At 26.8% G+C, this 57,671-nt stretch carries 60 protein-coding genes and 1 tRNA gene (2 of these 61 cut by a window edge); 40 read left to right on the forward strand and 21 right to left on the reverse strand.

Annotated features, from left to right (window positions below):
- Positions 1 to 697 carry the 5' portion of a 16S rRNA (adenine(1518)-N(6)/adenine(1519)-N(6))-dimethyltransferase RsmA gene (gene rsmA, locus AAQM_RS00275; protein ID WP_129095279.1) on the reverse strand. It extends 98 nt beyond the left edge of the window, so 697 of the gene's 795 nt are visible here — the first part of the coding sequence; the start codon lies at positions 695 to 697; the stop codon falls past the left edge of the window.
- A 73-nt stretch (positions 698 to 770) separates the two neighbouring features.
- Between rsmA and hisF the strand changes: the two genes are divergently transcribed.
- From hisF to AAQM_RS00345, 14 genes are all read left to right on the forward strand, one after another.
- Positions 771 to 1,532, forward strand: a complete 762-nt coding sequence (gene hisF / locus AAQM_RS00280) for an imidazole glycerol phosphate synthase subunit HisF (RefSeq protein WP_129095278.1) — start codon at positions 771 to 773, stop codon at positions 1,530 to 1,532.
- Position 1,533: 1 nt separating this feature from the next.
- Entirely contained in the window at positions 1,534 to 2,220 is a 687-nt protein-coding gene (locus AAQM_RS00285) for an SIMPL domain-containing protein (protein WP_129095277.1), read from the forward strand.
- Positions 2,217 to 2,753: a phosphorylase family protein gene (locus AAQM_RS00290; protein WP_129095276.1), complete on the forward strand. Its 537-nt coding sequence runs from the start codon at positions 2,217 to 2,219 to the stop codon at positions 2,751 to 2,753. The genes AAQM_RS00285 and AAQM_RS00290 overlap by 4 nt, the downstream gene beginning before the upstream one ends.
- A gap of 10 nt (positions 2,754 to 2,763) precedes the next feature.
- Positions 2,764 to 3,846, forward strand: coding sequence for a dual-specificity RNA methyltransferase RlmN (gene rlmN, locus AAQM_RS00295; protein ID WP_129095275.1), 1,083 nt, complete (start codon positions 2,764 to 2,766; stop codon positions 3,844 to 3,846).
- Between the two features lie 92 nt (positions 3,847 to 3,938).
- Positions 3,939 to 5,348, forward strand: coding sequence for a glutamate--tRNA ligase (gene gltX / locus AAQM_RS00300; protein WP_129095274.1), 1,410 nt, complete (start codon positions 3,939 to 3,941; stop codon positions 5,346 to 5,348).
- A 53-nt stretch (positions 5,349 to 5,401) separates the two neighbouring features.
- Positions 5,402 to 5,668: an RNA-binding regulator gene (rbp, locus tag AAQM_RS00305; protein ID WP_129095273.1), complete on the forward strand. Its 267-nt coding sequence runs from the start codon at positions 5,402 to 5,404 to the stop codon at positions 5,666 to 5,668.
- 118 nt (positions 5,669 to 5,786) lie between these two features.
- Entirely contained in the window at positions 5,787 to 6,449 is a 663-nt protein-coding gene (locus tag AAQM_RS00310) for a response regulator transcription factor (RefSeq protein ID WP_129095272.1), read from the forward strand.
- On the forward strand, positions 6,424 to 7,581 hold the full coding sequence (locus AAQM_RS00315) for a sensor histidine kinase (protein WP_129095271.1): 1,158 nt from the start codon (positions 6,424 to 6,426) through the stop codon (positions 7,579 to 7,581). Before AAQM_RS00310 ends, AAQM_RS00315 begins: the two co-directional genes overlap by 26 nt.
- A 128-nt stretch (positions 7,582 to 7,709) precedes the next feature.
- Positions 7,710 to 8,093 carry a FixH family protein gene (locus tag AAQM_RS00320; RefSeq protein ID WP_129095270.1) on the forward strand — a complete coding sequence of 128 codons (384 nt, stop codon included), beginning with the start codon at positions 7,710 to 7,712 and terminating at the stop codon, positions 8,091 to 8,093.
- Complete coding sequence (locus AAQM_RS00325) at positions 8,093 to 9,280, forward strand: TolC family protein (RefSeq protein ID WP_129095269.1); 1,188 nt, start codon at positions 8,093 to 8,095, stop codon at positions 9,278 to 9,280. Before AAQM_RS00320 ends, AAQM_RS00325 begins: the two co-directional genes overlap by 1 nt.
- The gene (locus AAQM_RS00330) at positions 9,277 to 10,281 is read left to right on the forward strand and encodes an efflux RND transporter periplasmic adaptor subunit (RefSeq protein WP_129095268.1); all 1,005 of its coding nucleotides are present in this window, start codon (positions 9,277 to 9,279) and stop codon (positions 10,279 to 10,281) included. The genes AAQM_RS00325 and AAQM_RS00330 overlap by 4 nt, the downstream gene beginning before the upstream one ends.
- 5 nt (positions 10,282 to 10,286) lie before the next feature.
- Positions 10,287 to 13,412: an efflux RND transporter permease subunit gene (locus AAQM_RS00335; protein WP_129095267.1), complete on the forward strand. Its 3,126-nt coding sequence runs from the start codon at positions 10,287 to 10,289 to the stop codon at positions 13,410 to 13,412.
- Positions 13,413 to 13,436: 24 nt separating this feature from the next.
- Complete coding sequence (locus AAQM_RS00340) at positions 13,437 to 14,015, forward strand: YceI family protein (RefSeq protein WP_129095266.1); 579 nt, start codon at positions 13,437 to 13,439, stop codon at positions 14,013 to 14,015.
- A 53-nt stretch (positions 14,016 to 14,068) separates the two neighbouring features.
- Entirely contained in the window at positions 14,069 to 14,383 is a 315-nt protein-coding gene (locus tag AAQM_RS00345) for an HvfA family oxazolone/thioamide-modified RiPP metallophore (RefSeq protein WP_129095265.1), read from the forward strand.
- Positions 14,384 to 14,405: 22 nt separating this feature from the next.
- Here the strand turns inward: AAQM_RS00345 and AAQM_RS00350 are convergent, their stop codons facing one another.
- The 9 genes from AAQM_RS00350 to AAQM_RS00390 form a co-directional block, all read right to left on the reverse strand.
- Positions 14,406 to 15,764, reverse strand: a complete 1,359-nt coding sequence (locus AAQM_RS00350) for an MATE family efflux transporter (protein ID WP_228254521.1) — start codon at positions 15,762 to 15,764, stop codon at positions 14,406 to 14,408.
- A gap of 16 nt (positions 15,765 to 15,780) precedes the next feature.
- Positions 15,781 to 17,043: a homoserine dehydrogenase gene (locus AAQM_RS00355; protein WP_129095264.1), complete on the reverse strand. Its 1,263-nt coding sequence runs from the start codon at positions 17,041 to 17,043 to the stop codon at positions 15,781 to 15,783.
- 9 nt (positions 17,044 to 17,052) lie between these two features.
- Positions 17,053 to 18,267, reverse strand: coding sequence for an LL-diaminopimelate aminotransferase (locus AAQM_RS00360; protein ID WP_129095263.1), 1,215 nt, complete (start codon positions 18,265 to 18,267; stop codon positions 17,053 to 17,055).
- Between the two features lie 3 nt (positions 18,268 to 18,270).
- Positions 18,271 to 19,080 carry a hypothetical protein gene (locus AAQM_RS00365; protein ID WP_129095262.1) on the reverse strand — a complete coding sequence of 270 codons (810 nt, stop codon included), beginning with the start codon at positions 19,078 to 19,080 and terminating at the stop codon, positions 18,271 to 18,273.
- 14 nt (positions 19,081 to 19,094) lie between these two features.
- Positions 19,095 to 19,784: a 23S rRNA (guanosine(2251)-2'-O)-methyltransferase RlmB gene (gene rlmB, locus AAQM_RS00370; RefSeq protein ID WP_128985939.1), complete on the reverse strand. Its 690-nt coding sequence runs from the start codon at positions 19,782 to 19,784 to the stop codon at positions 19,095 to 19,097.
- Positions 19,781 to 20,602, reverse strand: coding sequence for a 16S rRNA (cytidine(1402)-2'-O)-methyltransferase (rsmI, locus tag AAQM_RS00375; RefSeq protein WP_129095261.1), 822 nt, complete (start codon positions 20,600 to 20,602; stop codon positions 19,781 to 19,783). The genes rlmB and rsmI overlap by 4 nt, the downstream gene beginning before the upstream one ends.
- A gap of 9 nt (positions 20,603 to 20,611) precedes the next feature.
- Positions 20,612 to 20,815, reverse strand: coding sequence for a 50S ribosomal protein L31 (gene rpmE, locus AAQM_RS00380; RefSeq protein ID WP_129095260.1), 204 nt, complete (start codon positions 20,813 to 20,815; stop codon positions 20,612 to 20,614).
- Between the two features lie 82 nt (positions 20,816 to 20,897).
- A complete protein-coding gene (gene miaA, locus AAQM_RS00385) occupies positions 20,898 to 21,773 on the reverse strand; it encodes a tRNA (adenosine(37)-N6)-dimethylallyltransferase MiaA (RefSeq protein ID WP_129095259.1) in 876 nt (291 codons plus the stop codon).
- A complete protein-coding gene (locus AAQM_RS00390; protein ID WP_129095258.1) occupies positions 21,770 to 21,970 on the reverse strand; it encodes a hypothetical protein in 201 nt (66 codons plus the stop codon). Before AAQM_RS00390 ends, miaA begins: the two co-directional genes overlap by 4 nt.
- A gap of 89 nt (positions 21,971 to 22,059) precedes the next feature.
- On the opposite strand from AAQM_RS00390, the gene mqnP reads away from it, so the two are divergent.
- The 5 genes from mqnP (at position 22,060) to AAQM_RS00415 (ending at position 26,607) form a co-directional block, all read left to right on the forward strand.
- A complete protein-coding gene (gene mqnP, locus AAQM_RS00395) occupies positions 22,060 to 22,923 on the forward strand; it encodes a menaquinone biosynthesis prenyltransferase MqnP (protein WP_129095257.1) in 864 nt (287 codons plus the stop codon).
- Positions 22,924 to 23,403: 480 nt separating this feature from the next.
- Complete coding sequence (locus AAQM_RS00400; RefSeq protein WP_129095256.1) at positions 23,404 to 23,670, forward strand: hypothetical protein; 267 nt, start codon at positions 23,404 to 23,406, stop codon at positions 23,668 to 23,670.
- A 71-nt stretch (positions 23,671 to 23,741) separates the two neighbouring features.
- Complete coding sequence (locus AAQM_RS00405; RefSeq protein WP_129095255.1) at positions 23,742 to 25,058, forward strand: hypothetical protein; 1,317 nt, start codon at positions 23,742 to 23,744, stop codon at positions 25,056 to 25,058.
- 72 nt (positions 25,059 to 25,130) lie between these two features.
- Complete coding sequence (locus AAQM_RS00410) at positions 25,131 to 25,436, forward strand: helix-turn-helix domain-containing protein (RefSeq protein ID WP_129095254.1); 306 nt, start codon at positions 25,131 to 25,133, stop codon at positions 25,434 to 25,436.
- A 67-nt stretch (positions 25,437 to 25,503) separates the two neighbouring features.
- Positions 25,504 to 26,607, forward strand: coding sequence for a tyrosine-type recombinase/integrase (locus AAQM_RS00415; protein ID WP_129095253.1), 1,104 nt, complete (start codon positions 25,504 to 25,506; stop codon positions 26,605 to 26,607).
- A gap of 82 nt (positions 26,608 to 26,689) precedes the next feature.
- On the opposite strand, the gene AAQM_RS00420 is transcribed toward AAQM_RS00415, so the two are convergent.
- Positions 26,690 to 26,766 (reverse strand) — tRNA-Arg (locus tag AAQM_RS00420).
- Positions 26,767 to 26,838: 72 nt separating this feature from the next.
- Here AAQM_RS00420 and AAQM_RS00425 point away from each other — a divergent pair.
- The 14 genes from AAQM_RS00425 (at position 26,839) to AAQM_RS00490 (ending at position 43,639) form a co-directional block, all read left to right on the forward strand.
- Positions 26,839 to 27,471, forward strand: a complete 633-nt coding sequence (locus tag AAQM_RS00425; RefSeq protein ID WP_129095252.1) for a hypothetical protein — start codon at positions 26,839 to 26,841, stop codon at positions 27,469 to 27,471.
- Between the two features lie 166 nt (positions 27,472 to 27,637).
- Complete coding sequence (locus AAQM_RS00430; protein ID WP_129095251.1) at positions 27,638 to 28,315, forward strand: hypothetical protein; 678 nt, start codon at positions 27,638 to 27,640, stop codon at positions 28,313 to 28,315.
- 109 nt (positions 28,316 to 28,424) lie between these two features.
- Positions 28,425 to 29,129, forward strand: coding sequence for a hypothetical protein (locus AAQM_RS00435; protein WP_129095250.1), 705 nt, complete (start codon positions 28,425 to 28,427; stop codon positions 29,127 to 29,129).
- Positions 29,126 to 29,857 (forward strand): hypothetical protein, encoded by a 732-nt coding sequence (locus AAQM_RS00440; protein WP_129095249.1) that lies wholly within the window; start codon positions 29,126 to 29,128, stop codon positions 29,855 to 29,857. Before AAQM_RS00435 ends, AAQM_RS00440 begins: the two co-directional genes overlap by 4 nt.
- Positions 29,854 to 30,609: a hypothetical protein gene (locus AAQM_RS00445; RefSeq protein WP_129095248.1), complete on the forward strand. Its 756-nt coding sequence runs from the start codon at positions 29,854 to 29,856 to the stop codon at positions 30,607 to 30,609. Before AAQM_RS00440 ends, AAQM_RS00445 begins: the two co-directional genes overlap by 4 nt.
- Before the next feature lies 1 nt (position 30,610).
- Entirely contained in the window at positions 30,611 to 33,586 is a 2,976-nt protein-coding gene (locus tag AAQM_RS00450) for an RCC1-like domain-containing protein (protein WP_129095247.1), read from the forward strand.
- Positions 33,587 to 33,594: 8 nt separating this feature from the next.
- The gene (locus tag AAQM_RS00455; protein WP_129095246.1) at positions 33,595 to 35,256 is read left to right on the forward strand and encodes a hypothetical protein; all 1,662 of its coding nucleotides are present in this window, start codon (positions 33,595 to 33,597) and stop codon (positions 35,254 to 35,256) included.
- A 2-nt stretch (positions 35,257 to 35,258) separates the two neighbouring features.
- A complete protein-coding gene (locus AAQM_RS00460; RefSeq protein ID WP_129095245.1) occupies positions 35,259 to 36,275 on the forward strand; it encodes a hypothetical protein in 1,017 nt (338 codons plus the stop codon).
- 8 nt (positions 36,276 to 36,283) lie between these two features.
- Positions 36,284 to 37,969, forward strand: a complete 1,686-nt coding sequence (locus AAQM_RS00465; protein ID WP_129095244.1) for a GspE/PulE family protein — start codon at positions 36,284 to 36,286, stop codon at positions 37,967 to 37,969.
- Complete coding sequence (locus tag AAQM_RS00470) at positions 37,957 to 38,706, forward strand: hypothetical protein (protein WP_129095243.1); 750 nt, start codon at positions 37,957 to 37,959, stop codon at positions 38,704 to 38,706. The genes AAQM_RS00465 and AAQM_RS00470 overlap by 13 nt, the downstream gene beginning before the upstream one ends.
- Entirely contained in the window at positions 38,703 to 39,194 is a 492-nt protein-coding gene (locus AAQM_RS00475; RefSeq protein ID WP_129095242.1) for a hypothetical protein, read from the forward strand. Before AAQM_RS00470 ends, AAQM_RS00475 begins: the two co-directional genes overlap by 4 nt.
- Entirely contained in the window at positions 39,191 to 41,524 is a 2,334-nt protein-coding gene (locus AAQM_RS00480; RefSeq protein ID WP_129095241.1) for a hypothetical protein, read from the forward strand. The genes AAQM_RS00475 and AAQM_RS00480 overlap by 4 nt, the downstream gene beginning before the upstream one ends.
- A gap of 19 nt (positions 41,525 to 41,543) precedes the next feature.
- Positions 41,544 to 42,557 carry an SH3 domain-containing protein gene (locus AAQM_RS00485; protein WP_129095240.1) on the forward strand — a complete coding sequence of 338 codons (1,014 nt, stop codon included), beginning with the start codon at positions 41,544 to 41,546 and terminating at the stop codon, positions 42,555 to 42,557.
- Between the two features lie 8 nt (positions 42,558 to 42,565).
- The gene (locus AAQM_RS00490; protein WP_129095239.1) at positions 42,566 to 43,639 is read left to right on the forward strand and encodes a hypothetical protein; all 1,074 of its coding nucleotides are present in this window, start codon (positions 42,566 to 42,568) and stop codon (positions 43,637 to 43,639) included.
- 19 nt (positions 43,640 to 43,658) lie between these two features.
- On the opposite strand, the gene purT is transcribed toward AAQM_RS00490, so the two are convergent.
- The 5 genes from purT to AAQM_RS00515 are packed head-to-tail and all read right to left on the reverse strand — an operon-like array spanning position 43,659 to position 47,533.
- A complete protein-coding gene (gene purT / locus AAQM_RS00495; RefSeq protein ID WP_129095238.1) occupies positions 43,659 to 44,828 on the reverse strand; it encodes a formate-dependent phosphoribosylglycinamide formyltransferase in 1,170 nt (389 codons plus the stop codon).
- 10 nt (positions 44,829 to 44,838) lie between these two features.
- A complete protein-coding gene (locus AAQM_RS00500; RefSeq protein WP_129095237.1) occupies positions 44,839 to 45,603 on the reverse strand; it encodes a glucosaminidase domain-containing protein in 765 nt (254 codons plus the stop codon).
- Positions 45,604 to 45,606: 3 nt separating this feature from the next.
- Positions 45,607 to 46,347: a diaminopimelate epimerase gene (dapF, locus tag AAQM_RS00505; protein WP_129095236.1), complete on the reverse strand. Its 741-nt coding sequence runs from the start codon at positions 46,345 to 46,347 to the stop codon at positions 45,607 to 45,609.
- Positions 46,344 to 46,934, reverse strand: coding sequence for a dephospho-CoA kinase (gene coaE, locus AAQM_RS00510; protein WP_129095235.1), 591 nt, complete (start codon positions 46,932 to 46,934; stop codon positions 46,344 to 46,346). The genes dapF and coaE overlap by 4 nt, the downstream gene beginning before the upstream one ends.
- A gap of 50 nt (positions 46,935 to 46,984) precedes the next feature.
- Positions 46,985 to 47,533, reverse strand: a complete 549-nt coding sequence (locus AAQM_RS00515; protein WP_128985969.1) for a spermine/spermidine synthase domain-containing protein — start codon at positions 47,531 to 47,533, stop codon at positions 46,985 to 46,987.
- Positions 47,534 to 47,631: 98 nt separating this feature from the next.
- Between AAQM_RS00515 and purM the strand changes: the two genes are divergently transcribed.
- Positions 47,632 to 48,627 (forward strand): phosphoribosylformylglycinamidine cyclo-ligase, encoded by a 996-nt coding sequence (gene purM, locus AAQM_RS00520; protein WP_129095234.1) that lies wholly within the window; start codon positions 47,632 to 47,634, stop codon positions 48,625 to 48,627.
- Positions 48,628 to 48,669: 42 nt separating this feature from the next.
- Here purM and AAQM_RS00525 read toward each other — a convergent pair whose 3' ends face one another.
- The 5 genes from AAQM_RS00525 to AAQM_RS00545 are packed head-to-tail and all read right to left on the reverse strand — an operon-like array spanning position 48,670 to position 52,251.
- Positions 48,670 to 49,701 carry a glyceraldehyde 3-phosphate dehydrogenase NAD-binding domain-containing protein gene (locus AAQM_RS00525; protein ID WP_129095233.1) on the reverse strand — a complete coding sequence of 344 codons (1,032 nt, stop codon included), beginning with the start codon at positions 49,699 to 49,701 and terminating at the stop codon, positions 48,670 to 48,672.
- Between the two features lie 56 nt (positions 49,702 to 49,757).
- On the reverse strand, positions 49,758 to 50,456 hold the full coding sequence (locus AAQM_RS00530; protein ID WP_129095232.1) for a pirin family protein: 699 nt from the start codon (positions 50,454 to 50,456) through the stop codon (positions 49,758 to 49,760).
- Positions 50,457 to 50,459: 3 nt separating this feature from the next.
- Entirely contained in the window at positions 50,460 to 51,224 is a 765-nt protein-coding gene (locus tag AAQM_RS00535) for a DODA-type extradiol aromatic ring-opening family dioxygenase (RefSeq protein ID WP_129095231.1), read from the reverse strand.
- 5 nt (positions 51,225 to 51,229) lie between these two features.
- Positions 51,230 to 51,781: a YceI family protein gene (locus tag AAQM_RS00540; RefSeq protein WP_129095230.1), complete on the reverse strand. Its 552-nt coding sequence runs from the start codon at positions 51,779 to 51,781 to the stop codon at positions 51,230 to 51,232.
- Positions 51,782 to 51,798: 17 nt separating this feature from the next.
- Positions 51,799 to 52,251: a MarR family winged helix-turn-helix transcriptional regulator gene (locus AAQM_RS00545; RefSeq protein WP_129095229.1), complete on the reverse strand. Its 453-nt coding sequence runs from the start codon at positions 52,249 to 52,251 to the stop codon at positions 51,799 to 51,801.
- A 149-nt stretch (positions 52,252 to 52,400) separates the two neighbouring features.
- Between AAQM_RS00545 and AAQM_RS00550 the strand changes: the two genes are divergently transcribed.
- The 6 genes from AAQM_RS00550 to AAQM_RS00575 all read left to right on the forward strand — a co-directional run.
- Positions 52,401 to 53,507, forward strand: a complete 1,107-nt coding sequence (locus tag AAQM_RS00550; RefSeq protein ID WP_129095228.1) for a pyridoxal-phosphate-dependent aminotransferase family protein — start codon at positions 52,401 to 52,403, stop codon at positions 53,505 to 53,507.
- Positions 53,508 to 53,512: 5 nt separating this feature from the next.
- Entirely contained in the window at positions 53,513 to 54,358 is an 846-nt protein-coding gene (locus tag AAQM_RS00555; protein WP_129095227.1) for an ATP phosphoribosyltransferase regulatory subunit, read from the forward strand.
- Positions 54,359 to 54,360: 2 nt separating this feature from the next.
- Positions 54,361 to 55,611, forward strand: coding sequence for an adenylosuccinate synthase (locus tag AAQM_RS00560; RefSeq protein WP_129095226.1), 1,251 nt, complete (start codon positions 54,361 to 54,363; stop codon positions 55,609 to 55,611).
- A 4-nt stretch (positions 55,612 to 55,615) separates the two neighbouring features.
- Positions 55,616 to 56,167, forward strand: a complete 552-nt coding sequence (locus AAQM_RS00565; RefSeq protein ID WP_129095225.1) for a DUF507 family protein — start codon at positions 55,616 to 55,618, stop codon at positions 56,165 to 56,167.
- Complete coding sequence (carA, locus tag AAQM_RS00570; RefSeq protein WP_129095224.1) at positions 56,168 to 57,286, forward strand: glutamine-hydrolyzing carbamoyl-phosphate synthase small subunit; 1,119 nt, start codon at positions 56,168 to 56,170, stop codon at positions 57,284 to 57,286.
- Between the two features lie 82 nt (positions 57,287 to 57,368).
- A protein-coding gene (locus AAQM_RS00575) for a hypothetical protein (protein WP_129095223.1) crosses the window boundary here: on the forward strand, positions 57,369 to 57,671 show its 5' portion. The gene runs 6 nt beyond the window's last position; only the first 303 of its 309 coding nucleotides appear in the window; the start codon lies at positions 57,369 to 57,371; the stop codon falls past the right edge of the window.

Below are 57,671 nucleotides of genomic sequence, written 5' to 3' on the forward strand. Positions count from 1 at the left end.
AAATTTTAGATATTAGATTTTTATCTATTACTGATGTTAAATTTTTTGAAAGTTTTTTTCTCGGTTGCACAAAGCAAGCCTTTAAAAACTTATTAAAATCTTTATCAAGATATTTATCTATATCTTTTTTTATATAAAGAATTGAAGAGATTATTTTTGGAGGTGGATCAAAAGACTCAGGTGGAACATCAAAAAGTATCTTTGAATCAATACTTATTAATTCAGTGATTATCCCTAAAGATGAATATTCCTTATCATTGACTTTCGCAGTAAATTTTTCTGCTACCTCTTTTTGAACCATTACAATAATGTGTTCACAATTTTTATCTTCAAATGCTCTTAATATAATATTTGTTGCAATATAGTATGGCAGATTTGCAATTAAGTCATATCTTCCATCATGAAGGCTTTTTTGCTTATCCCAAGCCTCTAAAACATCTGTGTGGATCAGTTTTAGTTTACCCTCTTCTATTTGTATTGCAAATTTAGACTCTAAAATACCGATTAAATCAGTATCTACTTCATAAGCAGTTAAATCTTTGTACTTGACTAAATTTTTGGTCAAATCACCTAATCCAGGCCCAATTTCAACAATATAATTATTGTTGTTGGGCATCGATTGGATGATTTTGTCCAAAATAGTCGTATCTTTTAAAAAGTTTTGTCCGTATTGTTTTTTTGCTTTTACTTTTTCCATAATTGGGAAGAGTATATCTGCTTTTAACTTACAATTAGATAAGATAATATTTAGTTATTATGAAGGATTTTATTTGAGTAGTTTTGCAAAAAGAATAATACCGTGTTTAGACGTTGATAATGGAAGAGTGGTAAAAGGTGTAAATTTTGTAGGTTTAAGAGATGCAGGAGATCCTGTTGAAGTTGCTAAAAGATATAACGCAGAAGGTGCAGATGAACTTACATTTTTAGATATTACTGCAAGTCATGAAAATAGAGGAACGATTGTTGATATAGTAAAACAAGTTGCAAAAGAAGTTTTTATTCCTCTAACAGTTGGTGGAGGAATTAGAAAACTAGAGGATATATATTCGCTTTTAAATGTAGGTTGTGACAAAGTTTCAATTAACTCTTCAGCTGTTTCAAATCCAGATTTAATAAATGAAAGTGCAAAAAGATTTGGAAGTCAATGTATAGTTGTAGCAATTGATGTAAAAAGAGTTGCAGATGGTTCATACCATGTTTTTGTAAAAGGTGGACGTGAAGATACAGGGCTTGACGCACTTGCTTGGGCAAAAGAGGTTTATGATAGAGGTGCTGGTGAAATACTTCTTACTTCTATGGATACAGATGGTGCAAAAACAGGATTTGAACTAAATATTACTGAACAAGTTTCAAAATTAGTGGATATTCCTGTTATTGCAAGTGGTGGAGCTGGAATTATGGAACATATAAAAGAAGCATTTGAACATGGTGCTAGTGCTGCACTTGCTGCTTCAATCTTTCATTTTAAAGAAATAGATATTATGGATTTAAAAAGATATTTAAGAGCAAATAATATACCAGTGAGGATATAAAATGAAGAGAAAAATATTTTTAGCATTGATTTTACCAGTTTTAGGTTTTTCTTATGAATTAAATTTTAATAAAAGTTTTGCAAAAGTAGTTAACCCAGATTTGTTGAGCACAAATGTAAATATAAATGTTGAAAAAAAAGATGAAACTAAAGTAAACGTTGAAATAGATAAGTTTAATGATTTTATAAAAAATAATAAAGATGTTAATATCAAAAATGGAAGTTATACTTTAAGTCCAAAATACAAATATTATGATAATAAACAAGAATTTATTGGCTATGTAGGAAGTTTAAGATATACAGCAGAATCAAAAGATGCAAAAGAACTAAACAAATTTATGAATGAATTGATTTTGATTAAAGATAAAATAAAAACAGATGATGTAAAACTTAATATATCAAATGTTTCTTGGCAAATAAGCGATGATTTACAAAATAAAAGTTTTGATGACTTAAGATTTGAAGCAATTAGTTGGATTGAAAATTATGCAAAAACATTATCTTCGAAATTAACTAAGGAATGTGAAGTAAAACAGATAAATATAAATGAGTTTAATAATGGGAATATTGTATATGCAAGAAGTGAAATGGCATTATCAAGTATGTCAAAATCTGTTTCAGATGTTGCACCTATTAGCAGTGAACAAAATATTACGATAAATCCTAATTTTGTATTGGATTGTAAATGATAGTGTGTGCGGGAAGAAATGAAACTTTTCCTTTTGCACATCCCGTAGGTGTTGGTTTAATAGAAACATCAATAAATCTAACAAGAATGTGTCTATTTGATAAACCAGAATATCTACTTTTTATTGGAAGTGCAGGAAGTTATGGTGAACATAAAATTTTTGATATAGTTGAATCAAAAAGAGCTTCAAATATTGAACTTGCATTTTTAACGCAAAGTGCATATACACCTTTAGATAATGTTTTAGAATCTGAAAATAAATTTGCAAGAAATGACACGATTGTAAACTCATCTAATTATATATCAACAAATGAAAAATTATGTAAAGAATTTTTGGAATATGGTGTTGGAATTGAAAATATGGAGTTTTTTTCAGTTTTAAGTGTTGCAAAAGAGTTTGAAATTCCAGTTGCTGGAATTTTTGTAGTAACAAATTATACAAATGAAAATGCCCATGATGATTTTATAAAAAATCATAAAGAGGCAATGGAAAAATTAACAAATTATTTAATAGAAAAAAATATAATAAAATAGAAAGAATAAAATGGCAAAAGAAGGATTACCATCTATATATGATTACACATTAGATGAATTAAAAGAAAAATTAAAACCATCATTTAGAGCGAAGCAGGTTTATAATTGGCTTTATAAAAAATATGCTAGTTCTTATGATGATATGAAAAATATACCAAATGAGTTAAAAGAAGATTTAAAAGCAAACTATCCAATAGATATTATGCAAATTGTAAAAAAAGAGCAAAGTATTGATGGAAGTATAAAATATCTTTTTAAATTAAGAGATAACCATACAGTTGAAGCTGTATTACTTTTAATGAAAAATAAAAAGATAGATGAAGATGGACAAATTGTAAGAAGTGAAAAATATACTGTTTGTATCTCTTCTCAAGTTGGTTGTAAAGTTGGATGTAGTTTTTGTTTAACTGCAAAAGGTGGATTTGTCAGAAACCTTACCGTTGGTGAATATATCGCTCAAATTGTAAATATAAAAAGAGATAATCAAATAGCTGAAAATAAAGCTTTAAATATCGTTTATATGGGAATGGGTGAACCTCTTGATAACTTTGACAATTTCACTAAAGCAGTAGAAATCTTTTCGGAACTTGATGGTTTAGCAATTTCACGAAGAAGACAAACAGTTTCAACTTCAGGAATTGCAAGTAAAATCAAAAAACTTGGAGAGAAAGATTTACAAATTCAATTGGCAATTTCACTTCATGCAGTTGATGATGAATTAAGAAGCGAATTAATACCTATGAATAAAGCTTATAATATTGCTTCAATTATCGAAGCTGTTAAAGCATTTCCAGTAGATACAAGAAAAAAAGTTATGTTTGAATATTTGGTTATTAAAGATAAAAATGATTCTCTTGATGCTGCAAAAAAACTTGTAAAACTTCTAAATGGTATTCAAGCAAAAGTAAATTTAATCTATTTTAATCCATATCCAGGAACAACATATCAAAGACCAAGTGTTGAAGATATGATGAAATTTAAAGATTATCTAAATGAAAAGAGCGTAATTTGTACTATTAGAGAATCAAAAGGTTTAGATATAAGTGCTGCTTGTGGACAATTAAAAGAAAAGGAAGCAAATGGGAATTCTTGAGATATCTTTATTAATATTTATAGTTGTTGTAGTTATCGTTTCAGGTGTAGGATTTTATATTTATAATAAAAAAGAAGAGGAGAAATAATTTAATGGCAGTAACAAGATTTGCACCAAGTCCAACAGGGTATTTACATATTGGAGGGCTTAGAACTTCACTTTATAGTTATTTGTGGGCAAGAAAAACAGGTGGAGAATTTAGACTTAGAATTGAAGATACAGATTTAGCTAGAAATAGTGAAGAAGCAATGAAAGCAATTATAAATGCTTTTGATTGGGTTGGATTAAACTATGATGGTGAAGTATTTTATCAATCACAAAGAACAGATATTTATAAACAATATATAGATAAATTGTTAGAAAATGGGAATGCTTACAAATGTTATATGAGTAAAGAAGAACTTGATGCTTTAAGAGCTGCTCAAGAAGCAGCAAAACAAAATCCAAGATATGATGGAACATGGAGACCTGAAGAGGGAAAAATTTTACCACAAATCCCAGAAGGTGTTGAACCAGTAATTAGAATTAAAGCACCAACTACAGGAACTATTGAATTTGAAGATGGTGTAAAAGGGTTTATGAAATTTGATGCAAATCAAGTAGATGATTTTGTAATTGCAAGAAGTAATGGAATGCCAACATACAACTTCGTTGTTGCAATTGATGATGCATTGATGGAAATGACAGATGTAATTAGAGGTGATGACCACTTATCAAATACTCCAAAACAAATAGTAGTTTATAATGCTTTAGGCTTTAAAGTTCCAAAATTCTATCACGTTCCAATGATTAATAATCCAGAAGGAAAAAAACTATCTAAAAGAGATGGTGCTATGGATGTTATGGATTATAAAAATCAAGGATATTTACCAGAAGCTTTACTTAATTTTTTAGTAAGACTTGGTTGGTCAAATGGTGACCAAGAGATTTTCTCAATGGAAGAGATGTTAGAATTATTTGATCCTTCAAATATAAATAAATCAGCATCAGCATATAATGCAGAAAAACTTTTATGGTTAAATAGTGAGTATATAAAAGCTGTTTCAAATGATAGATTAATCAAAGAGTTAAAGTTTTTTGATTTAGATTTATCGCATCATCCAAAAAGAACAGAACTTTTAGATTTGGCAAAACAAAGAGCACAAACTTTAGTTGAATTAAAAAAATCAATTACAGATATTATAGATGTTCCGACTTCTTATGAAGAAGCAGGAGTTAAGAAATTTGTTAAAGAAGACACAAAAGAGTTTTTAGAGAAATATTTAGTTTTATTAGAAGAAAATAAAGATAACTTATATGATGCATTAAAGGTGGAAGAGATAACAAAACCTTTTATAAATGAAAATGGATTAAAATTCCCTCAATTATTTCAACCAATTAGACTTGCATTAACAGGTGGAACACAAGCTCCTTCTGTTTATGATATCATTGCAATTCTCGGTTTTAATGAGGTTTCTTCAAGATTAAATGAGGCTTTAAAAAGAAATTTTAAAAATACTTGATTATTTGAAAATAATCAGGCATAATGTCTATACTTTTATAAAGGATAGAATAGATGAACATTTACGTAGGTAATTTATCATACAGAATGAATGATAATGAGTTAGAAGGAATCTTCGCAAAATTTGGTGCAGTAAAAAGTGCAAAAGTAATCATGGATAGAGAAACAGGAAAATCAAAAGGATTTGGTTTCGTTGAAATGGCAGAAGCATCAGCTGGAGCTTCAGCAATCGAAGCTTTAAATGGTAATGATTGTGAAGGTAGAACGTTAAGAGTTAACGAAGCTAAACCTAGAGAAGAAAGACCAAGAAGACAATTCTAATTTAAGTTTAAGTAGTGTTGAAAACACTACTTTCTTAAAATGCATATTTTAACTTTTTTAAGTTAATAAAATCCCCGAAAATAAAAACAACTGCTCCTTAGAAAATTAAGGAATTTGAATGAAAATTTTGCTATTAGAAGATGATTTAATTTTAAATGAGATTATTGAAGAGCATTTAGTTTTACAAGATAATGATGTAATTTCCACATTTAGTGGATATGAAGCTCAAAATTATCTGTATTCTGAAACCTTTGATTTATTGCTTTTAGATGTAAATGTTCCTGATATAAATGGATTTGATTTATTAAAAGAGTTAAGAACTCAAAATATAAAAACACCAGCCATATTTATAACTTCTTTAAATATGGCTGATGATATGCAAAAAGGTTTTGAAAGTGGTTGTGATGACTATATAAAAAAACCTTTTGATTTAAAAGAATTAGACCTAAGAATAAACAATATTAAAAGATTTTTTAATATTTCTCCCAAAAATATAACAATTATTGATGAAAAAATATCTTTAGACAATGAAAATCTAATGATCATTAATGAAAATAAAAAAATTCAAATCACAAAAAAAGAGAGTGAAGTTTTATTATATTTAATAAAAAATTCTTCAAAAATAGTAAGTATAGATGAATTAACTCTTAATCTTTGGGCATATGAAGATAGTCCTACGGCTTCAACTATAAGAACATATATAAAAAATTTAAGAAAATTTGTTGGTGAAGATAAAATAAGCAATATAAGAGGAGTTGGTTATAGATTTAACAAGAAGTGAAAAAACTACATTTTTTAGGTTTTTATTTTTATATTTAGCTTCTTCATTAATTTTAATGCTTTTTGTTGCATTTTTTTATTATCAAAATGAAAAAACACTCTATATTGATTTAGTAAAATCAAATATGCAAAATATAATATCTAAAGCTTCAAATGAAGTTATTGTTTCACATATGATGCAACAAAAATTTGATAAAGAAAAATATTTAAATTCAAATGAATATAAAATATCTTTTTATGATAAAAATCAAAATTTTCTTTTTGGAAATCTAAAAGAAAATATTGATTTTTCATCAAAATTTATTTTTAATGATAATTATCTGATTTTAATTGACACTTCAACTGTCGGGCATTTAGGAATTGAGTATATTGTTTTAAAAGATTCAAGTTTGATGAAAAAGATTGAAGAACTAAAATTCTCAATTATTACAATATTTGTATTCTCTTATTTGTTTATTTCTATTGTAGGAATTTATTTGGCAAAACTTTTTTTAAAGCCTATAAAAGAAGAAAGAATTAAATTAAATAATTTTATAAAAGATACTACTCATGAATTAAATACCCCTATAAGCGCTATTATTATGTCTACTCAAAATGAAAATTTAAATGCTAAACAAATAGAAAGAATAAGATTGAGTGCAAATAGAATATCAGAAATTTATAAAGATTTAACATTTATTTTTTTAGAAAACAAACAAAAAATAATACATTTAGAAGAGTTAGATTTATCCATAATAATAAAAGAACAAATTGATAGTTTTGAACCTTTATATTTGAAAAAAAAATTAGAAGTTATTTATAAACTTGAACCTACAGTTTTTGAAATAAATAAAGATGATTTTATACGATTATTTAATAATCTTTTTTCAAATGCAATAAAATATAATAAAATGAATGGAAAGATAGAAATAGTGTTGGAAAATAGAGTTTTAAGTGTAAAAGACACAGGAATTGGTATAAATAAAGAGAAATTAAAAGATATATACAAACGCTATTATCGTGCCACAAACCAAAGTGGTGGCTTTGGTTTGGGTTTGAATATTGTAAATATGATTTGCAAAACTTATAATATAAAAGTTGAAGTTAATTCTTTAGAAAATAAAGGAACAATTTTCAATTTAGAATTTAAATAGCTTCAAATCATTTTTTGAATAGCTATCTATTTTATATTATTAATTATATAAATATTAAATTTATCATTACATACATACTCCACACAAAAGAAATAAAATACAAATAATTTTATTACATAGGAGCAAAGATGAAAAATTTATTAAAAATGATGATGGTTTTATTAATATCTGTATCTTTTTTAAAAGCAGAATTGGTAGAACAATCAGGTGAGAAAGATGGTTATGATGTTATTTTAACAACAAAAAAATCTTTAGTTGTAGGAGATAATGAATTTTTTGTAGAGTTACAAAAAGATGAAAAAGTAGTTACAACAGCAAAAGTAAAAGCGAAGTTTTTTATGCCAGAAATGCCAGGAATGCCTTATATGGAATATGAAGATAATGCAGTTTTAGAAAATGGAATTTATAAAATGGAAATAAACTTTTCTATGGGTGGAACTTGGCAATATCATATAAAGTTTAAAACAGATGATGGAATTGTTCATACTATTAGAGGAAGTGTGAATTTATAATGATAAAGATATTACTAAGTTCATTTCTTGCAAGTTCACTATTAAGTGCTATAACAATAGATGAACTTGTAAGTAAAAGTATTGAAAAAAATATTGATTTAAGAGGGCTTGAAAAGTCTATTCAAGTAGCAAATGAACAGATTAAAGTTTCAAAAAATTGGAAGAATCCAATGCTTGCACTTAAAACAAATGAAATAATGCTTGATAAACCTTTATCAAATCAAAAAATGTATGGAGTTGAACTCTCTCAGGTTATTCCTGTTGGGAGTAAACTTGATATTGAAGAGAGTATTGCAAAAAAAGATAAAAATATTCAGATATTTTCTCTTGAAGACAAAAAATTAGAGTTAGAAGCAAAAATATATGAATATAGTTATACTATTTTAATCCTGGAAAAAAGGTATGAAATATTAGAATATTATCAAAAAAACTTAGATAAATTGGAAAGCTTATATAATTCTTTGTATAAGTATCAAAAAGCTTCATTAAATGAGATTTTAAATACACAAATTTCAAAATTAGATTTACAAATAGAACTTGAAAATCTTAAAACTTCAATAGATAATGCATATTTAAATTTAGAACAAATAAGTTATGAAAAAATTGAGAATATAAATGAGAAATTAAGTTTAAAACCTATTTCAAAGGAATTTATAGAAAGTGATTTGTTAACTCATCCAAAAGTAAAAGTATTAGAAGAGAATAGTTTAAAATATAAACAAATTGCAAAACTTGAAGAAGCTAATAAATTTTCTGAAGTAACTTTAAGTGTTGAATATATGCAAAATAAAGAGCAAGATTTTGCAAATATAAGTGTTGCAATTCCACTACCTATTTATAAAACAGAAAATTTAAATAAAGTAAAAGCAAACCTAAATTCAAATGAAACAAATGATAGATTACAAAGTCTTTTGCATAATCTTAGATTACAAAATAAAATATATTTAAACAGTTTAAATCAAAGTGCAAAAAATTATGAATTGATTCAAAAAGAGATTATCCCTTTAAAAGTAAAAATTCAAAAGAATTTAGAAAATTATAATAGTTTTGATTTGATAAAACCACAAGATAACATAACAAATTTGAATGAATTACTTAATTATGAAATAAAAGCTTTAGAAGAGGCTTTGAAATATTATGAAGCATATTCACAAATAATTTATTTTTCAAATAAGGGAATAAAATGATAAAAATAATAACAATATGTACCCTACTTTTTACTACATTTTTGAATGCAGATACGTTAGATGCTAAACAGTTATTTAATAAAAAAATAGTAAAAGTTAAAAAAGAGAATCTATCTGTAAACAAAAGTTTTTATGGAATTACAAAAATAGATGAATCCTCATTAGTTGATATCGTGAGTAGATTTGATGGATATATTACAAAATTATATGCAAATAAAAGCTATATGAGTATCAAAAAAAATGAGCCTTTGTATTCTATTTATTCAGAAGATATTATGTCTATTCAAAATGAGTTGCAAGTTGCAAAAGATTTTAATAAAAATATATATAACTCAACTTTGTTAAGATTAGGAAATCTTGATATTTCAAAACAGAATCAGCAAAAAATAAAAGAAGGAAAATTAGATTCAAAAGGTTTAGTGGTTACCTCAAATGTTGATGGTATCTTGGTTGCAAAAAATATAAATAATAAAAGTTTTGTTCAAAAAGGAGCAAATTTATTACAACTTGCAGATTTACAGACTATTTGGTTTGTTGCATCTATTTATCAAGATGATTTAGCCTTTGTTAAAAATAATAGTAATGCAAATATAACTATAGATGGAATAGATAAAGAGATAAAAACAAAAGTTGATTTTATTTACCCTATTTTTGATGAAAATAGTAAAACGGTTGATGTAAGATTTATACTAGATAATAAAGAGCTAAATTTACTTCCTAGTATGTTTGGAAAAGTTGATATTGAAGTAAATAAAAGTTCAAAATTAACTCTTCCAAAAACAGCCGTTTTAAAAAAAGCTTCGGATTATTTTGTATTTAAACAAATAAATGCACAAGAGTTTGAACCAATTAAGATAAAAGCAAATAGAATCTCTTCAAATAAATATGAAATATTAGAAGGTTTACAAGAAAACGATGAAGTTATAAATAATGCCCTATTCTTACTTGATTCTGATGCTGTAACGAATGCTTTATATGAAACTGATAATGAAGATTGGTAAATAAAATGGTTGAAAATATAATCTCATATAGTATAAAAAATAGATTTTTAATACTGTTTTTTACATTTATTTTAACTATTGGTTCTTTCTGGGCTGTAAAGAATACAAATCTTGATGCTTTGCCTGATTTATCACCTGTTCAAGTAATTGTACAAGTTGAATGGAATGGGCAAAGTCCAAAAACAATTGAAGAACAAATATCTTATCCTTTGATTTCAAATTTGATGAGTTTACCAAATATTGATACAGTAAGAGCAATGAGCTCTTTTTCAAATGCAATGATATATATCATTTTTAAAGATGGCACAGATATTTATGATTCAAGAAGTAGAATATTAGAGCAATTATCAACCTTACAAGGAACTTTTCCTCAAGGTTCAACTGTAAAGTTGGGACCTGATGCTACAGGTGTTGGTTGGGCTTATCAATATGCTTTGAAATCAAATAATAAAAGTTTAGAAGAGTTACGAACTTTACAAGATTATTATTATAAATTTGCATTATTAGGTGTTGATGGTGTAAGTGAAATAGCAACAGTTGGTGGATATATAAAAAATTATGAAATAACTTTAAATCAAGATAAGTTAGTTCAATATAATTTAGATATACAGAATATTAAAAATAGTATTCAATCAAATAATAAAGATGTTGGTGGAGGAATTATTTTAGAAAATGGCTTTGAGCATATAATTACAGCTCGTGGTTACCTAAAATCCGTTTATGATATAGAAAATATAACAATTCAAACTTCTAATAATATTCCTTTAAAACTAAAAGATATTGCAACTGTAAATGTAACTTCAACTCCAAGAAGAGGAATGGCTGATTTAAATGCAGAAGGAGAAACAGTCGGTGGAATAGTGATTGTAAGATATGGAGAAAACCCATACTCTGTAATACAAGCTGTAAAAGAAAAACTAAAAACACTAAATGTTCCTGATGTTGAAGTTGTAGAGGTTTATGATAGAACTTCACTAATTGATAAGGCAATAGATACTCTAAAAAATACACTTATGGAAGAGTCAATTATAGTTATGATTGTTGCAGGATTGTTTTTATTTCATTTTAGAAGTGCTTTAATTATAATAATTACTCTTCCACTTACTGTACTTATAAGTTTTTTATTGATGAAGTTTTTAGATATAGGCTCAAATATAATGAGTTTAGGAGGAATAGCAATTGCAATTGGTGCAATGGTTGATGCAACAATAGTAATGGTTGAAAATGCTCATAAAAATCTTCAAGGAAAAGATAATCTTACAAATCAAGAAAGAGTTGATATTATTATAAAATCTTCAAAACAAGTTGGAAGACCTATATTCTTTGCTTTGATTTTAGTTGTAGTCTCTTTTTTACCAATATTTGCTTTAAGTGGACAAGAAGGAAGGTTATTTACTCCTTTAGCATTTACTAAAACTTTTGCCATGTTAGTTGGTGCAATATTATCTATAACTATTGTTCCAATTTTAATGATATTTTTAATAAAAGGTAAAATTTTAAGAGAAGAAAAAAACTTTATAAATAGATTTTTTATAAATATTTATTCACCTTTTTTAAGATTGGCTTTAAAGTTAAAGTATTTAGTAATAACAATCTTTTTAGGAACTCTTATTTTTGCTTATTTTGTATATGAAAAACAAAAGTGGGAATTTATGCCTATGATGAATGAGCAAACTTTTATGTATATGCCTGTAACTCCTTATGGAATAGGAATAGATTTAGCAAAAGAGTTAGCACAAAAAACAAATGAAGTTATAAAATCTTTTCCTGAAGTTGAAAATTCTTTTGCAAAAGTTGGACGAGCAGATAGTGCAACTGATCCAGCTCCACTTGCTATGATTGAAACAATAATCACTTTTAAACCACAAGAGCAGTGGAGAGAAGGAATGACTTATAAAAAATTGATGGAAGAGATGGACAAAAAACTTCAAGTCCAAGGACTTATAAATTCATGGACTTATCCAATTAGAGGAAGAATTGATATGCTTTTAACTGGTATTAGAACTCCTCTTGGAATAAAACTATATGGAAATGATAATAAAACCCTTGAAGATGTTTCTATTAAAATAGAGCAAATCCTAAAGAAATATGAGGGAACTTTGTCTGTATCAGCAGATAAAGCAAACTCTGGTTATTACTTGAATATAAAAATAGATGAAGAGATGATTTCAAGATATAACATCACAAAAGATGATGTTCTTCAAACAATCTCTTTAGGAGTAGAAGGAACACAAGTCTCTACATTTTTGGATAAATTAGAGAGATATCCAATAACATTAAGATATGAGTCAAACCAAAGAGAAGATATAACAACATTAGAAAATCTTCTTATAAAAACAAATTTAGGTTTTCAACCTATTAGACTTTTTGCAAATTTAGAGTATGAAGAACAAGCTTCTGTTATAAAATCAGAAAAAGGGCTAAATGTAAATTTTGTTTACATAACACCAAAAGAAGGTTTTTCAACTAAACAGTATAAAGATGAAACAAATGAATTATTAAAAGAATTAGAGTTACCATCTGGTTACTATTTTGAATGGGCAGGACAGAGTGTGTATTTAGAATCTGCAATGCAAAAATTGTTTTATATTATTCCTATTACATTTATGATTATATTTGTATTGATTTATTTAGCTCTTAAAGACATAACATATACTTTAATCATATTTTTTACTCTTCCTTTTGCAATAACAGGAGGTATATTTTATATGGAATATTTGGATTTTAATTTTTCTATAGCTGTTATAGTTGGATTTTTAGCCCTTTTAGGAGTTGCTGCTGAAACTTCTATTGTTATGTTAATTTATTTAAATGAAGCTATACAAGAGTTAAGACAAAAAAATGAAGAGTATTCTAAAGAGATGTTTATTGAGTCGATTTATAAAGGTGCTGTTTTGAGATTAAGACCAAAATTAATGACGCTTTTTACTTTGCTTGGAGGATTAATGCCTATTATGTATATAGATGGTGTTGGAAGTGAAGTGATGCAAAGAATTGCAGCTCCGATGATTGGAGGAATGGTTAGTTCAACATTTTTGACTCTGATTGTAATACCCGTTATTTTCTATATTGTAATGTTTAAAAGAAATAATGTTTCTAAACATTTACTAAACAATAAAGATATAAAATAAATGAATTCAATAAAAGGAGTGAAAATGAAATTAGTTACAAGATTAGCAAGTGCAGTTGTATTAACTTTAGGATTAGCAAATGCAAGTGAGTTTGCTTTAGATAAGGCACACACAAATGTAGGCTTTACTGTTAAGCACTTAATGATTACAAATGTAAACGGTAGTTTTAAAGCATACGATGCAAATATTGATTTTGATGGAGTAAAAAAAAGTTTTAACTCTTTTAGTGCAACAGTTGAAACACAATCAATTGATACAGGAATTGAAAAAAGAGATGAACACTTAAGAAGTGAAGATTTTTTCTTTTCTGAAAAATTTCCTAAAATGACTTTTGAAATGAAATCTTATGTGGCAGATGGTGATGAGGGTAAAATGAAAGGTGATTTAACAATAAGAGGTATTACAAAACCTGTAACTCTTGAAGTTGAAGATATTGCTATGATTAAAGATTTTGATGGAAATAATAGAGTTGGTTTTACATTAAAAGGTAAAATCAATAGAATGGATTATGATTTAAAATGGAATAAAGCTCTAGAGTTTGGAGGAGTTGCTGTTTCTGATGAGGTTAAAATAGTTGTTGATGTACAAGCAAAAGAGAAATAGCATTTTAAATTATATTAGAATATACTCATAAAAATTAAAATAAGGAATAAAAAATGAATATGAAAAAAGTTTTAGCAGGGTTATTTTTAGGTGCATTACTTGCAACTACATCGGCATTTGCAAACAATGGTTCTTGTGGTGCTGGAAAATGTGGTGGAGAAATGAAAAAAGAGATGAAAGGTTCTTGCGGAGCTGGAAAGTGCGGAACTGAAATGAAAAAAGAGATGAAGGGATCTTGTAACACTGGAAAATGTGGTGGAGAAATGAAAAAAGAGATGAAAGGTTCTTGCGGAGCTGGAAAATGTGGTGGAGAAATGAAAAAAGAGATGAAAGGTTCTTGCGGAGCTGGAAAGTGCGGTTCTAAATAATTCTTTTACTATAGGTTTTTGCCTATAGTAAAATATTACAACTCTTCTTTAATAAATTTTTTGTATAAAAATATGCAAAAATTGCGGCACTATAAATCATAATTAAAATTCCAATCCATAGGTAAACAAAATCTAGTTCAAATATTTTCACTATTAAATAAGCAATTATAAGTTTTGCTACGATTTGTCTATACAAAGCTATATATAAAATCATTTTAGGTTTTTTTATAGCTTGTAGAGTTGATACACAAATAAATAAAACTACATAAGCATAAAAAATCCAAATTTCAACTAGTAAATAAGTTATTCCAAAATCAACAACTATTTCATTTGAATCAAATAAAGCAATAAGAGTTTTACCTAAAATAGTAAGTGTGATAATTCCAATTGTTGATAAAATAAACCCATATTTCATGGCAACTTTTAATGTTTCTAAAACCCTATCATATTTTTTTGCACCATAGTTATTTGATATGATAGTTAAAACAGCTGTACTTAATCCAAGAGTTGGTAAAAGCATTAGTTGTTCTACTCTATAGGCTATTCCATATCCAGCAACGGCCATAAGACCATATTGAGCAACAAAATATGTAAGTATAACCGAACCAATAGACATAATAAGCATATTTAAACTAGAAGGAATTCCTTGAGATAAAAAGAGTTTATAAACTCTAAAATCAGGTAAAAAATATGAAAGTTTTTCAAAGTGAATAACTTTTGTTTTATAAACTTTATAAAAAAGATAAATCATATTTATTATTTGAATTAAAACAGTTGCTACTGCAATTCCACTGAGTCCCATAGCAGGAATAAATAAAAATCCAAACATAAATAAAGGATTTAATGCTAAGTTTGCAAAAAAACCAAAAATAAGAGTATTTCTATAAGTTTTTGTATCTCCTAAAGCAACTAAAACAGCATTTAAAGAGAAATTAAACATAAAAAATATTGTTCCAAATAAGATAGGATTTATATATGTTATTGCATCTTGTAGATATTCTTTTTTTGCACCAAGTAAAATAAACATAGAAGGAGCAAATATATACCCTATTATTGAAAGTATAAATCCAATGAATGGTATAAAAACTACACCTTTATGTGCATAGATTGATGCCAGTTTATCTCTTTTTTTTCCAAAAGAGTTTCCTAAAATAGCAGTTATAGCAGAACTAAAGCCATAACCTAAACCAATTATTAAAAAAAACACCATAAATGAAAGAGTTAAAGCAGAAACTGCTTGTGTAGAAATAAGTCCTGCGTAAAATGTATCAACAACATTATACATAGTATTAAAAAACATTCCTATACTTGCTGGAATTGCAAGTTGTCTTAATAAAGTAGGAATATCTTGTGTAGTTAGTTTTATTTGATTATTTTTCAAGTTAGTAAATAGAGGATTATTCCTCTATTCTTATCATTGCAGGTTTTACTAAAACTACTCCTGAGTTTTCTAATTCTTTCATAGCTTTTAAAATATCTTTTTCAATACATGTATGAGTTGTTAAAAGAAGATTAGCACTACCGTTTTTTAATGGTTTTTGCAACATTGCTTCAATAGAAATAGAATTATCTCCTAAAATAGTAGCTATTTTTGCTAAAGTTCCAGATTTATCTGCAACTTCAAGTCTTAAGTAATATTTTGTTTGAATATTCTCTTTTGACATTAAAGTAATTTTTTCACCTGGTTGTTTCTCAAAACCAAGCATAGGTGAACCTTTTCCACGTCTAGCTATATCAATAATATTTGCAACAACAGCAGATGCAGTAGCATCACCACCCGCACCTGCTCCATAAAACATAGTTTCTCCAACTTTATCTCCAACAACAGAGATACCATTCATTACACCATCTACTTTTGCAATCATTTTATCTTCAGGAATTAAAACAGGATGAACTCTTAGTTCTATTTCTTGCCCTACTTTTTTAGCAATTCCTAGTAATTTTATAGAGTATTCGAACTCTTTTGCAAATTCAATATCAGCTTTAGTTATATTATCAATACCTTCAATCAAAATATCTTCAGGTTTTGCATCAATTCCATAGGCAATAGAAGCTAAAATTAAAAGTTTATGCGAAGCGTCAAATCCACCAACATCAAAAGTAGGATCAGCTTCTGCATATCCTAAATCTTGAGCTTCTTTTAGAATTTCATTATAACTAATACCATCATTTATCATACGAGTTAGCATATAGTTACAAGTTCCATTCATAATACCTTGAATAGATTGGATATGATTTGCACTTAATCCATCTCTTAAAGCATTAATTATTGGAATCCCACCAGCAACTGCTGCTTCAAACTCAAATGGAATATCACCAGCTAACTCTTGAAGTTCATATCTGTGATATGCTAATAAAGCTTTGTTTGCAGTAACTACTGCTTTACCTTTTTGTAAAGCTTTTCTTACTATTTCATTTGGTTTATCAATTCCACCCATTAACTCAACTACAACATCTATTGAATCATCATTTAAAACATCATCAATATTATCTGTAAGTTTAATATCAATGTCTCTTTTTTTATGTAAATTTGAAACTACTCCAATAGTTGGAATTATCTCTTTTCCAGCACGTGCGGTGATAATATTTTTGTTATCTCTTAAAATATTTGCAACACTAGCTCCTACTGTTCCAACTCCAATAATTCCAACTCTTAACATCTCTTTTTCCTATTTTTCTAATGATTTTAAATATTTTTTTATATTTTTTGCTGCTTGTCTAATTCTTTTTTCATTTTCAATTAGTGCAATTCTTACATATTGGTCACCATAGTGTCCAAATCCAATACCAGGACTAACAGCCACATGAGCTTGTGTTAATAACTGTTTTGAAAATTCCATACTTCCTAAATGAGCTGCTACTTCTGGAATTTTTGCCCAAATAAACATAGAAGCATTTGGTTTATTCATAACCCAACCAGCATCTGCAAATGTTTCAAGCATTAAATCTCTTCTTTTTCTATATTTTTCAATATGTTCATCAACACAATCTTGTGGACCATCAAGTGCAACGGTAGCAGCAACTTGAATTGGAGTAAACATTCCATAATCAAGCCAAGATTTAATTCTTTTTAATGCTCCAATTAATTTCTCATTTCCAACAATACACCCTACTCTCCATCCAGCCATATTGTATGATTTACTTAAAGTAAAACATTCAACAGCAACATCTAAAGCACCTTGAGCTTGGAAAATTGAAGGAGTTTTATATCCATCAAATGTAATATCAGCATAAGCAATATCAGAGATTATATAGAATCTCTCTTTTTTAGCCATAGCTACTAATTTTGTATAAAATTCTGGTGTAACTGTTGCACAAGAAGGATTGTGAGGGAAGTTTACAACAACAAATTTTACTTTTGGAATTGATTCATCAATAGTTTTTTGTAATCTTTCAAAAAATAGATCTTCATCAACTTTAAATGTATCATCAAATACAAGTTCAAACTTATGAACAGCTGCTCCATTTAACATAAAAGCATAAGAGTGAATCGGATATGTAGGATCTGGAACAACAGCAACATCACCAACATTTACTATTGCTTGAACTAAATGAACATAACCCTCTTTTGAACCCATTGTTGCACATATATGTTTATTTGGGTCTAAAAAATCAACATTATATTTTCTTTTATACCAATTTGAAATAGCAAGTCTTAATTTATAAATTCCTGCACTTGCACTATATCCATGGTTTTTTGGTTTAGCAGATGCTTCTATTAATTTATCTGTTATATGTTGTGGTGCCGGACCATCAGGATTTCCCATTGAAAAATCAATTACATCTTCTCCTGCTCTTCTAGCTTCCATTTTGATATTGTTAACTTCAGCAAACACATAATTTGGAAGTCTTTTCATTCTTTCAAATTCAATTTCAGCAAACATAATTTACTCCTTAGTAATGTTAAGACCTTGCTTAATATTTGCAAGGCTATAAAAATCATCAATTTTGATATATTTTGTATTATTAGGCACGCTAAGTCTTAGACTTCTATGCAAACTATCTTTTTCAACTATCTCAAGTATGTTGTAATTACTATCATAAAAAACTATATTCGGATGCCAACTATTTCCTGCAGTTGAACTAATTGTAATATTAGAAATATTATCAACTTCAATAATATAAGCTCTTTGAGGTTTTTTCAAAGATAATTGACTATTATTAACTAAATCTTCCGTTCTATAAATTTTTGAATTACTAGCATCTATTGAGTAACTCCATTTATTAGATCCCTCTCGTTTTATATCTAAAATTCTACTGTTTACTTTTTGTAGTTCTTGAGATAAACGAAGAGGGCTTATGGCGGCTGCGGCTTTAATTTTAACCGTCCATTTAAGTTGATTATTAACAACTACTTCTTCTTGAGTTATATAGTTTTGATTACCTAAAATTCTTATTATATCAGATATGTTTTTTAAAGAGATTTTTGGATTACTATTGAAGTTAAAAGTAACAAATAAATCTTGAGTTGAACCAAGACTTAATTTTAGAAGGTTGTTTTTTGATAAAACTTCAGTGATTTTTACATAATCAATTTGTCCATTTGAATAAAAACTATTTTGATTTTTAAATAAGTGATTTATTAAATTACGATGGGTATTGTAATCTGATGTCCCCAAAATATCTCTAATATTATTATTTATATTTGCAAATAATGCTACATTTAAAGCAGTAAATAAAAATAGTTTTTTTATCATGGTATTCTTCTTTTTTATCTTTTTAGATTATAAATCAAAATTCCAGCAGCAACAGATACATTTAATGAATCGAACTCATGTTCCATAGCAATTGATACTTTTAAATCAAGTTTTTTAGCAACTTTAGGAGATATTCCTGTTCCTTCACTTCCTAAAAATAAAGCAACTTTATCAGTTTTCTCAATTTTTCCATATTTTTTTAAATCTACACCATCTGTTGTTGCACCAATCAATGTAAATCCTGCATCGATTAATTCACTAGCTAAATCAACTGATCTTGGATGAACTAAAAATGGTAAATCAAGTAAAGCACCAGAACTTGTTCTTAAAATTCCAGAATCATTCACTGTTTTAATATCAGCAGCAATTAAACCTTCTATTCCTAAAGAGTAAGCAGTTCTAGCAATTGCACCAATGTTTCCAACATCTGTAACACCATCTAAAACCAAAATAAAATTCATTTTTTTGAACTCTTTTATGTTTGTATATTCAACATGTTTTAGTTTTAAAAAGAAACCTTGATGGTTACCACCTTTTGCTAATGCTTGAGCTTTTTGATTATCCAATTTATGGATTTTTTTATCAAGTTTAGCAAATCTTGTAAAAAGTTTTTTATCTATCTCTTTTGAAAGAAAAACTTCTTCTATTAAATCAGGGTGTTTGTCAAGTACATAAAGTACGATTTGTTTTCCATATATTATCATGAGGGGATTTTATCCAAAATTTGTTGATAAACCTCTTTTACTGATTGTCCAGTCATTTTTGCAATTAATTTAGCTTTAATTTTTGGAGCAATATCTAAAGAAATAATATCATTTAAATCAAGATTAAAACCAATTTTTTCTTTTGGTTCAACTATTACAACCCATTCACCTTTTATATTAACATCTTTAAGCTCTTCAAAGAGATTTATAGCAGAATCTTTATAAGTTTTTTGATGAAGTTTTGTTATCTCTTTTGCTAAAAATATTGTTCTATTTGGTTCTTTTTCTTTCAATTCTTCTAAAAGTTTTAGAAGTCTGTGGGGTGATTCATATAAAATTGCTAATTTGTCATCATTTAATAAATCATCAAGTTTTGATGCTCTACTTGCACCTTTATGGTCTAGAAATCCATAAAAAGAAAAAGTTCTATGTGAAAATCCACTCATTGCATAAGCGGTCAAAATAGCATTTGCACCAGGAAGAACATCATAAGGAATTTGATTTTTTATGCAAAAATCAACAAGTGAGGCACCAGGGTCACTAACACAAGGCATTCCTGCGTCACTTACATAAACAACATTTTTAGAAAAAGTCTCTTTATCTAAAGTTTTTAAAATTTGATTTTCATTGTGTGAGTGAAAAGATTTATATTCTTTATTTGAAAAGTCTAAGTTATATTTTTCAGCTAAAAGATTTAGAAGTTTTTTTGTTACTCTTGTATCTTCACAAAAAATAAGCTCCGCCTCCATAAGAACTCTTAAAGACCTATTTGAAATATCTTCAAGATTTCCTATAGGAGTTGGAACTAAGCACAACATAGTATTGTACTATTTGTCCATGTTATATTTAGCTTTGAATTTCTCAACTCTTCCAGCAGCATCAACGATTTTTTGCTCACCAGTGAAGAATGGGTGACAAGAAGAACAAATGTCAATTTTTAATGACTCAACATTTGATTTTGTTTCAAATGTATTACCACAAGAACAAGTAACTGTACAAACTTTATAATCTGGATGAATATCTTTTTTCATACCAATTTCCTTAAAAATAATTATTGTTTAACAAAAGGTCAAGTCTATTGCAAGCCCTTTATTAAACTCTTTAGGGACGGGATTATAACGAAAAATACTTAATAATATCTGAATTTAAGTTTTCTATTATATTTGAAGTTTTATTTAAAAATTGACCTTTATTAAAGGTATTTTGTCTTTTTGCAAGTTTTGTTGTATTTAAACAGATTTTTTCTTCAAGCTCTTTTTTTGATATTTTTCCATCTAAATATTCCAAGGTTTCAATAATTCCAATTGATGACATACAATTTGGTGCTCTTGTATATTTTTTTTCTAAGTAAATTATTTCATCAATCAAACCAGAATTTAGCATAATGTTTGTTCTAAGTGCAATTCGTTTTTTTAACTCCTCTTTTTCCCATAAAATTTCAAATATTTTTAAATCTTTAGCAATACCAATTTTAGGATTTTTTTCAAAATACTCACTTGGAGTTAGATTCGTTTCTTTGTAAATAGCATAAGCTTTTTCGATTCTATATTTATCATTTTTTTCAATTCTTTGCATATATTCTTTATCTAAACTATAAAGTAAATCATAAGCTTCAAGTGAAGATATATCAAGTTTTATTTTAGATTCTATACCTTGTGATAGTCCATCAATTAATGCTTTTAGATAAAAACCTGTTCCACCAACAATAATAAGATTTTTATTATTTTGAATAGCATACTCTTTTGATTTTTTATAAAGTTCAATAAATTTTATAACATCAAACTCTTCATTTGGATAGACTTCATCTATTCCAAAATGTACAATATTCCCTCTTTCTTCCAATGTAGGTTTTGCAGAAACTATATCTATTTCTTTATAAACACATAAAGAATCTAAAGACAATATTATGGAATTTGTTTTATTTGCTAATTCTATTGATAAAGCAGTTTTTCCCGAGGCTGTTGAGCCAATAATTGCTATTTCTTTCATAGCTCAGCTTTAGAATTTTTACAACTTTCTAATTTCTGATTTAAATCATTTATCTCTTTTTCTTTTTGAATAAGTGTTTTTAATAATTCAGAGATATCTTTTGATGCTGAATTTATAACTTCAGTTTGTGATTTTGAACTACAAGCTGTAAAAAAAAGAAAGATTATTGGTAAAGTAAGTTGAATAACTATTTTCATTGGTTTCTTTCAAAATTAAAATATAAATGATTATAACTAGAAAAAGTTTAATTTTTATTTTTAATCATATCTTAGATACTATTTCATCTATGAATAAACTAATTAAAAAACTCAATGATTTCAATGAACTAGTGATGTTCAAACACTCTATTTTTTCATTACCTTTTATCTTCATAGCTATGATAGTAAGTGCTCAAGGTTGGTTTGGTTTTAAGCTTTTGGTTCTAGGAATTATGGCAGCAATAACTGCTAGAAATTTTGCAATGGGATTTAACAGATTTATGGATAGAGATATAGATGCTTTAAATCCAAGAACAATAAATAGACCAAATGTAGATGGAAGATTAAATGCTAAACAAATATTTATATTTACATTTTTAAATGCTTTAGGATTTATAGCAGTTGCTTATTTTGTAAATGATTTGGCATTATATTTAGCTATTCCTATTTTGATAATTATAGGTTCATACTCATACTTCAAAAGATTTTCATATTTTGCACACATTATTTTAGGTATTTCTTTAGGACTTGCTCCAATAGCTGGGGTTGTAGCAGTTAGTGAATCTATTCCTTTTTGGTCGATATTATTAAGTATTGGTGTTATGTTTTGGGTTGCGGGATTTGATTTACTTTATTCTTTGCAAGATATTGAAGTTGATAAAAAACTAGGACTTCACTCTATTCCTTCAAAATTTGGTGTGCAAAAAACAATGCTTTTTTCAAAAATATTTCATATTTTAACTATTGCTTTTTGGCTTTTATTTGTTGTTTTTTCAGATAGTTCTTATTTTGCTTATTTAGCAGTAATTCTAAGTGCTTTGATGCTTTCTTATGAGCATTATTTGGTAAATAAAGATTTTAGAAAAATTGATAAAGCATTTTTTACAGTAAATGGATATTTAGGGATTTTATTTTTTATACTTATTGTGTTAGATAATATATTTTTTGTATAATTTAGAAAATTAGTTAAAATCTATGAAAAATGGCACGCCTGGTAGGAAAAATTTAAATACTATATAAAAAGCTACATATACCGTTAAATAGCATTTCTAAACACTTGATATTTATTATATTGTGCTAAAATATTGATGTTTTTAGCACAATTTTAGCACAGTAAAACTTGTTCAATATTTCCATAAAATAAATTTTAAATATCTTTACAATTAAGTAATGTAAAAATATTTAAAATATCTTAAAAAACTAAAAAAATGAAATTTTTCTACTTATACAAATTGTAACTATTGGAATTTTCTTTCAATAAATAACTATAAAATGAACGTTTTTTAACTTTTTTTTCCACTATTGATTTTAATTTTAAAAAAGCTTAATCTTTCACCGTTATAACAATAAAAACTAATCGATTAGTTAAATCAAAAAAAAAGTTGCTGAAACATTTCAGTCAATCAAATTAATAATTTAACTAAGGAAAAAATATGAATGTAATAGTTCAAGGTCAATTAATCAACATTTTTAAAACTGCTGATTTTACAAATAGAGAAACTGGTGAAGTTAAAGAGGGAAAAGTAAAACTTCAATTAATGTGTCAAACTCTTTTAAACAACAACGAAAGAAAAAATGAGTTATTTGATATTACTATCCCAAATAACAAGTTAGCTGATTATGAGAATAAAATTGGTGAGCAAGTTGATGTTAAATGCTCTTTTTTTGCTAATGGAAATATTACCTTTTTTGGTATCTAAATCCATTAAGGGCTTTGCCCGATGAAGGGGTTATTAGTAACACCCCTTTCTAAACGTAAAAAAGGAAAAAAATGATTGATACTAAAATATTAAGTGGTATTGATTCACTCTATTATTTTTGTGAATCAAATACAAATTATGATGATTTATATTTAGAAATATTAGACCAATTAGAAGAAGTAAAAGGAAAGTTTTTAAAAAAAGATATTGCATTTGAGAATAAAGACTTATATATTTTAATAAATGAAACTTCATTAAATTTTATTGGAATTGCTGAAGGATTTCATTGGTTTAAAGATATGAATGATACTTTTAAAATTGGTTTTAAAGATAAATATAAAAACAAAGGACTAAATGATATTAGAGTTCAACTTCTAGCATTTGGAATATATACAATTGGAATAAAAAGTATAATTGAATTTATAAATACAAGTTTACTAAAAGATTATGTAACTGATTTTTTTCCAATTACAAGAGTAGATTTAAACTCTTTTGTTCAAAGTGATTTATCTTTTATAACTAAAGATATGTTTGTTACAAGAAAAAGAAAATATTCAACAATTAGTGAAATTGGTAATGCAAATACAACTCAAACTATTTATATTGGAAAAGAGCCTTTTAAACTAAGAATCTATAATAAAAAAGAAGAACTAAAAAAATCAAATAAAAAAGATTTGATGTATGAATATTTTTTAAATAATGATTTTGATATTGAACAACCTATTTTTAATGTTGAATTTGAATTACATAGAACACATTTAAAACAATTTAATATAAATACAATAGATGATTTATTTTTAAATGCAAAAAATCTTTTTCAACAAAGTATGGAAGATATTAGATTAATAGATATTTCAAATATTACTTTTAAAGATATTGAAAATAATACAAAAAATAGAGCAGATACTTTGCCTATTTGGGATTTTATAAAAGAGAATTATAAATTAGATTCTTTCTTGCAAAATCAATTGCCACTTGAAAGAATAAAAAGAAAAATATCTGTTTATAGTGAAAATAAATTTGAATATGAATATGTTGCACTAATAAGAAAAGCATATATAAATAATTTAACTTTAGATACAGAATATTTAAATGAATTATATTTTAAAGCAAAAGATTCTTTGAAAAAAACAACTACAAATAAAGAAATTAAAAAAGATTATATTGAAGTTGATGTAATAGATAAATCAGGAATAAAAGAGAATTTTAGACTTTTAAAAGATGGTAATTTAATTAAATCTCTAAAAACTGAAACAGTAGCAAATTTAAGTGATTATGAATTGCTTGTTTACTTAGATAAAACAAAAGAAAGACAACATTTATCTCAAAGAGATAAAGATATTTATTATGTAGCACGTAAAGAGGCTAGTAAAAGAGGATTGTTCTAAAAGTTGAAGAATAAATTTCAAGGGAATAAACTCCCTTGATTTAATAATGAATTATAAAGGAGAATAATTAATATGAATTTAGCATTTGAAAATCTTGAAAAAATTAATAATATATTGGAAAAATTAGAACAACTAGAAAATAAAATTTTAGGAGAAAAAAGATGGCTTAATACAAAAGAAGCTTCATATTATTTGGGTTACTCAAAAGACCATATACATAAATTAAAAGATAGTCATTTAATAGAGGGGAAACACTATTTTAAAAAGGCTGGTAGGATTTTATTTGATAAATTAGAACTTGATAATTGGGTAACCACTTCGTTTTCAAAAAATGATATTAAATCTAGTATAGATAGTATTTTAAAAGCTATTATCTAGTTCTTTTTTTGTAGAATAAATATGTTAGAAATGTATTTAATGGATTTATGTGAAAGGATTAACATAAATGCATAAAATTACTCAACCAAAACTATTTTCACGAGGTTCAAAACTTTGGATTAGGTTTTCTTTTAACAATCAAAACATAAGAAAACCTCTTAATTTAGAAGATACTAAAGAGAATAGGAAATTGGCAAATTTACAAATAATTCCTCAATTACTTTTAAAAGTTTATGAGGGAACGTTCTTTGAAAATACAAATAATATACCCACTGTTGATGAATATATGATAAGGTCATTTGAATTACATAAAGGTAGCCGTTCAGATTCAACTAATTTAATGTATAAAAGAAATTACAATAAACACATCAAAAATATTTTTGGTCATATACCACTTGATAAAATTACGAGTGAAGATATAACCCATTGGCAAAATAATTTAAAAGAAACTGAACATCTAGCAAAAGGTTCAATTTTAAGAATTAGGTCTTGTCTTAATGTTATGTTTGAAGATGCAATTGAAAATGATTTGATTCAAAAAAATCCTATATCAAAAGCAAAAAAATTAAGAGAAACAGACAATCCAAAGGTTAGAAGAATAAAACTTAAACCTTTTAATCTAATGGAAATAAAAGCAATTCTTAATATTTTAGAAGGTTCAGATAAAAATCTAATAGCAACTTTATTTTATACAGGAATGAGGGCTGGTGAATGTATTGGTTTAAAATGGGAATATGTTGATTTTAATAAAAAAACTATTGCTATTAGAGAGCAAATGGTAAATGGTGAACAAAAACAAATATTAAAAACAACAAAAAGTCAAAGAACAATTCCTATTATTGAAACTTTGATTCCATATTTAGAAAATCAATACAAAATAACTGGTAAATATAACTCTTATGTGTTTTTGACAGAAAGAACAAACAAACATTATCATAGTGCAGGAAAAATAAGAGAACAAATTTGGATTAAAGCTTTAGAAAAAGCAAATGTGCCATATAGAAACTTACATCAAACAAGGGGAACATTTATTTCTACTCTTATCTCAACTGGTGAAGATATAAATTTTGTAAGTAAAATTGCTGGACATGAAAATGTGAAAGTAACACTTGAAAAATATTCAGAGTATATACCAATAAAAAATTTAAATTTTGGAAATTGCTTTGGATAATTTAACTCATTTTTAGCACAATTTTAGCACAATGCTAAAGAGATAAGTTTAAGATAGCGATATTGTGGTGCTTTGATAAAAATGGCACGCCTGGTAGGAGTCGAACCCACAACCCACCGGGTCGAAACCGGTTATTCTATCCAGTTGAACTACAGACGCACCTAAAAATAGATTGATATTTTAACTAATACAGACTTAAATTTTTATATAAAAAACTAACAAAGGAAAAATATGCCATATTTAGTATCCTCTATAATCGCTGTTGTAACAGCACTTATAATCTTAATGACAAGATATGAAGCTGATGATAGCGCCATAACACAAGAGATTGAAAGAGCAAAATCTATGTTTATTACAATCGATGAATTTGCTAATACATATATTCAAAGTGGTGGGGATATGACTAAAATAAACTTTGAACAGTTATTTGACGATGGTATTTTACTTGGAAATATGACAAAAGATATACCAACATCAACTGCCAATGTAAAAGTAACAGCAGGTGCAATAGCTGATAAAAGTTTTACAGCTACTTTAGAATTTTCAAATAGTAAAATTAAATGGCAAATAGTTCCAATAGTTGAATATAAAATCAATGATTATAAAAATGTTGAGATAGATTTAGGTAAAAGTGTGGGAGCAGGGTATCAATTATTTATTGATTTTAGTAAAGAGGGTGCTCTTATGGGTAGAAATCCTTTTAGTGAAAACTTTTTAGGAAGAGAATTTTGTGAAAAAATATTTTTTGGAAGTTTTATAAATAATGCAACTTCTATTTCAAGTTCAACAGGAACCTTGAACCAAATAGTAACAACTAGTGGTACTAGTAGTGATGGAAAAATTGCTTGTGTAGTTTTTAAATAAATTATTTTTTACATTTTATTATTATTTATTTAAAAAAATATTGATAGATATCAAGATTTAAATAGAAATTTAAGAGTTATTTAATAGTAAAGAATATTGTTTTGTGTTAAAATAAATTGTAAAATAATCTAAATAAGATTATAAATCAAAAATAAAAGGGGTAAATATGCCACAGTTGATAGCGATGATTATCGTAGTTGTTGGAGCGATGATATATATGTTCCAAACATTTGGGGGAACTGGAGATAAGATTGAAGGTGTTGCACAAAAAGGTAGTATTATTACAGAGATTAATAACATTAAAGATGGTATTAAAATTGCTGCAAGATCTGAGCAAATAGCAACTACAGCTTCTGGAGATAGAGTTAATAATTTACAAGGTTTAGCTAAATTATCATATTTTGCAGAACAAATAAATAATCAATTAACTGATTCAAATAATAAGCAAGCAAATGTTTATAACGCAATCTCTTTTGGTGGAGGAGTTATAACTGAAGCAACTTTAGCAAATACTAAAGGTAATATGGAAATTTCATTAGTTTCAAATAGGGCTGGTATGATTCCAGGTATATTTGTTGATTTTTCAAAAGGAACTCTTGGTACTAATAAAGCATTTTTAGAATCACAAATTGCAAATGATTTATCAGCTGTTGCTTATATTGATAGACATGCCACAGCTGCATCATCTCCTGCAACTGGTGTACAAAATTCAAGTGGAACTGATTTAGAAAAAAGAACGCCAGCATATTCTACAGAAGTTACAACAGCAGGTAGTGAAACTATAAGTGATGGTAAATTTATAATTTATTTTAAAGATTTTGGTTCAAACGAAGTAGTTAAGTAATATTTAGGCTTTTTGCCTAAATATTGTAATTTTATACTTTTAAACAAGACCTAAGTGCTAAATATCGCTAGCATTTATTTTTTGTTTTATAATTGATAAGGTTTTTTAAATGTTAGGAAACATATGGCTATCTTCTGCTCTTATTGTTACAGCTATATTTTCTGTGGGTGCTATGTATAAATCTTATAGTGATATTCAAGAAGCCAAACAAATACAAGAGCATTATGAAATAATCTCAGAAATCAAAACACTTTTAGCTAAGCAATACAATAAAAATCCACAAGATATAACAAGAGATGAAATCATATCTCACCTACCCAAAGGTGCAAATTGGGAAAAAGTTCTGTTACTTGATAGACAAAAAGATAGCAATCTTTCAAATAAAGCTTTAGTAAATCAAGATGGAAATATAGAGATAAGTGAAGATGAAAAACTAAAACTTTTAGCTTTAAAAGCTAAATTAAAAGATATACATAATACATCAACATTAAATTTAACAGCCAATAAATATATAATTGAAATAGGACAAAAAGAGAAAAATAGTATCAAAGATGATTTAGAAGTTGAAAAAAGCATAAATATTATGATAAATGTTCTAGCTCAGGATATTTTATATTCGGGTCTTGATAAATCAACAGTTTTAAATACAGTAATTGAAGATTTGTTAATTAAACATGGAAATTACTATTTATTTGATGGATTAACTAAAGAAAAAAAAGAAGAATTTTTTAAAATAAAAATAAAAGAAAAACTATATAAAAATGAGTCTGCTATAGAAACAAGATTATATAAAGAATTAGAAAGTCTGTTATGAAAAAGTTATTTTTTATTTTTTTATTTTTGTCAAATATAGCATTTTCTTTGGATTTAAATAATTTTGAAGAGAGAAAAAGCGTTTTAGAGGATGTAAAAAGTATCGTTTTATATGAAGAGTCGATGGCAATTGCTTATGAAAATTATATCTTATCAAATTATTCTATTCCTAATTTAGCACAAATAAAAACTTTGATAGGTGATTTAACTACTCAAATCTCAGGAATTACAGCAACTTTAACACTAAATAATAGTGCTATTACAAAAATCTCTTACGCTTTAAATGATACGCTAGAAGCAGACGATAGTATAAAAGCTTTGTATGAGAGCAATACTTTTAGAAAAAGAACTTATGTTAGAAATAATGAAGTCTATTTTATTTTAGAAGATGTTTTTGCAAAACATTTGTATGATTTAATAAAAACAAATAATGGAGCACTTCAAACTTGTCCTAATTTAGTTTTTATAGCTCCAATCAATTGTATTGAAAATAATCATATTTATATAGGATTAACAAAAAAATTAGAGAATGGATTATTTGTACCAAATTCATATCTTATGGCGTATCATATAGATAAATTTAAAACAGGACCTATTATCATAACAGATGATACTTCAAAACATATAACAGAAAATGCTTTTGATTCTATACCAAAAGGTGCTTTACTTTATGATACAAATGGAGTTAAATATTTAAAGACATTAGATGGAATAGAGGTTTTAAAATGATAAAGTTTTTTTTATTTTTTATTTTATTATTTAATTTTTCATTTTCAAATGAGAATTTAAATGCTCAAAAACAAAATACTTTGTATATTCATAATCTAATAGAAATAGAAGAAAAAATAGCTTCTAATTTTGAAAAATATCTTCTAACAGAATTTAAAATTCCTACAATAAATGATTTGATAACTGATGAATATTTGGGAAGTAATTTTTCACTTTTAAATAGAATGGGAGATAATATTGATTTTGAAGATGCTTTAAAGCTTAAAATAAAGTATGCAATCAGAAAAAATGAGTTTATAAATCCACAAGATTATACAATTTTACTTTATAACAGAGATTTATACAGAGACTATACAACTGTTAATTATGAAATTGATGAAGATAAAATTGATTTAACAAAATCTTATATTGAATTTAAATTAAAATCTGCAGAAGCAAATACGATTTATAATATTTTAGAAGCAGGAAATGTTATAGAAAAAACTTGTACAGGTACTTTGGTTAGTAAATATTGTAATAATGATAAAAACTCTATTAGGTGGTATAACGCAAGTTCTAATTGGATTGAATACAGTAAAAAAGATTTTAATCAAGGAAATATAACTATAAGTAGTGAAAGTATTATAAGTAATGAAGTTAATAAATTGAGAGACTTAAAAGTTGGAAGTTATATTTTCATAAAAGATAAAACAAAAAATGTAAAATTGACCGATGATACATCAGGAAATTTACAAATTTTAAAGGTTAATTGATATGAAAATTTTTGTTTTACTATTTATTTTTATGAATTTTGCTTTTTCTTCTAATCAAAATGTTGCACTGATGAATGACATAAAAAGTGTAATTCAAAAAGAAGAGTTTATATCTCTTTCAATAAATAAATATATTTTACAAAATGCAAAAATTCCAAAAAAAGATGATAATACACTGGATTGGGATGAACTTATGACTAGTGATTATCTAGGAACGAATTTTAATAGATACAATCCTATGACAAAACAAAATATATCAGTTATTTTTGATTCAAATAATAGTGCTTTTATAAAAGGGGTTTTTGAAGCTGAAAATCAACATAAATCTGAATATAACTATTTATATAACTTTTATATAAATAAGATTTTTAGAGTAAATACAATTCCTCCAAAAAATAATACAAAAACAGAACTGCTAAAAGGTTCTTTAGTTTTATATAACTCAATTCAAAATGAAATAGTAAAAGTTATAAATAGAAATACAAATAAAATATTTTTACCTACTCAAACTTGTGAAGTTGGAAACTATTATTATGAATTAAAAAATGAAAAATTGATATATAAATATTGTAAAACAACTACATCTTCTATCGAAGTCTATCAAGAATCACCAATTTATTTGGATAATTTAGATGATTTAAAATATATAAAAGTTGAAATTGGTGAAAAAGCTTATGTTAAAGATGGTATTTCTTGGTATGAGTATTATTATGAAGGAAATGGCTCTTGGATTCCTTTGGGAACAGGAAGAACAACGGGACAAGTAAATGATGAGATAAGTATAGAAGATAGGATTTTATCATATATTCCTGATGCTAAAGACTTAGTTTTAAGACGTGATGGTGGTTGTATGCTTGCAAATGGAGATATCTTTTGTTGGGGGAATAATAGTTATAAAAAAGCTGGTATTGAGAACTATGGACAACTAGATAAAACTATAAAACCTGATTATGTAAATACACCTGTGATGTTGAAAGTTCAAATAGAAGATACAGAACAAAATGAAATGAAATGGTATAACAATCCATATAGAGTAAAATTTGAAAAAATGGCTATGAATAGTACAAATGTTTGTGGAATTTCTCCTATATTTAACTATTTTGATAATGGTCAAAAGAAATTTGGAGGAGATTTGTACTGTAATGGTCAAATAACTCAATTATATTACGAAAATGTACCTACTTCAGTTAGTGAAACTTCAATTCTTGGAAAAAATAAATTTTTTGGATGGGGTAAAAGTGATAAAACAGATGATGCACCTAAGTTGATAAAAATATCAGAAGATGGAGGACCTGTAGAAAAGGATTCATTAAAAGAAGAACTAACTATTACAAGGGATGAAATTTATTTAACACAAATAGTAATGGTAGAAGATACGATAGCTGTATTATCTGATGATGGGAAAATATATACTATTGGACGAAATTATAATGGTGCTTTAGGAGTTGGAGATAGTGATAAATTTATTATTCAATCAACACCTCAAGAAGTTAAAAGTAATGGGGTTTCTTTTAAAAAAATATTTGCTTTAAGAGATATTGCAACTTTTGGAGCAATCGATAGTAATAACTATTTTTATATTTGGGGGGAAAGACCAAATGGAACAGTTTATTATGAACCTACAATTGTAAGTAATTCATTAAAATTTAATCCAGATGGTATTTTTACAAATAGTAAAGATTTTCTTTTAAAAGGTGTAGATAATAATTTTTATAGAACAAAAAATAGTATTGATTTAGTATCTGTTCCACAGATACCAAATACAGCAATAAGTGCTTCTATTTATGATAGTGGTATTACTCAATTATATGTTTACGCAAATGAAAATATGGTTTTAGAAGGAAGTAGTAGATATTTAAGTTGTAAAACTACAACAGGTTCAAATTGCAATAATACAGATAATGCTATATTTGAAACAGGATTAAATGAATTAAATGCTATTACAAATAGATTTAATGGAAAAGATTATGCAAATTTTGCAAATGTATCTATTTACCAGTTAGATACTGTCAAAACTGAAAAATTTGATGATTTTGAAAATGGAGTTAGTACTTGGGAGTTAAAAACATATAGTGATACTCAGTTTAAAAATCTTAAAAAAACAGAAACACCTTCTATTTTAACTGCAACAGAGAGTTCAGCAGATACAGTAAATTCAAGAATTACAGAAAGAGTTAACCCAACAAAAATAATAGCTGGGCAAATTCGTAATTCTAAATATTATGGTGTTCAACTGGGATATCAAGCTTTAGAAAAAACTTTTAGTTTTGGTAGCCAGTATGCAAATGATGAAGTTGAGTTAGAGTTTGATTTTTATGAGATTGATACTTGGGATATGGAAAGGTTTCAAGTTTTATTAAATGACCAATTAATATCAGAAGATGGTTTTATTCATGATTGTCATGACCAGTTTACTGAAACTAACGATACTGGAATTTATACGTTAAGTTTAGGAAAACATTATAAAGATGATAAAAGAGTATGTAATGATCAGAATTCAAGTTTATATAATTTAGCATATTCAAGATTTGATGATGAAAAATATATCTATAAGCTAAAAGGTAAATTAGATAGTAGTGGAAACTTAAAAGTTGTATTTAGAGTGAGAAATTTGACTTCGGGAGAGTATGGTTGGACAAGTTATTCTTATGGACAAACAATTGATGATGAATCTTGGGCAATTGATAATGTGCGTGTAAAGGTAAAAGAGACAAGTAAAACTTTTGTTTGTGCAATGACTGGAATTGGAAGCTTGTCTCAAATGTATTGCTGGGGGAATGTAGGACGTAGTATACCTATTTTAAGTACATCTTTATATGATGTTGGTAAAATATCTACTATTAATAAGTTATTTATATCTCCCAAAAGTGATAAGACAAGTCAAATGGCTTTTGATAACTTTAATGATTCAGGAAATCTATTTTTAAAATATCCCACTTATATTGGTGGTTTTGATTATCCATTTTATTTTAAATAAGGAATTGTATGTTGCGAAATTATAAGAATATATTGTTTTTAAGTGGACTTTTTCTATTACTTAGTGGTTGTAGTTCAAAGAGTTATCATGATGAGATGATGCAAAAAGCTAAAGATTCCTTAAATAAAGAAGAGTATAAAGATTTAAATGAATCGTATTCTAGTTCATTAGTTGATGAAAATTTTAAATCAAAAGAGTTTATCTCTATATTAGAAGATAAATCTTTAAGTGATATTTTAAAAGAGATGGAAATAATAGATGGAAATTTTTATTATCTAAAAAGTAGTGATATTTTAGTACCAAAAAGTAGAATCAAAATCCATAATATAACAGAATTAAATGAGTATCTAAATGCAGTTTTAGATAAAGAGTTATTTATTAAAAAGAATGGTTCAATTTATCTTGTAAAACTTTTAACTACAAGTGAAACAAAAAAACAATCAATAGAACATATACCATTCCAATTAGAGGGTCAAATTTCTGTAGAAGAGCTTATCAAACTAATAACAGCTCAATCAGGATATGAAGTAAATATAGGAAGTTTCATAGAAAATAGAAATGATTTTCAAAATAGCATTGTAAGCATTAGTTCTAAAAATTTAAAAGATGCATTAAATTCATTATCTCATACAAAAGATGTATTTGTTGATGTTGATTATGATAAAGAGGTAATCAATATTACAAGGTATAAAGACTTAGTAATAGAGTTAAATATTCCTTTATTAGATATAAAATCATCAAGTCAAACATCAAATCAAGAGACAACAGGTGAAAGTAAAGTAGAAAATAATTCTCAAATAGTTTTATATGATGAATTAGACAAGATGTTAAAAAATATTATCTCAACAGATAAAATCTCAACTTATCATATAGATAAAGCAAGTGGTTTGATATTTTTAAAATCTACAAAATCAATTGAGAGTGCAGCAAGAACAATTGCAAAAGCATATGAATCAACTTTTTCGAAAGAAGCTGTAATAGAATTTGAAAGAATAGAACTTATATTAAATAAAAATAGAGCTTATGGAATAGGAAGTATCAGTGATAATAGACAGCAAAATATAGGAAATGGAGTTATTAGAGAAATAGCTACAGAAGGAGCTCTAACTTTTACAAGTGATAATGCTACTAGACTTTTACAAGTTGTAGCAACTGCAAATAATGAAATAGGAAGAGTTTTAAATTATAGTAAAAATATGATTATATTAAAAAATAATATCCCAACAGTTCAATCAATTACTGATAACACTGATTATGTTGAGAAAATAGAAACAACAATTGATTCAGAAACAGGACTTAGAACTTCTGATGTTACAGTTAATACCTTAAAAGAAGGTACTTCAATAACAGCAATGGCAAAAGTATCAAGAGATAAAATATTTTTAAATATAACTCCAACAATAAAAAAACTTATTGAATTTGAAAATGTTAGTATTGATGGAACAATGATTAAATTACCTCAGTATAAAGACCAAAGTTATAATATTTCTAAAGAAGTGGCTTTAGGAGAGACTTCAATTGTGGGTTCAATTATAGTTCATGATGATGCAAAAAATTATCAAGGAATTTTACCTCTTGAAGGTTTTGCAGTTGGTGGAAGTGACTCTAAATCTTATGTAAGAAGAGAGATAGTTTATGTTGTAACTCTTAGAAATATTAAAGGCTTTTAACAATGAGTATGTTTTCTGACCCATACGAACAGTTTTTACTTGATTATCTTGTAACAAAACTAGAAAATGGTTCAAATACAAGAAGAGCATTGTTACTTTATAGTGAACAAATCACAAGAGAAACAAATTTTAAAAAAAGATTGATGGCTGCGATTAAGGATATGGAAATAGGGAAACATAAGCTAGAAGCAATCTTACATAAGCATAAATTTTTAAATAGTTTTCAGTTTAGTTTAGTTGTAAATAGTACAAACACAATAGATGGATTGAAACTTGTATTATCTTTCAAAAAAGCAAATTCAAATTTACTTATGAAAATGCTAAATCCTATATTTGTTCCCATGATTATTATTGTAGGAACATTTTATGGTTTGATTTTATATTTGGATATGCTTCAAAAAGAGTTAGTTCAATTAAGAAAACTAAATCCTGATGTTGAACAATTTTTAGGAATACCTAAATATTTTACCTATGATATTGCGTATATTGGTTTAGGTGTTTCTATATTTGTAACTTTATTTATTTTATTTGGATATATCTACACTGAAAAATATAAACCTGCATGGCTTTATAAGGTTTTTAAAACACAAGCTTATTCAGATGGTAGATTTATGTTTAGAATTTTAAATGGAATGTTAAGTGCTGGAATTTCATTTCATAAGACTTCTTTAATTTTATCAAAAGATTATTTTAAAGTAGGATTTAGACCATTTTTTAAAGATTTAGCAGATATGATAAATAAGAATAAAAAACTTTTTATTATGTTTGAAAGATATAACTTTCCACCTATTATAACAGCTGATATAAAACTTTCAGAACTTAGTAAAACAAGTTTTTCAGAAGTTACAAAAGCTTTATATCAAACTTGCGATACTATGTATGAAAAAAATATAAATTATATGGTTTTGCAGTGGAGATTTATGTTTTGGATGATTGCCATGTTGGTTACTGTTATTATTGGTTCAGATGTTATAAATCTGGTAATTAGTACATTTACTTTTAAAACTTTATATCAGTAGAAGAAAAAATGATAAAAAAAATAGTTTCAACTCTAAAAAATGTACCGAAAATTAGCTTTTTAAATAAAGATAAAAAATTACATAAAAAAGAAAAATCTGAAAAAATAGATTTTAAAAAAATTATAGAAAAACAAAAACATTCTTTTCTTGAATTTATAGGAAAAACTGAAGATACTGATACTCATTTATCTCATATAATTGAAGATATGATTAAAGATAAATTTCAATTAAAAGGTGGTTATGGAGATTTGATTGCGAATGAAGCAAAATATGCAGAGTTTGTAAGAAGTCTAGGATATGAATATTATGCAACTTATAGTGATTTATCAAAATATTATCAGGATACTTCTTTTCAATTAGATGAAAAAAAACTTGAATTTTGTACAACTATGTATATTATCACTTTAGAAGATAAAAAGAGTAAAAATAAAGTTTTAGGTATTAGAGATGTTGTAAATCTTGATTTTGAAATATTAAGTAAGTTCTATTTTACAAAAATAGTAGTTTTAGGGGAAGGAGTTTTATCATCTGTTTTTGGAGAAGATAGGGAGATTATTTTTAGTTCAAATAGTGATACTGAAAATGATGAAGAGATAAATAAATATTTTGACAAAATGATGGGACAAGCAATTTTGCTTGGAGCGTCTGATATACATATTCAAAAAACAAGTAGATATGCATCCCTTTGGTTTAGAATTGATGGTATCAAAGTTGATATGGGAACAATGCCTATTACTATTGCAAAAACTTTAAAAAGAAGACTTGTAACTATGGCTGACCAAGAAGATTCTGATTATGAGTCAATTAATGGGGTTATAAATTATGAATATGGTAAAAAAAATATCAAGTTTAGGCTTGGACTTATAAACTCAAAGTTAAATTTTTCATTAGTAATGAGGATGATTGGTGGAAGAGGAGTTGTTTCACATAATTTATCAGGACTTAATTATCCAGAAGAGACAATTAGAATTTTATCTAATTTAACAAAATATGCAAATGGGATGATATTAATTACAGGGCAAGTTGGAAGTGGTAAAACACATTTAATGTATGCCTTATTACAACAACTTGCAAAACAACAACAATATGTTATTACTATTGAAGATCCAGTTGAGTATGTGGATGAATCTTTCTTCCAAATTGATTTATCAGAGTTTGCAAGTGCAAGTGAAGAGTTTAAATATGGTTATCCTGAAGCAGTTGTTGATATTTTAAGACAAGATTCAAATATCATTCTAATTGGGGAAACAAGAGAGCCTCAAACAGCATCACAACTTGTTAATGCTTCTAACTTAGGTCAGTTAGTATTCTCAACTATGCATACAAACTCTGCTCCTGCAACAGTTTCAAGGATGACAAGTTCACTTGGAATTAATGAAGGGGATATTATTGATAACTTAAGAGGAATAGTATCTCAAAGATTAGTTAGAAAACTTTGTACATATTGTAAAGAACCAGATGGTGAAAGTGGATTTAAAAAAATTGGTTGTGATGAGTGTAATCACACAGGATTTAAAGATAGGGTACCAATTGCTGAGGTAGTTAGATTTAAATTAGGACATGGAGGAGATTTTGAAAATCCAGCTGAATATATGACGGTTGAAAAAGCAGCGATGGCTCAATATCATGCAGGATTTATAACAAAAGAGGATGCAACAGCTATTATTAGAGGGGAAGAAGTATGGTACGATTAGTAATAACTGATTTTGCTACTAAAGAAGATAGCGAATTTTTCTATATACGAGATGAATTTGACATTTCTCAAAATATGTTTACTTATCATTCTTTCAAAAAATATAGTGTTTATTTATCAAAATATACAAATGATGATATTTATTCTTTAAATTTACTATCGAGAAAATATCTAAAGAAAAATCAATTTTTGATTCATATTGCAGATGGTGAATATGTAATTTTATTTAATCATAAAACAGTCTATTCAGCAAAAATAAATCAAAATTTCATCACAGATGATATGATTAAATCAATTTTAATTACAAAACATATAGCAATGCTTTCAAGTGGTGGAAGTATTGATAGTATTTATTATGTAATTAACTCAAAATTTAAACATGCTATAGAAAATATTTTAAAACAAAATACAAAAAATGAAAAACAAGAAGTTGTTGCAAAATCTTTAGGAGAAATTGAAGAGTTAGTAAAACCTTTAAAATCTTTAGATACTTCAAAATCTCATTTTACAAAATTATTTTATATTACTTCCTTGACAACAGTTAGTTTATGGTTTGTTTTTATGGGATTAGAAACTTTTACAAATAAAATATTTTACACAGAACCTCTTGAAAATTTAACAAAAGAGATAGAAATCGAAAAGCAATTAGCAAAACGACAACAAATTATTTTAAATACAAATGAAAAAAAATATAAAGAATTAACAGATTGTATTTCAATAAATGAGGATTTTAGATGATAAGTATTCATCCAAAATTAGTTTCTAAAATAACTAAATTAGTTTTAATAGGATTAGCTATTTATACTATGTTGTTTATTTTATTTAAAGCTATTAGTTATTTTCAATCAGTAAAACAAAAAGAGAACTTAGTAAGAGATATTCAGATTCAAAAAGAACAGACCGATATCTTGAAAAATAGGGTTAATGAGGTTAAAAAAAAGATAGAAAATCTTGAAAAGGTATATATTCAAAAAGAAGAATTAGAGGTTAAGATAAAAGATATATTTCAAAGAATGTCTTTTATTGATTTTCAGTTAAATTATATCGATGCAAGAAAAATGTGTGTTGATAGATATATTATTGTTGCAAGAGCAGATTATCAAAGTGAAAAAGGTTTAAAAGCTGTAGAGGGTATTTTATCTTATTTGGGTGAAATTAAAAAAAGTGAAAATGATGAAAACCTATATTTTGTGAATTACATAGCAAAACCAAGGCAAATACAATGAAAAAAATTTTATTTTTTTATGTACTATTTTTTTCAATATCTATTTTTGCAGATAATTATGTAGATTCAATTACTTTAACAAAGATAAAAAAACTTGTTCAAAAAGAAGAAGAAATAGCTCTTGCATATAAAAAATATATTTTAGAAAAAGGGGTAAATCCTACAACTCTAAATGATTTAAAAACAGCAAATTATTTACCAAAAGGATTTGACATAATAAATCCTTTTGCTAAGCAAATTACTATTATTCTTGATAATAACTCAACAATTACTGATAAAAAAGATGATATACATAAAATTAGAGGTTTTGAATCAACAGATCCTAAATTAAAATCAAATTTATATGATTATTATTATTCAAATAAATATAGAATTTATACAAAAGCACCTTTAAGTATAAACAATAGTAACGTTGAAATAATTTTAAGTACAAAAGAAAAATTTATATATGAAAACAGCTCAAAAATCACAATAACTGCTCCAGATAATTCTTCAAAAACTCCTAAAGATAGTTATTATTTAGATGAAAATGGAGTTTTACATTGGTATGATGCTTCTGGAGATTATAAATACTCTTTTGATAAAGAGTTAGTTCTTGATGAAAGTGTTACTTTGTTTGATGATAATGGAATTGTAACTGAAGAGTATAAAGATTTAGTAAGAAATATAGAATTTGCAGGAATGACTATATTATACGAAAAAAATGAAGTTGCAGAAGAACATGTAAATATTGGTTCAGGTAGTGTTATAAAAGTAAATCAACAAACAAGAGATATAGGAAAAACAGTTATTCAGTTTACAAGAAGAGCAGGTGGGATGATTGTAAATGGAGATATATATACTTGGGGAAATAATGCTAATAAAATAACTGGAATTGATTTAGGATATTCAGGAAGCACAGATTCTTATCGTTACCCTGTTGTTACAGGTCTTGTTAGGGCAAAAGCAAAAATGTATGATGATGACTCAACAGATGAAAAAGATTTTACAAAATATTATGATCAAAATTATTTTTCTTCACCAAATAGACCTAAATTTGTAGATTTTTTTAGTGCAGTTTTCTATGGAACTTGTGGAGTTTCTACAAAAGGTGAGTTGTATTGTGGGGGAACAACTGGATTAAATTATTCTTTTGGAAATAATTTTACACATGTGGATACAAATAGAAAAGGTGAGATGCTTTATAGAAGTACTTTTTTTGATGGTAAAACAAATAAAGCAAAAAAAGTTTTTGCAAATAATCAAATTTGGCATATTTTAGGAGATGATAATTTCATATATTCTTGGGGATATGATGGAAGTGCTTTCTCGGGAAATGGTAATTTATCTTTTAATTCAGAAATATGTGAAACAATTTGTACAAGATATGATAGATGGGGAAGATGTACTTCCTCTTATCAAGAATGTTCAAATGAACCTAGAAATGTATCTAACATAAAGTTTTCTGATATAACATACCTTTTAACTATTGGACATAGAAAAATTGGAGGATTATCAACTACAGGAGATATTTATATTTGGGGAAGAGAATATTATAAGGATAATTCTTCAACTTCTTTTGAAACATACGATTGTAGTAATAATTGGCAAAGCACAAATTTTAATTTATGTACACCTATAAAAGTTGAAACTTCAAATTCTACTATGACTACAACTTTGAAATTTGAGTCAATTCAAGGTGGGTTAGATGCTTTTGTAGCAAAAAGTGAAGATGGAAAATATTTTAAAATATCTCATCCCAAAACAAAAAAAATTCAAGTTACTTCAATAGATGATGCTATAGAATCATATTCTGAGTATGTAGCAGAAAATGATGCTGAAATATTATCTGTAGATTTTTCAAGAAAAGTAAATGAACAAGGACTAAGTAAAAGATACATCCCAAGTTCAGGAATAGTTTGGGTAAATAGCAAAAATGAATTGAAAGGAGATTATCTTTCTTCTTCTCTTACTACTGAAGATATTACAATATTTAGAAATGCAATAAGACAGATAAAATGGAAAAAAATAAAAGTAATTGATGATGATAATGGAATGTGTGGAATAGATATAAATAATCAGATGTATTGTTGGGGAATTCAGTCATTTTACAGAAATGGTAATTCTTATAGTGATTTTATGGGAAATACATTTATGATACCAGTTTTTAATACAAATTTATATGATTTAGAAAAAGATTTCTTAATAGCAGAAGGTGGATATAATGGGTATCTTACAAATATGACATCAGATGAATGGGCAACAACGAATAGTGATGGAAAAACAGGTGCATTCTTTATGAAATATCCTACATATATTGGTGGATTTAACTATGAATTTATATTTAAATAGAATTTAAAAAAGGGAAGAGATGAAAAAAATAAGTTTGATTTTATTGGGAATTTTTACAACATTTAATCTTTATGCTCAAGAGCAAGTATCTCAAGAGATGAAAAATATGGATAAATTAGATGTTTTAGATAGACAATCCAAAGATTTTTTCAATGCAATAACTGGACTTGAAAAAGATTATTTAGAAGAACAAGTAAATGCTATAAAAAATAAAAAAATGGAGAATCCATCAAACCCAAATCAACCACAAGTGATTGTACCTCAAGAAGCAACGTTATCGCAAGAAGATTATGAAAAAAATGTTTTTACTCACCAAAATGAAATGGCAAGACTTACAACTGATTTTACAAGAACAAAAAAATTAAAAGATTTAAAAATCAAAAGTATGTACTCTTTTAATGGAAAAGATTATGCTGTTTTGGAATTAATAGATGAAACAACTACATCAAATAATAGTGGAGTTAAAACAGAATTAAGTGCAAATATAGAGGGAAGATATATTGAAGGTGATAATATTTTAGGGCATAAGATAATAGATATTAATACTAGAACAAAAAGTATAGAACTTTATAAAAAACTTGATGAAGAGTATGGATATACAATATATTTAAGTAATTATGGAATTTCTGTTAGTGATTTAAAAAAGATAGAAAAAGTAAATGAGAAAACAGAATCAAAAAAAGAAGAATCAAAAATAATACCTAGTTCTCAAAATAAAGTAAAAGATGTTTTTAATCAAGTATCTGAAAAAGAGGTAAAAGTAGAAAAAGTAAAAACAGATATTTCAAATTGTTTATACACAGTTAGAAAAGAAAAATTAAATGTAAGAAATAAACCTGATTTAGAAGGTAGAATTTTAAGAGTCTTAAAAATAAATGACCAATTTACAATAAATAAAAAAGAAAAAGATTGGGTTCAAATAGATACTATTTATAAAAAAATTTCTGGAGATGTAATGGTTGTTTCAAAAGAAAATAATTGGGTTCAAATAGTTGATGGAAATGTGACTTCTCCAAATAATGAGTGTAAATAGGATAAAAATTGGAAAATCAAAAAGATTATAAATCATCTATTTCGAATGATATAAATAAAATTATTAATGAAACAGAGATATTAATAAACAAATATAATAAATTTTTTAATATTGAAGAGATTTTTTCTAGTGAAAATGGTGGTAAAACTAGATTAAATAGACAAATATTCAATGAAAATCATGAAGAAATACAAGCTTCTATTTTGGAAATTGGATTATGTTTAGATGAAATTAAAGGTTATATCTCTGAAGAGATAAAGATGATATTATCAAAATATAATCTTTTTGACAAAATAGAACTTACCGATTTGATTTTTGATGATAGAAACTTTTTAGAGCTTTTATTTTTAGATTTAGAAACACATGGTATAAAAGGTGAAATAAGAGTAAGATGTTTAAATGATGTAAATGAACTATTAAGTCTAAAGAATAAAATTTTTAATTTAAAATATTTTGTAGATATGTTTAATACTTCAATTTTTGATAAATACCTAAATAGATTAGGAGTTGAAGATTTAATTAATAGCACAATTATCTTTGAAACTATTGACTCTTATGGTTTACAATTTGAAGAGTTATTAAAATTTTCTAAAGAGATAAAAACTTTAGAACCACAAAATGAAAAAGTTACTAATTTAAATAGCTTAACTTCACTTTTAGAATTACATAAACGAAGAGCTGATAATTATCATTATGCAAGTATTAGATATAAAATTTTTGTTGAATATAATTGTGATATTTTGTCTAAAACTATGTATATAAATAAGGCTTATCTAGAAAATATAATCTCTTCTTTGATGGAACAATCATATATGGATTTAGTAAAAAAAGAGTTGAAAAAAGGAAAAATACAAAAACAAGTTGATGTAAATGTATCTATAGTTAAAAACACTCTCCAAATAAGTGTGAAAAATAATGGATTTGAGTCAAGAAATATACAAAGTTTGTATAGTGCAGATATTGACAATAGATATATTCTAGAAGCAAAAAACTTAGCTACTGTTATAAATGCAAAATTTGATATTCAAACATTAGATAATGAAGGTATGTTATATACTTTAAGTGTAAAATTAAAAGCTTAAAACTAAAGGAAGTTATCCTTTAGTTATCTTTGAAGTTTCCAATAATCTCTTTTGCTTTTTGTAAAGCTTTGTCACTGCTATCTTTGTCAAAAGTTAAAGCAACAGCCATTCTTCTTCCTACATGGCTTTGTGGTTTTCCAAATACTCTAATAATAGAATCTTTTGTAAATGAAGAATCAAAAATATTAATTTGTGGATTAAAACTATCACCACTTGCTTTATAAGCAGCACTTGCACCTGCTCCATAAGTAATAAAATCAACTGGTAAACCTAAAACTGCTCTTACATGAAGTGCAAATTCGCTAGCACTTTGAGTAATCATAGTAACCATTCCTGTATCATGAGGTCTTGGGCTTACTTCAGAGAAATATACATCATCACCTTTTACAAAAAGTTCAACACCAAAAATCCCACGTCCTCCAAGTCCATCAGTGATTGATTTTGCAATATCTTGTGATTTTTTAACTGCAATTTCACTCATATTCATTGGTTGCCAAGAGAAGATATAATCTCCATCTTTTTGGATATGCCCAATTGGTTCACAAAATACTGTATCTTTACCATTTCTAACAGTTAACATAGTAATTTCATAATCAAAAGTGATAAACTCTTCAACGATTAATTCACTAGCATCACCTCTAGCTTCTTTTGCCATTTCCCAAGATTTTTCTAAATCAGCTTCACTTCTTGCAACACTTTGTCCATGACCTGAAGAACTCATTACAGGTTTAATAACACAAGGAAATCCGATAACACCAGCAGCTTCTTTTAAAGCTTCAAAAGTTGTAACAAACTTATATTTACTTGTTGGAAGTTTTAATTCAACAGCTGCAAACTCTCTAATATTTTTTCTATTCATTGTTTTATTAACAGCATCTGCATTTGGAATTACATGAAATCCTTCTTTTTCAGCCGTAAAAAGTGCTTTTATATTAATTGCTTCAACTTCAGGTAAGATATAAGTAGGTTTTTCTCTTCTAATAACATCTAAAATTTCATTTTCATTTTTCATATTTATTGTGTATGATTTATTTGCTACAAGTTGAGCTGGAGCGTTGTTATAACTATCAACTGCAATTGTTTCTATTCCTAATCTTTGAGCTTCAATAATAACTTCTTTTCCAAGTTCTCCACTTCCAAGAAGCATTATTTTAATAGAGTCTGATTTTAGAGGTGCGGGAAATTTCATATTTGTCCTTTTAATAATTTGATTGATAAAATCTTTTATCATAGTTTTGTAGATTATTTATTGTAATTATATCTTTTAATAAATTTAAATATTCATGGGCAATTCCAGAATAGTTTAACATCGTTTGTGAAAGTTTAAATCCATCTGGATTTTCATTTTTAATTCTTTGTTGAAATCTTGTTTCTTGAAAGGCTTTATAAGCAAGATTTCTATTTAGGTTTAACATATAAGCACTAACTGACTCTTGCAAACTTTTGAAAACTCTAATAAAATGTTTTGCCCCAAAATCTCTTTTTTTAGGGATTATTCCAAAAGCAGGGTCATAAGTCCAATGCCCAAAGATATTATTTGCATCACTTACAAATCTACTCTTCCCCCAACCACTTTCAAGTGCAGCTTGAGCAAGAGCTAAAGAAGGTGGAATAATATCTACCTTTTTTTCATATTCTTGTAGGGTATAAATATTTTTTATTTTATATTTTTGTTTAATGTCTAGAAGTTTGTGAAAAGTAGGGGAATCAAAATCTATATTTAGAATATTTGAAGTTAAAACATCTTTTACAAATAGACGTTCTTTTTTTATTAGTCTATTTTCATAAGAAACCATTTTATACATATATTCAAAAAAATACTCTTTTGCTTTGTTTGTATCTTCAATTTCATAATACTCTTTTGGGAAACCTTTTGCAGATATTTGAGTTTGAATTGAAGTTACGAAACAAAAACTTAAAAATAGTTTTTTTGAATTCTTTATTAAAAATTTAAATAAAAGCATATATTAAATAGTTGTAGTAAAAACTTTTTTAACAGCACCTTTAAAATAAATAGTACCATTTCTTAAAGAGAGAGTTAACTCTTCACCACTCTTTGGATAAACAAAAACACTATCTTTTACTAAGCCTAAATTATGTGCTCTTAAAAAGCATGCTGCCATTCCTGTTCCACAAGCAAGTGTTTCACTTTCAACACCTCTTTCATAAGTTCTTACTTTTATGATTCCATTTTCAATTTTTGCAAAATTTACATTTGCATTGTGCTCATATCTCATTTTAGAACTTAATTCATGATTGTAAAGGTCTAAATCTTCCACTATCGTTACAAGATGAGGAACGCCTGTATCAACTAAATACCAATTGAAACCATCTTGTTTAAACTCTTCTTTTATAATTTTTGGTACTGTTAGTTGGGTTTCTACTATATCTTTTTCAACAGATGATTTTATAATTCCAGCACCTGTTAGAAATTTCATTTCATTTGAATTTACCAAGTCATTGTTTAACGCATAGTGAGAAACAGCTCTTGTTGCATTTCCACACATTGCAGCATAACTTCCATCACTATTATAAAAAAGCCATTTAAAATCAGCTTCATTAGATGGAACTAAAACAACTAATCCATCTGCACCAATTCCTTCAGTTCTATTACATAGTTTTAGTGCATCACTTGAATAATCTTTTTCAATAAAAGAGTGGAAAATTACAAAATCATTTCCACTTGCACTATATTTTGTATATGTCATATAATCTCTCCGATGATTCTTTCTACTTCATTTTGTAAATGTTTTAAATCTTTTGAATTATCAATTACCATATCAGCAAGTTTTTTTTTCTCTTCAATATCCATTTGATTAGAGATTTTCAATTTTGCTTCCTCTTCATCTATATTGTCTCTTTTCATAAGTCTTTGTATTTGTAACTCTTTTGGGGTGTAAATAACTAAAGATTTAGAAATAGGGTAGTGCATTTTTTCAAAAAATAGAGGAATATCTACAAAATATGGTTTATTTTGTTCTTCAAATATTTTTGATTCTTTTATTATCTCTTCTTTGATTAAAGGATGAAGTAAGGCTTCTAGTTTTAGTTTATTTTCTTCATTTGAAAATATTATTTTACCAAGTTCTTTTCTTAGAACTTTTCCATTTTGTACATATTGCTCACCAAACATTGTGGCAATTTTATTTGAATTCTCATCAAGTAGTCGATGAGCTATTAAATCAGCATCAATTGTTAGAAAACCGTGTAGTTTGAAAAGGTTACAAACAGTGCTTTTGCCTGTTGAAATTCCGCCTGTTAAAGCGATTGCATTTTTAAATAAATCATTACTCATAGTTAATATTTTACTACAAGAATGATTTATTTATATTTAAGAGAAAAAGATTATCTTTTAGCAATACCTGTTAATGCTCTGTGTTCAGCAGCAGGAAATACAAAAGATGCATTGTGTATTTCAGCAGAATAGTAATCTAAACCATCTAATAAATCAGCTCTTTGAAGATTTAAATCAGCTGTTGGATGGTATCTTTTTGAAGCAATTACAGAAGTATTATGTCCAAATTTAAATGGCATAGCAATCCAGAATTTTGAACCAACAAGTGTTAAATCAGCAAATAATTGTTCTTTATTGCTTGAAAATGAACTTGAAGCAAATGCAATTAATCCATCATCATTTAAAATTCTTTCAATATTTGCAAGTAGTAGTTCATCAAGTTTTACATCTGTAAAAATTATTACATCAATGTTTTTTTCATTTTTAGATGTTAAAAGTGATAAATCACCAAATTCAATATTTGAAGTTTTATTATGTTTAGCAGCTTGTGCTTTCATATCTTCATTTGATGTCCCAATAATTAGAACATTTGAAGCCTCTTTGTGTGTACATAATGGTAAATGTACCATCATTTCATTAAATGCGTTATTATCTTTCATTATATATAGTCCTTAATATTTATAAACAATTTGCTATAATACCAAAAAATTTTTAAAGTAATCGCAAAGATTTAGAAACTAGAAGAAAAAGGTGAATAATGGCAACAGTTAGTTACAAAGATGCAGGAGTTGATATTGATGCAGGAAATCAGTTTGTAGAAAATATCAAACCTTATGTTAAAGCAACAACAATTCCAGGAGTTCTTGGAGGTATTGGTTCATTTGCAGGTGCTTTTGAATTACCAAGTGGTTATAAAAAGCCTGTAATTTTATCTGGAACAGATGGTGTTGGAACGAAATTAAAACTTGCAATTGATGCAAAAAAATTTGATACAGTAGGAATTGATTTAGTTGCTATGTGTTCAAATGATTTATTATGTAACTTTGGAGAGCCATTATTTTTCTTAGATTATTATGCAACAGCAAAACTTGATGTAAATGAAGCAACACAAGTTGTAAAAGGAATTGCTGAGGGTTGTATTAGAAGTGAGTGTGCATTAGTTGGTGGTGAAACTGCTGAAATGCCAGGAATGTATAAAGAGGGTGATTTCGATTTAGCTGGTTTTTGTGTTGGAATTGCTGAAAAAGATGAATTAAATAGAATTGATAAAATTGCAGTTGGAGATACTTTAATTGCATTACCAAGTTCTGGAGTTCACTCAAATGGTTTCTCACTGGTTAGAAAACTTTTATTAGAAAAGTTAGGAATGTCTTTAGAAGATGATTTCCAAGGTAAACCACTAAAAGATGTTCTATTAGAACCAACTAGAATTTATGTAAAAGAGTTCAAAGCTAATAAAGATAAAATCAATGCTTTAGCACATATCACTGGTGGTGGAATTACTGAAAACTTACCAAGAGTTTTACCAGATAATTTTAAAGCTGTTGTTGATAGAAGTAAAATCAAAGTTTTACCAATCTTTGAATTTATGGGTAAACATGTAGAACTTGAAGAAATGTATAGAACATTTAATATGGGTGTAGGAATGGTTTTAGTTGTAAATCCTTCAAATGTTGATGCAATTTTAGCAAATACTGATGGATATGTTATTGGACATATTGCAGAAGGTGCAAAAGGTGTAGAATTTATCTAATATTTTAGATAAATTCCATTTTTTACAAAGGCAAGTATTTTTTTACTTGCCTTTTTTTATTTTTTCGTAATATTTTAAAATCTCAACAACTTTTGAAGCATATCCCCATTCGTTATCGTACCAAAGTAGAAGTTTAATCATATTATTTTTTACTTCTAAATATCTATGGTCAATTATTGTTGTAAATCTCTCTTTTTTAAAGTCACTTGAAACTAAAGGTTCAAAGTTATTTAAAACAATAGGAAATTTCTGATTTTTTTCAAAATCTAAAAAAAGTTTTGTTATTTCTTCTTTTGTTGAAGTTTGTTTTGTAAATAAAGTCACATTTATAGCTCCAACTGTATCCGTTGGAACTCTAAGAGAGTTTGAGCTAATCAACTCTTTATTGAATTTTTCTAAAACATAAGAGCAAGCAGTTATAGTTGTTGTTTTATTTGGAATTATATTTTGAGTAGAAGACCTTCCAAATTCAAAGTTACAATCAACTTCTCTAGTTGGGCTTCCAACAAAACTTCCATCTAAAACTCTTTGATGATTTAAAAGAGGGTGAATAGTCACAATATCCCCACATAAAATCTCTCTTTTTTCATCAACTAATTTTAAAGCTGGAAGTAGAGCAGTTGCATTACAAGAGCTTGTAGAGATGATTTTATGGCTTGTTGGATTGAGTTCTTTCTCATTTGCTCCTAAAATCACATTTATATCTGCATCTTTATTTGGGTGAGTTAAAAAAACAGCATTTACAGGGAGTTGTTTTAACAGATTTATATCTTCTTTTTTTCCACTTGAATCAATAATAATATCAATATCTTTTAAATCAATTTTATTTAAAGAATCAACATTTGTAATTTTGATTTTTGATGTTGAGTTTTTTATAAAATTGTTTTCAATAATTTTAAATTTATCAGCAAGTTTTCCATAAGTTGAATCATAATTTATAGAATAAACTAAATTTTCAATATATGGATTTATGTCATTTATTATTGTTATTTCAAATTTCTTATGTTCAAGAAGTTGTTTTAAAACAGCTTTTCCAACTCTTCCTGCACCATTTAAAAGCACTTTTATACTCATAATCTAACCTATACTAATTTTATTGATGCAAGTATAGTTTAATTTTATTTATATACTTATTTCTTTGGCATTTCTATAAACAAAATATGACTATTTGAGATGGGTTTTATCATTAGTTTTTTTTCATCAACTATTTCCATCGCATCACCATTTGCTAAAATTTCATCATTTATTTTTGAACTTCCCTCAATTTGTACGAAATAAATTTGTCTATTCTCTTTTATTTCAAACTCTAAATCTTTATCTGATTCGCTAACATAAATATTTACATCTTGATAGATTTTTATATCAGCATTTCCATTTTGTGAAGAAACAATATTCAATAATCTGTTTTTTCTTTCATTCTCTTCAAATTTTTTTGAGCCATAAAGTCTTGGAAGTTCAGCTTTTGGAGGGAAAATCCAAATTTGTAAAAGTCTTAAATCTTTACTTTTATGAAGATTGTGTTCACTATGATAAATACCATCTCCAGCACTAAGATATTGAACTTCACCTCTTTTTAAAGTTTCACTATTTCCCATAGAATCTTTGTGAGTTATCTCTCCATTTACAACATAAGAGATTATTTCCATATTTGCATGTGGATGAGTATCAAATCCTGACATAGGATGCACTATATCATCATTTAAAACTCGCAAAACACCAAAGTTTATATTATTTGGATTTCTATATTCAGCAAAACTAAAATGAAAACGGCTCTCTAACCAACCAAGATTTGATGTTCCCATATTTTCTTTTAGTAATTTTTTTAACATAATTTATCCTTTGAATATATAACTTTCCATAGAAATAGCACGATTTAAAATTTCATTATTAAATCCGATTCCTACATAATCAAAACTTGCACCTAATGCTACAAAAAGTGGTAAAAAATGTTCATAACTTGGATGCATTTGATAAAAGTTTTCAATTTTCTCAAACTCTAAGATTTGTGAAATATCACCATTTTTGAGTATGGTTTTTATTTTTTCATTAAATTTTATTACTAAATTATCTGCTTCTTCAAATGGATTATAAGAGACATTTCGTAAATTGTGAGTGATAGAACCACTAGCAATTATTAAAGAATCATCTCTTATATTTCTTAGTTTTTCACCTATTTTTAAAAGTTCTTTTGCTGAATAATCAAAAGGAAGTGAAATTTGAATTACTGGAATATTAATTTCTTTAAACATCATATAAAGTGGAGTCCAAACTCCATGATCAAAACTTGTTCGATTTTTATCAATGCTTGGATTAAACTCTTTTAGAATTTCAAGTAAATGATTTGTAATGTTAATATCACTTTTTATTGGATATTTTATTTTATAAAGTTCTTCTTCAAAACTATAAAAATCATACATTAAATCTTTGGCTAAAGGATTAATGATTTTTAATCCTTTAGTATGCCAATGAGCAGATATAACAACTATATATTTTGGTTTCTTAAACTCTTTTGTAATATTTTTAAAATTAATTTTAGTTTTCGAGTCTACCAAAATTGTATTTGGTGCACCATGTGAAATAAATAGTGTTGGATTCATTTAAATTATTTTGCCAATTTACCTTGAACATCAATTACAAGTTTTACTTCATCAGAAACAGCAACTCCACCTGTTTCTAAAACTTTATTCCATGTAATTCCAAAATCACTTCTTTTGATTTTTCCACTTAAAGCAAAACCAGCTTTATCTCCCATAATCCCACCATTATCTAAATCTAACTTAATATTTTTTGTTACACCTTTCATAGTAAAATCACCATAAATTGCATCATTTTCAATTTTTGTTGATTTAAAAGTAATTTTTGGGAATTTTTCAGCATCAAAAATATCATCAGCTTTTAAGTGAGCATCTCTTTTTTCATTTGCTGTATTTATTGAAGAAACTGCTATTTCACCATTTAAAGATTTTAATGTATTTGTTTTTTCATCATATTCAAAATTTCCAGTAAATTCATTGAAGTTACCAGATACATTTGTAATCATCATGTGTTTAACTGTAAAACCTACATTTGTATGTGAATTATCAATATTATAATTTCCTGCAAATAATGCACTTGAAACAACAAGTGAAGCTAGTCCTAATTTAATTAATTTCATTTTTTTCCTTTTGTTTGTTAGTTTGCTTTGTAAATTTTGTCTAATAAATCATATAAAGTATTTAGCTCTTCATCACTTAAAACCTCTAAAGCTATTTTTAAATTTTTCGCATGATTTGGAAAAACTTGTTCTATTATTTGAGTTCCTTTTTCTGTAATTGATAAAATAGAAGCTCTATTATCATTTGGATCTTTTATAGAAGTAATCCAGTTATCTCTTAATAAATTTTTAATAACAACAGTAGTATTTCCAGGTGTTCCCATAGTAAGTTTTGTGATAGAACCTATATTTAAATTACCTTTGTGATATAAAACTTCTAATACTTTAAACTGATTAAATGTAAGGTCATGTTTTGATAAATAATTAACGGTTAAGTGATTTAATTTTAAATTTGTTCTTTCTAATTTAACAACAGTTTTCATAGCTTTATCTGTTCTTTTTCCATAAGATTTTAACGGTTTATTATTCATTTACATACTCCTTGTCGAAATTATATTACTAATTAGTAGTAATGTCAAGAGCTTTTATATTAATAGGGAATACTTAACCTTTTCATAATGATTTTTTAGATAAAATGTTTCGTTTTGCTATAAAAGAATGAAAATATAAGGATAATGAAATGCTATTAACACCAGGTCCAACTCCTGTACCAGAATTTGTTAGAAAAGCAATGTCAGATGTTACTATACATCATAGAACTGAAGAGTTTGAAACTATTTTTAAAAATACTAGAGAATTATTATTAGAATTATACGGAATGCCTGAAGTTGTAATGTTAGCTTCAAGTGGAACAGGTGCAATGGAGGCTTGTGTTACAAATTTAACACATAAAAAAGCACTTACAATTAATTCAGGAAAATTTGGTGAGAGATTCGGAAAAATTTGTTCAGCTTTTGGTATAGATTATACTGAAATCAAAAATGAATGGAATACTCCAGTATCTGTTGAAGCAGTAGTTGAAGCTATTAAGAATGATTCTTCAATTGATGCTATTTTTATTCAAATTTGTGAAAGTGCTGGTGGATTAAGACAACCAGTTGAGCAAATTGCTGCTGAGGTTAAAAAAATCAATAAAGATATCATGATTATTGCTGATGGAATTACAGCTGTTGGTGTTGAGAAAATTGATGCTACAAATTTGGATGCTGTGGTTACTGGAAGTCAAAAAGCTTTAATGTTACCTCCAGGTCTTGCGATGATTGGTTTTTCAAATGAAGCAGTTGCAAAAATTGAGTTAAAACCAAGAGGTTACTATTTTAATCTTGCAACAGAGATTAAAAAACAAAGAACAAATACAACAGCATGGACAGCAGCAACTACACTTATTATTGGATTAGGTGCAATTTTAGAAAAATTAAAAGCTGATGGATTTGAAAGTTTATATACAAAAACAGCATTAAGAGCAAATGCTACAAGAGAAGCGTTAAAAGCTATTGGTTTTGAAATTTATCCAAAAACTCCTGCAAACGCTATGACAACAGCTTATACTGAGCAATCAAGTGCAATTAGAAAAATATTAAAAAATAAATATAATGTTAATATTGCAGGTGGTCAAGACCATTTAGCTGGTAAAATTTTTAGAATTAATCACATGGGATTAGTTGAAGATTATGAAGCATCTTGGGCAGTTAATGCAGTTGAGTTAGCACTTGATGATTTAGGTATTAGAACTTTTGATGGAACAGCAAATAAAGTTTTTGCATCAAATATGTTTAAAGGAAATTAAGAATAATGATTTTTGAACACGAAATTCCAAAAGGTAGTCGATTATACTTTGGTTCAACAGCTAAGAAAAAAAGAGTATTAGAAAACAAAGTTTGTGATATTTTGGATAATTTAGGATTTGAAGAGATTCTAACACCAAATTTTTCATATTCTCAACATCAAGCTATTGAAAATGATAAGAAATTAATAAAATTTTCAGATGAGCAAAATGAACAAGTATCTTTAAGAGCCGATTCTACTTTGGATGTGGTAAGAATAATTACTAAAAGATTGGGAAGAACAACAACTCACAAAAAATGGTTTTATGTTCAACCTATCTTTACTTATCCTTCAAAAGAAGAGTATCAGATTGGATGTGAGTGGATAGATCATGATAATATTGCTGATATTATGAACTTAACAGCAACTATTTTAAAATCATTACAAATTGAACCAATTTTGCAAATATCAAATATTAATATTCCTAAGTTAGTATGTTCAGAGTTAAATATAGATTTGGAATTATTAAAAAATGGTGAAATAGCAGCACTATTTAAATTAAATTGTGACTGGTTAAATAAACTTCTTAAAGTTAAAGATATAAAAAGTTTAGAAAACGTTATAGAAGTAGTTCCAAATAATATAAAAAGCGAACTTGAAAAGTTACTTCAAAAAGCAAAAGAGGTGGATTATTCAAATATAATAATCGCACCACTTTATTATGGAATGTTAAGGTATTATGATGGCATTTATTATAGGGTTATAAGTGATAATTTAACTTTATGTAAGGGTGGAATGTATTCTAGTGAAGGTATTAGTTCATTAGGTTTTGCATTGTACAGTGATAATTTATTAAAAATTTTAGAGGATTAAGAATGAGGGCAGATGTAATAGTTGGTATCCAATGGGGAGATGAAGGAAAAGGTAAAATAGTTGATATGCTTGCTCAAAAGTATGATATGGTTTGTAGAAGTCAAGGTGGACACAATGCAGGTCATACAATTTGGGTTGATGGTGTTAAATATGCTTTACATTTAATTCCTTCAGGAGTTTTAAATCCAAAAGCTATAAATGTAATTGGAAATGGTGTAGTTTTATCACCTGAAAATATTATCAAAGAGATGAGTCAATTTGAAAATTTAGAAGGAAGATTATTTATTTCTGATAAAGCACATTTAAATCTACCATATCATGCTTTAATTGATCAAGCAAAAGAGAGATTAAAAGGTGATAAAGCTATTGGAACAACTGGAAAAGGAATTGGCCCTGCTTACTCTGATAAAATAAATAGAGTTGGACATAGAGTTGGAGAATTATTAGAACCTTTAAAATTAACAAAATCAATATTAGAATATTTTGAACAAAATAGAGCAATATTTGATGTATTACAAATATCAACTCCTGATGAAAGAGCATTATTAGAAGAATTGACAAATTATAGTGAAAAATTAAAGCCGTTTATTACAAATACTACAAATATGGTTTGGAAAGCATTAGATGAAGGTAAAAGAATTCTATTGGAAGGTGCTCAAGGAACTATGCTTGATATTGACCATGGAACATATCCTTATGTAACTTCATCTTCAACTGTAAGTGCGGGTTCTTGTACAGGTTTAGGGTTAAGTCCTAAAGATGTAGGAATTGTAACTGGTATTACAAAAGCATATTGTACAAGAGTTGGAAATGGTCCATTCCCATCAGAAGATTTTGGTGATGAGGGTGAAACAATGGCTCAAGTTGGTAAAGAATTTGGAACAACTACAGGAAGAAAAAGAAGATGTGGTTGGTTTGATGCTGTTGCTGTTAAACATGCTGGAAGATTAAATGGATGTGATCAATTAGCACTTATGAAACTTGATGTTTTAGATGGATTTAAAACTATAAAAATTTGTGTTGCTTATGAATTAAATGGAGAAAGAATAGATTATGTTCCTTCTAGTTTAGATGATGTTAAAGCAATTTATGAAGAGATTGATGGATGGGATAGTGTTGTAGGAATTAGAGACTATGATAAATTACCAATTAATGCAAAAAAATATATAGAAAAAATAGAAGAAGTAACTTCTGTTAGAGTTGGAATCGTTTCAACATCTCCTGAACGAGATGACACTATTATAAGGGGGTAAGAGGATGAGATTAAAATTACATCATACGCCATATGTCTCTAGAAGAATTACAAGAGATTTAGCTAGCTGTGACTTTGTTGAAGTTAGAAAAGATAAAAGTAGTATAGAAGCAGAAGTTGAAAAAATACTTGATGCTGATATAGAAAAAGAGTTTGCTTTAGATGAAAAAGTACAAGAAATTTTAGATGCCCAAGAAGAAGAGATAGAGTACTTAAATGCAGATAGAAGACAACTTTTTTGGATGACTAAAAAAAGATTAGCAAATGATTTTGGAGTTATTCTAAATAATGAAGATAGATTTTCAGATATTGCTCACAAAATATTAGATTATTTATGGGAAGAAGATTTTATACATTATACTTGTTCTGATAATCAAATTAAAAATGTAATATTTGCTTCTTTAGATGATTTTATAAAAGGTTTTGAAAAAGCAGATAGCGAAGTAATGTCTAAATTAAAAAATTATAAAAGAAAATTGATACCTGGTACTGAAGACTATGATTTGGTTTATCACAGATTATATGAAGAAGAATTAATAAAAAGAGGATTGATATAAATGCAAAAAGTATGGATATATTTAGAAAATGGGACTTTTTTAGAAGCGAAATCTTTTGGTGCAACAGGTACATCTGTTGGAGAAATAGTTTTTAATACATCATTAACTGGTTATCAAGAAATTATCTCAGATCCTTCTTATGCTGGTCAATTCGTAACTTTTACTATGCCAGAAATTGGAAATGTTGGAGTAAATGATGACGATATGGAAAGTAGAAAGTGTCATTGTAAAGGTGTATTAGTTAGAAATTATCACCATGAATATTCAAATTATAGAGCTCAAAATGATTTGGATTCATTACTAAAAGAGCATGGTGTTTTAGGAATATGTGAAATTGATACAAGATATTTAACTAAAATGATAAGAGATGAGGGAGCTATGATGATGATAGCTTCAACTGAAATCTCTTGCAAAGATGAATTAGCAAAACAATTAGCTGCAAGTCCTAGAATTGAAGATATTAATTATATTGAAATCGTATCTACAAAAGAGTCTTATGTTCACAAATCAGGTGCTTGGAATCATGAAATAAAAGCATATAACAAAGCAGTAATGAGTGATAAAAAAGTTGCTGTAATTGATTTTGGTGTAAAAAGAAATATTTTAAATGAACTTGTGAATGTTGGTTTAGAAGTTGAAGTTGTACCTTCTTCTTTTAAAGGTGAAGATTTAATTGCTAGATTTGAAGCTAAAGAAATAGGTGGAGTATTCTTATCAAATGGACCAGGAGACCCATTAACTTTAGTAAATGAAAAAAAAGAAGTTCAAAAATTAATAGAAGCGAACATTCCAATATTTGCAATTTGTTTAGGACATCAAATGCTTTCTATTGCACATGGATATGACACATATAAATTAAAATTTGGACAACATGGTGGTAACCATCCAGTTGCTAATAATGGAGTTGTTGAGATAACAGCACAAAACCATAACTATAATGTTCCTGATAATATTACTGAAATTGCAGATGTCACACATATAAATCTATTTGATAATACAATTGAAGGTGTAAAGTATAAAAATAAAGAGATTTTTTCAGTACAACATCACCCAGAAGCTAGTCCAGGACCACATGAATCAAAATATATCTTCAAACAATTTGCAGATATAGTGAAGTAGATAATTACTTTATTGATTATTTATACATGATTAGTTCACATTTTTATTGTATTATATATCAATTTAAAATAAAGGATTAATTATGAGAAATAGTATAAAATTGCTTGTTTTATTTTTTATTGTTTTTTCAAGTAATTCATTTGGAGACAATAAAAAAAATAAAGATTTGCCACCCGGCTTACAAAAAAAAGTTGAAAGGGGTGGGGAGTTACCTCATGGATGGAAAAAGAAATTAAGAAAAGGTTATACCTTAGATAATAATGTTTTTTCTCATGGGGTTATTTTAAAAGGAAGATATCCATCAGTACCTGGAACTTCTGTATATAGAATAGATGATAAAATAATAAGATTATCAATTGCAACAAGAGAAATAATTGATATTTTA

Origin of the sequence: Arcobacter aquimarinus (assembly GCF_013177635.1) — a bacterium.
Taxonomy (GTDB): domain Bacteria; phylum Campylobacterota; class Campylobacteria; order Campylobacterales; family Arcobacteraceae; genus Aliarcobacter; species Aliarcobacter aquimarinus.

Excerpts from the sequence above, each read along its gene's own strand:
- AAQM_RS00435 (WP_129095250.1), top strand. The coding sequence starts at position 28,425 with ATGTTAGGAAACATATGGCTATCTTCTGCTCTTATTGTTACAGCTATA.
- AAQM_RS00335 (WP_129095267.1), top strand. The coding sequence starts at position 10,287 with ATGGTTGAAAATATAATCTCATATAGTATAAAAAATAGATTTTTAATA.
- AAQM_RS00440 (WP_129095249.1), top strand. The coding sequence starts at position 29,126 with ATGAAAAAGTTATTTTTTATTTTTTTATTTTTGTCAAATATAGCATTT.
- AAQM_RS00480 (WP_129095241.1), top strand. The coding sequence starts at position 39,191 with ATGAAAAAAATTTTATTTTTTTATGTACTATTTTTTTCAATATCTATT.
- rsmI (WP_129095261.1), bottom strand. The coding sequence starts at position 20,602 with ATGTTGTGCTTAGTTCCAACTCCTATAGGAAATCTTGAAGATATTTCA.
- AAQM_RS00540 (WP_129095230.1), bottom strand. The coding sequence starts at position 51,781 with ATGAAATTAATTAAATTAGGACTAGCTTCACTTGTTGTTTCAAGTGCA.
- AAQM_RS00430 (WP_129095251.1), top strand. The coding sequence starts at position 27,638 with ATGCCACAGTTGATAGCGATGATTATCGTAGTTGTTGGAGCGATGATA.
- AAQM_RS00290 (WP_129095276.1), top strand. The coding sequence starts at position 2,217 with ATGATAGTGTGTGCGGGAAGAAATGAAACTTTTCCTTTTGCACATCCC.
- AAQM_RS00360 (WP_129095263.1), bottom strand. The coding sequence starts at position 18,267 with ATGTTTGCTGAAATTGAATTTGAAAGAATGAAAAGACTTCCAAATTAT.
- mqnP (WP_129095257.1), top strand. The coding sequence starts at position 22,060 with ATGAATAAACTAATTAAAAAACTCAATGATTTCAATGAACTAGTGATG.
- AAQM_RS00330 (WP_129095268.1), top strand. The coding sequence starts at position 9,277 with ATGATAAAAATAATAACAATATGTACCCTACTTTTTACTACATTTTTG.
- AAQM_RS00325 (WP_129095269.1), top strand. The coding sequence starts at position 8,093 with ATGATAAAGATATTACTAAGTTCATTTCTTGCAAGTTCACTATTAAGT.
- rlmN (WP_129095275.1), top strand. The coding sequence starts at position 2,764 with ATGGCAAAAGAAGGATTACCATCTATATATGATTACACATTAGATGAA.
- AAQM_RS00415 (WP_129095253.1), top strand. The coding sequence starts at position 25,504 with ATGCATAAAATTACTCAACCAAAACTATTTTCACGAGGTTCAAAACTT.
- AAQM_RS00470 (WP_129095243.1), top strand. The coding sequence starts at position 37,957 with ATGGTACGATTAGTAATAACTGATTTTGCTACTAAAGAAGATAGCGAA.
- AAQM_RS00530 (WP_129095232.1), bottom strand. The coding sequence starts at position 50,456 with ATGTTAAAAAAATTACTAAAAGAAAATATGGGAACATCAAATCTTGGT.
- miaA (WP_129095259.1), bottom strand. The coding sequence starts at position 21,773 with ATGAAAGAAATAGCAATTATTGGCTCAACAGCCTCGGGAAAAACTGCT.
- AAQM_RS00285 (WP_129095277.1), top strand. The coding sequence starts at position 1,534 with ATGAAGAGAAAAATATTTTTAGCATTGATTTTACCAGTTTTAGGTTTT.
- AAQM_RS00535 (WP_129095231.1), bottom strand. The coding sequence starts at position 51,224 with ATGAATCCAACACTATTTATTTCACATGGTGCACCAAATACAATTTTG.
- AAQM_RS00545 (WP_129095229.1), bottom strand. The coding sequence starts at position 52,251 with ATGAATAATAAACCGTTAAAATCTTATGGAAAAAGAACAGATAAAGCT.
- AAQM_RS00320 (WP_129095270.1), top strand. The coding sequence starts at position 7,710 with ATGAAAAATTTATTAAAAATGATGATGGTTTTATTAATATCTGTATCT.
- AAQM_RS00485 (WP_129095240.1), top strand. The coding sequence starts at position 41,544 with ATGAAAAAAATAAGTTTGATTTTATTGGGAATTTTTACAACATTTAAT.
- AAQM_RS00400 (WP_129095256.1), top strand. The coding sequence starts at position 23,404 with ATGAATGTAATAGTTCAAGGTCAATTAATCAACATTTTTAAAACTGCT.
- AAQM_RS00445 (WP_129095248.1), top strand. The coding sequence starts at position 29,854 with ATGATAAAGTTTTTTTTATTTTTTATTTTATTATTTAATTTTTCATTT.
- carA (WP_129095224.1), top strand. The coding sequence starts at position 56,168 with ATGCAAAAAGTATGGATATATTTAGAAAATGGGACTTTTTTAGAAGCG.
- purM (WP_129095234.1), top strand. The coding sequence starts at position 47,632 with ATGGCAACAGTTAGTTACAAAGATGCAGGAGTTGATATTGATGCAGGA.
- AAQM_RS00465 (WP_129095244.1), top strand. The coding sequence starts at position 36,284 with ATGATAAAAAAAATAGTTTCAACTCTAAAAAATGTACCGAAAATTAGC.
- AAQM_RS00425 (WP_129095252.1), top strand. The coding sequence starts at position 26,839 with ATGCCATATTTAGTATCCTCTATAATCGCTGTTGTAACAGCACTTATA.
- rpmE (WP_129095260.1), bottom strand. The coding sequence starts at position 20,815 with ATGAAAAAAGATATTCATCCAGATTATAAAGTTTGTACAGTTACTTGT.
- gltX (WP_129095274.1), top strand. The coding sequence starts at position 3,939 with ATGGCAGTAACAAGATTTGCACCAAGTCCAACAGGGTATTTACATATT.
- AAQM_RS00345 (WP_129095265.1), top strand. The coding sequence starts at position 14,069 with ATGAATATGAAAAAAGTTTTAGCAGGGTTATTTTTAGGTGCATTACTT.
- AAQM_RS00560 (WP_129095226.1), top strand. The coding sequence starts at position 54,361 with ATGAGGGCAGATGTAATAGTTGGTATCCAATGGGGAGATGAAGGAAAA.
- rbp (WP_129095273.1), top strand. The coding sequence starts at position 5,402 with ATGAACATTTACGTAGGTAATTTATCATACAGAATGAATGATAATGAG.
- AAQM_RS00500 (WP_129095237.1), bottom strand. The coding sequence starts at position 45,603 with ATGCTTTTATTTAAATTTTTAATAAAGAATTCAAAAAAACTATTTTTA.
- purT (WP_129095238.1), bottom strand. The coding sequence starts at position 44,828 with ATGAAATTTCCCGCACCTCTAAAATCAGACTCTATTAAAATAATGCTT.
- AAQM_RS00565 (WP_129095225.1), top strand. The coding sequence starts at position 55,616 with ATGAGATTAAAATTACATCATACGCCATATGTCTCTAGAAGAATTACA.
- AAQM_RS00460 (WP_129095245.1), top strand. The coding sequence starts at position 35,259 with ATGAGTATGTTTTCTGACCCATACGAACAGTTTTTACTTGATTATCTT.
- AAQM_RS00525 (WP_129095233.1), bottom strand. The coding sequence starts at position 49,701 with ATGAGTATAAAAGTGCTTTTAAATGGTGCAGGAAGAGTTGGAAAAGCT.
- AAQM_RS00515 (WP_128985969.1), bottom strand. The coding sequence starts at position 47,533 with ATGAAAGATAATAACGCATTTAATGAAATGATGGTACATTTACCATTA.
- AAQM_RS00410 (WP_129095254.1), top strand. The coding sequence starts at position 25,131 with ATGAATTTAGCATTTGAAAATCTTGAAAAAATTAATAATATATTGGAA.
- AAQM_RS00365 (WP_129095262.1), bottom strand. The coding sequence starts at position 19,080 with ATGATAAAAAAACTATTTTTATTTACTGCTTTAAATGTAGCATTATTT.
- AAQM_RS00390 (WP_129095258.1), bottom strand. The coding sequence starts at position 21,970 with ATGAAAATAGTTATTCAACTTACTTTACCAATAATCTTTCTTTTTTTT.
- AAQM_RS00340 (WP_129095266.1), top strand. The coding sequence starts at position 13,437 with ATGAAATTAGTTACAAGATTAGCAAGTGCAGTTGTATTAACTTTAGGA.
- AAQM_RS00355 (WP_129095264.1), bottom strand. The coding sequence starts at position 17,043 with ATGTTAAGAGTTGGAATTATTGGAGTTGGAACAGTAGGAGCTAGTGTT.
- AAQM_RS00405 (WP_129095255.1), top strand. The coding sequence starts at position 23,742 with ATGATTGATACTAAAATATTAAGTGGTATTGATTCACTCTATTATTTT.
- AAQM_RS00310 (WP_129095272.1), top strand. The coding sequence starts at position 5,787 with ATGAAAATTTTGCTATTAGAAGATGATTTAATTTTAAATGAGATTATT.
- dapF (WP_129095236.1), bottom strand. The coding sequence starts at position 46,347 with ATGACATATACAAAATATAGTGCAAGTGGAAATGATTTTGTAATTTTC.
- AAQM_RS00555 (WP_129095227.1), top strand. The coding sequence starts at position 53,513 with ATGATTTTTGAACACGAAATTCCAAAAGGTAGTCGATTATACTTTGGT.
- AAQM_RS00550 (WP_129095228.1), top strand. The coding sequence starts at position 52,401 with ATGCTATTAACACCAGGTCCAACTCCTGTACCAGAATTTGTTAGAAAA.
- AAQM_RS00450 (WP_129095247.1), top strand. The coding sequence starts at position 30,611 with ATGAAAATTTTTGTTTTACTATTTATTTTTATGAATTTTGCTTTTTCT.
- AAQM_RS00455 (WP_129095246.1), top strand. The coding sequence starts at position 33,595 with ATGTTGCGAAATTATAAGAATATATTGTTTTTAAGTGGACTTTTTCTA.
- rlmB (WP_128985939.1), bottom strand. The coding sequence starts at position 19,784 with ATGATAATATATGGAAAACAAATCGTACTTTATGTACTTGACAAACAC.
- coaE (WP_129095235.1), bottom strand. The coding sequence starts at position 46,934 with ATGAGTAATGATTTATTTAAAAATGCAATCGCTTTAACAGGCGGAATT.
- AAQM_RS00475 (WP_129095242.1), top strand. The coding sequence starts at position 38,703 with ATGATAAGTATTCATCCAAAATTAGTTTCTAAAATAACTAAATTAGTT.